This is a genomic window from Ferrovibrio terrae, from assembly GCF_007197755.1.
Classification (GTDB): Bacteria; Pseudomonadota; Alphaproteobacteria; order Ferrovibrionales; family Ferrovibrionaceae; genus Ferrovibrio; species Ferrovibrio terrae.
Genome location: NZ_CP041636.1, coordinates 2689192 through 2745755 on the forward strand (window position 1 = coordinate 2689192; position 56564 = coordinate 2745755).

The window sequence follows — 56564 nt, forward strand, 5'->3', positions numbered from 1 at the left end:
GATGGCGGTCAGCCGATCGGCGATCTGCTCGACATCGGCACCGGCACCGGCAGGCTGCTGGAAATCCTCAGCCCGAAAGTGAAGCGCGGCCTCGGCGTCGATAGCAGCCGTGACATGCTGAGCATTGCACGCAGCAACCTGGAACGTGCTGGCATCAAGCATTGCCAGGTTCGTCAGGCCGACATGTATGCCCTGCCGCTCGACAGCAACAGCATCGATGCGGCGGTGATCCATCAGGTGCTGCATTTCGCCGACGAACCGCAGAAGGCGATCCAGGAAGCCGCCCGCGTGCTGACGCCCGGCGGCCACCTGGTGATAGTCGATTTCGCACCGCATAACCTGGAAGACCTGCGCGCCCGTCATGCGCACCGCCGCCTTGGCTTTGCCGATGCCGAATTGCGCCCCTGGTGCGCTGCGGCCGGGCTTGACCTCGATCCGGTCACCGCGCTGCCGGGCCATCCGCTGACCGTCCATGTCTGGCGCGCCACCAAGCGCGGCGTCCCGGTGACTGCCATTTCACAGAAGAGTGCTGCCGCATGACCACGCTGACCGAACCCAATGCCCATGCCGCGCGGCGCTCGGGCCCGCTGAAGGTCTCGTTCGAGTTCTTCCCGCCCAAGACGCCGGAAATGGAGGAGAGCCTGTGGCGCAGCGTCATGCGCCTGGCGCCGCTCAGTCCGCGCTTCGTTTCGGTCACCTACGGTGCCGGCGGCTCGACGCGTGAGCGCACGCATAACACAGTCGTCCGCATCCTCAACGAAACCGGCCTGAAGCCGGCCGCGCATCTCACCTGCGTCGGCGCTTCCAAGGGCGAGGTGGACGAGGTGGCGCAGCATTACTGGCAGGCCGGCATCCGCCATATCGTGGCGCTGCGTGGCGATGCCCCGGAAGGCAGCGGCGGTTTCCAGCCGCATCCGCAGGGCTACGCCAATTCCACCGATCTGATCGCGGGCCTGAAGAAGATCGCCGATTTCGAGATCAGCGTTGGCTGCTATCCCGAGGGTCATCCCGATACGGCCTCACCGCGTATCGAGCTGGAACATCTGAAGCGCAAGGCCGATGCTGGCGCGACGCGCTGCATCACGCAGTATTTTTTCGATACGGATGTCTATTTCCGTTTCCTCGACCGCGCCCGTTCGGCCGGCATCACCATTCCGATCGTGCCCGGCATCCTGCCGGTCACCAATTTCCGCCAGGTGACAAAATTCTCCGCCGCCTGTGGCGCCAGCGTGCCGGCCTGGATGGCCGACCAGTTCGATGGTCTGGACGATGATCCCGAGACGCGGCGCATGGTGGCGGCGCATATCGCTGCCGAGCAGTGCCGCCGGCTTCTCGCTGCCGGAATCGACGAATTCCATTTCTACACGCTGAACCGCGCCGACCTGACTTACGCCATCTGCCATGTGCTGGGTGTGCGGCCGAAGCCGGCGATTGCCGGCGAGGTGGCGGCCTGATGTTCGATACCCCGGAGCAACGCAAGGAACGCCGCGCGGCGCTGAAGGCAGCGGCAAAGGACCGCATCCTGGTGCTGGATGGCGCGATGGGCACCATGCTGCAGCGGCGCAAGCTGAACGAGGCCGACTATCGCGGCGAACGCTTCAAGGGTGCCAACAGCGACCTTAAGGGCAACCACGACCTCCTCAACATCACGCGGCCTGATGTGATCGGCGAGGTGCATCGCGAATATCTCGATGCCGGCGCTGACCTGATCGAAACCAACACCTTCAGCGGGACCACGATCAGCCAGGCTGATTACCATCTGGAAGCGGCTGTCGATGACATCAATCGCGAAGGTGCCAGAATCGCCCGCCTCGCGGCCGATGAATATACCGCGAAGGACCCGTCGAAGCCGCGTTTCGTTGCCGGCGCCATCGGACCCACAAATCGCACGGCCTCGCTGTCGCCCGACGTGAACCGGCCGGATTTCCGCAATGTCACCTTCGATGAACTGAAAGACGCCTACAGGCAGCAGGCGCGTGGGCTGGTTGAAGGCGGCGCCGATCTGCTGCTGATCGAGACGATCTTCGACACGCTGAACGCCAAGGCGGCTGCCTTCGGCGTCTACGAGCTGTTCGACGAGCTGGGTGAAGAGTGGCCGATCATGATCTCGGGCACCATCACCGATCTGTCCGGCCGCACATTGTCAGGCCAGACCACGGAAGCCTTCTGGAACAGCCTGCGTCACACCAAGCCGTTTTCAGTCGGCCTGAACTGCGCCTTCGGTGCCGACCTGATGCGCGCCTATGTCGCCGAGTTGAGCCGCGTGGCCGATGTGCCGGTCAGCGCCTATCCCAATGCCGGTTTGCCCAACCAGTTCGGCGAATATGACGAAGAGCCGCATACGACGGCCGGCCATCTGCGCGAATGGGCGCTGTCCGGCCTGCTGAATATCGTCGGCGGCTGCTGTGGCACCACGCCCGATCATATCAGGGCCATCGCCGACAGTGTGCAGGGCGTGAAGCCGCGCCGCATCCCGACCATTCCGCCGCAGCTCCGGCTCAGCGGTCTTGAACCCTTTGCAGTGCCAGCAGCATGACCGATATCGACGAGTCCTTTTCCCCCGAGTCCGAAAACCGCGGCTTCAACGGCCCGGTTTTCATCAATATCGGTGAACGCACCAACGTCACCGGCTCGGCCAAATTCCGCAAGCTGATCCTGAATGACGACTATGACACCGCGCTGACCGTGGCGCGTCAGCAGGTGGAAAGCGGAGCGCAGATCATCGACGTCAACATGGATGAGGGCATGCTCGACTCCAAGGCGGCGATGATCAAGTATCTGAATCTGATCGCCTCCGAGCCTGATATCTCGCGCGTGCCGATCATGATCGACAGCTCAAAATGGGATGTGATCGAGGCCGGCCTGAAATGCGTGCAGGGCAAGGCCATTGTCAATTCGATCAGCATGAAGGAGGGCGAGGACGCCTTCCTGGAGCATGCCCGCAAGGTGCGCCGTTATGGTGCTGCCGTGGTGGTGATGGCCTTCGACGAGCAGGGCCAGGCCGATACGGCGGACCGTAAGTACGAAATCTGCGAACGGGCCTACAAGCTGCTGACCGAGAAGATCGGTTTCCCGCCGGAAGACATCATCTTCGACCCGAATATTTTCGCCGTCGCCACCGGCATCGAGGAGCATAACAACTACGCGGTCGAGTTTTTCGAAGGCGCGAAGCGCATCCGCGAGAATCTGCCCCATTGTCATATCTCGGGCGGCGTCTCCAACGTGTCATTCTCGTTCCGCGGTAACGAACAGGTCCGCGAGGCGATGCACGCCGTGTTTCTGTATTACGGCATGCAGAACGGCATGGACATGGGCATCGTGAATGCCGGTCAGCTGCCGGTTTACGAAGACATCCCTGCAGAGCTGCGCGAGCGCGTGGAAGACGTGCTGCTCAACCGCCGGCCGGACGCGACCGAGCGCATGCTGGAAATCGCCGAACGCTTCAAGGGCGGTGCCAGGTCGCAGGAAGTCGATATGTCGTGGCGCCAGAAGGAAGTGCGCGCGCGACTGACACATGCGCTGGTACACGGCATCGCGGATTTCATCGACGAGGATACCGAAGAAGCCCGCCATATCGTCGCCAAGCCGCTTGAAGTGATCGAAGGCCCGCTGATGGATGGCATGAACGTCGTGGGCGACCTGTTTGGCGCCGGCAAGATGTTCCTGCCGCAGGTGGTGAAGTCCGCCCGCGTGATGAAGAAGGCCGTGGCTTACCTGTTGCCCTTCATCGAGGCGGAAAAGAATTCCGGCCCGGCCAAGACCAATGGCAAGGTGCTGATGGCCACGGTGAAAGGCGATGTGCACGATATCGGCAAGAACATCGTCGGCGTCGTGCTCCAGTGCAACAATTACGAGGTGATCGACCTCGGCGTCATGGTGTCCTGCGCCCGCATCCTGGACGAGGCGAAGAAGCAGAATGTCGATATCATCGGCCTCAGCGGCCTGATCACGCCGAGCCTGGACGAGATGTGCTATGTCGCCAGCGAAATGCAGCGCGAAGGCCTCGAGCTGCCGCTGCTGATCGGCGGCGCGACCACGTCCAAGGTGCATACCGCCGTCAAGATCGCGCCGAACTATAAGGGACCGGTGATTTACGTGACCGATGCCTCGCGTGCGGTCGGTGTCGCTGGTCGTCTGGTCTCGGCCAACGACCGCCCGGTCTACGCTGGCGAAGTGGCGAATGAATATGCCAAAATCCGCGAGATTCATTCGCGCGAGCGCAACACCGGTCCGCGTCAGACGATTGCCGATGTCCGCAAGAACAAGGTGAAGGTCGACTGGACGGGTTATCAGCCGCCGAAGCCGAGCTTCACCGGCGTGAAAGTGTTCAAGGATTATCCGATAGACCGGCTGATCGAGCGGATCGACTGGTCGCCGTTCTTCGCTTCCTGGGAGCTGCGCGGCAAGTATCCCGCCATCCTGCAGGATGACGTGGTGGGCGAGGCGGCGCGCGGCCTGTTCAAGGATGCGCGAGCCATGCTCGACCGCATCGTGAAGGAAAAGCCGATCCAGGCCGCGGCCGTGATCGGCTTCTGGCCGGCCAACCAGGTGAATGACGATGATGTCGCGTTATTCGAGGGCGGCAGCGAGATCGCGCGCCTGCATATGCTGCGCCAGCAGATGAAGCGCGATCGCGACCGCGCCAACCATTGCCTGGCCGATTTCGTCGCGCCGCAGGAGACCGGCATCACCGATTATGTCGGCGCTTTCGCCGTCACCACCGGGCTCGGGCTGGACGAGTGGATCAAGCGCGAATTCACCGCCAAGCAGGATGATTATTCCGGCATCCTGGCGCAGGCGCTGGCTGATCGCCTGGCCGAAGCCTTTGCCGAGCATATGCATGAACGCGTGCGCAAGGAATTCTGGGGTTATGCCGGCGACGAGACGCTGGATAATGACGCACTGATCGCTGAAGCCTATCGCGGCATCCGTCCGGCGCCGGGCTATCCGGCCTGCCCGGACCACACCGAGAAGGCGACGCTGTTCAAGCTGCTGCAGCCGACCGAGAATGCCGGCATCCAGCTGACTGAAAGTTTTGCCATGTGGCCGTCTGCCGCTGTCAGCGGCTGGTATTTCAGCCACCCGCAGTCGGACTATTTCGGCATTGGCCGCATCGAGCGCGACCAGGTGGCCGACTATGCCAAGCGCAAGGGCATGGATATGGCCACGATGGAGCGTTGGCTGGCACCGAACCTGGCCTACGATCCGGCGCGGTTCGACGCCGAGGCGGCGGAGTGACCGCCCGCCCATGACTGCGGGGGCAGGCTGCTATTGCGGCGCCGTGCGCGCCCGTCTCGATCTTGCCGAAGCCGGTGCATTGCACTGCCATTGTTCGCAATGCCGCTGCTTGTCAGGTGCCGCCTTCACCACCTGGCTCAATCTGCCCAAGGCAGGCTTCCGTATCGAGGCCGGCGCTGACGATCTCACTGCCTTTGCGGTGACCGCAAACGCGACCCGGCATTTCTGCCGACACTGTGGTGCACATGTCTATTCCACCGACAGCCGCGAGCCCGATATTGTTGGTCTCCCGCTGGGTATCGTGACGGGTGACAACCTGCCGCAACCCGGCACGCACTATTATTTCGATTCCGGCGTGCCCTGGTGCGATGTCGCTATGACAGCTAGCAAAGCTGGCGGTGTGACCGGCCTCGAACCGCTGGACGGACCGTGATGATGCTGAGCTTTCGCCTTGCCACCGAAGCCGACCTGCCCGAGATCGTGCGCCTGCTGGCCGACGATCATCTGGGCGGCAGTCGCGAGCGCTATACCGATCCGCTGCCACCGGAGTATGGCATCGCCTTTGCCGGGCTGCAGAAGATCGGTGCCGAGGTGATCCTGGCCGAAGATGAGTCCGCGAAGGTGATCGGTTGCCTGCAGTTGTTGGTACTGCCGGGGCTGGGCAGCCTGGGCAAGCAGCGCGCCCAGATCGAGGCCGTGCGGATCGAGTCCAGCTTACGTGGCAAGGGGCTGGGGTCGGATCTGATCCGCCATGCCATTGCGCGGGCGAAGCAGAAAGGCTGCAAGATGGTGCAGCTGACGTCTGACAACAGCCGGCAGGGCGCACACAGGCTTTACGAGCGGCTGGGCTTCAAGGCCAGCCATGTCGGCATGAAGCTGTATCTGGATTGATGCTGCCGGTGGCTCAGTGTGATAAATGTCTGGCCATAGACTGCCATAGCGCCCAGGTCCCGGAGACTGGATGATGACCTACAGCCGCGCCAACCCCAGCGCGCGTTATAACGAGCTGGTCGGCTTTTATCAGCAGATGCATGCCGAAGGTACGCAATCGTCGGGTCATTCGGTCGCTGCTAAAGATACTTTCACGGGCCAGAGCCTGTTGCCGCATGTCGGTCCGATCAAATCGCTCATCGATCAGTTTGGCGTCAAGTCCGTGCTCGATTATGGTGCGGGCAAGGCCAGGTTCTACACCGCACCGTTGTTTCCCTCGGCCGACAGCAGTCAGAAAGTTGATCTGCGCACTTTCTGGGGGGTGAATGAAATCCGGCTGTATGACCCGGGCTATGAGCCGCTGTCCAGGCTGCCGCTCGGCGAGAGATTCGACGCCGTGATTTGCACCGACGTCATGGAGCATATCCCGGAAGAGGATATGGACTGGATCATCGACGAGCTGTATGGCTTCGCCAACAAGATGGTCTATGCATGCATCGCGACCTATCCCGCCGGCAAGACCTTTCCCAATGGCGAAAATGTGCATGTGACTCTGAAGGACCCGCAGTGGTGGGCTCAGAAATTCGAGAGCCGTCGTGCCGCTCTGGGTATCACGACGGATTACTTCATCGTGATTTTTAATTGTAACGACGACCCCAAGCCGATTGCGATTACGTCCAGCAGGTGAGGGTCAGCGCCCACCGGCCACATCGATCAGCGACGCGGTCAGGTAATCGCTCCCGTTCTCGATCAGCCAGATCGCCGCTTCGGCCACTTCGTCGGCGGTGCCGGCGCGCCCCATGGGTGTGGTGGCGCCAAGGCGGGCGGCGCGATCGGGTTGTCCACCGCTGGCATGAATCTCGGTATCGATCAGGCCGGGGCGGATCGCATTGACACGGATGCCGTCCGGCGCGAGTTCACGCGCCAGGCCTATGGTCATAGTATCCACGGCGCCTTTCGAGCCGGCGTAATCGACATATTCGCCGGCGGCGCCAAGCCGGGACGCGATGGACGACATGTTGACGATACTGCCGCCCTTGCCACCACGCGGTTTCGCCATGCGACGCGCTGCCTCGCGCGCACAAAGATAGGCCCCCAGCACGTTGATCTCGAACATGCGCTGCATGCGCTCGAAGGAATAGTCGGCAAATGCCTGCTTCGGTCCGACGATACCGGCGTTGTTGATCAGCGCGTCCAGCTTGCCGAAAGCCTTTTCGGTCGCGTCGAACATGGCAATCACGTCGGCTTCACGCGCCACATCGCCCCGGATCGCAATGCCGCGCCCGCCGGCTTTCTGCACGGCCTGCACGGTCTCAAGCGCCGCCTTCTCATTGCCCGCGTAATTCACGCCAACCGACCAGCCGCGCTGGCCCGCCATGATGGCGCAGGCGCGGCCGATGCCGCGGCTGCCGCCGGTGATGAGGATATGCTTCCCGCCTGCTTGACTCACCATGGGATTTCCCCGCCGTCGTAGTTGTAGAATTTTCCGGTATCCTTGAGCGTGAGGCTGTCGATCACTTTTTTCAGGCCGGCCGCGCTGGTGCCGACGTCGATATCCGCGCCACTGCCGCCCATGTCGGTTTTCACCCAGCCGGGATGCAGGGTGATGCAGGCGATGTTGCTCGATTTCAGGTCGAGCGCCAGGTTGTGCATGCCGGCATTGATCGCCGCCTTCGAGGCGCGATAGGCGTAGGAGCCGCCGCTGCCCTGCTCGATCGAACCCATGCGGCTGGAGATCGTGGCAATCTTCGCGCCGCCCCCGGAGCGGTTCTGGGCAGCTTTCAGATGCGGCAGGAAAGCCAGCGCCAGCTTCATCGGCGCCACGCTGTTGACGCGCAGGACTTCAAGATAGATGTCGAAGTCGCTGACTTTAAGTGCGCCGTCGCGGTTGCCGTAAATGCCGGCATTGTTCAGCAGCAGGTCGATTGCGGTTCCATCGTATGTCTGCGCCAGTTTGTCCACAGCCGCATAATCGGTAACATCCAGAGCCTCGACCGTGATTCCGCGTATGGCTTTCAGCGCCGTGGCCGATTGCGGTTCGCGGCAGGCGGCAATGACAGTCCAGCCATCGGTGGCGTAGCGTTTGGTCAGTTCCAGGCCGATGCCGCGATTGGCGCCGGTGATCAGCAAGGTCGGCATCGGTTCACTCCTTCAGCTTTGCAGGGCCGCGACGCGGCGATAGACCGGCTGCAAGAGGCCAGGCAGCATATACATGGGCAACTGCCCCATGGCGAAGAACACCACCATGTCGAAGACGGCACGGTCGGCCAGCGACACCATCACCAGGCCCATATTGCAGTTGCCAGCGAGAATCCCGAGGGTCAGTGCCGCGGCCTGGTCGAAACGCAGCACATAGCGTCCGACCGTATAGCCGATGGCCTGCAGCGACAAATTGGCGATGAACGCCGAAGCGGTGGCGAGGATGACATAGCCCGGCTGCGCCATCAGCTTGGCGGTCACACCATCCATGATGGCAATGGCAAACAACACCAGCGCCAGCACGGACGAGCCATCCATCAGGCGCTTGTTCTCCTTCAGCCAGCCGGGCGGCAGGGTACGGTGCGCCACCAGGGCGGCGGCGAAGGCGAAGCCGACCATCAGCGCCAGCCGGCCCATGAACTCCACCAATGACATCTGCACTTCGATATTGAGCAGCAGCAGGGCGAGAGGCGGCAGCGTGAAGGGCACCAGCGCGGTGGCGATCACCATGGCGATCACGGCCAGCGCGGCATCAAGGCCGAGGATCAGGGCAATCGCCACCGTGCCGGTGATTGGCGGCGCGGCTGCCATCAGCACGATGGCTTCCATCAGCGGGCGAGGCAGGCCGAGTGGCAGCAGGGCGGCGAACATCAGCAGCGGGCAGATCAGCAGCAGAAAGACGATGATCGGGATGAACAGCAGCGGTCGGCGCGCATAAGCCTGGAACGCGCTCCAGTCGAGCCGCATCAGCGACAGCGTCAGTGGCAACAGCAGGAAAACGACCAGTCCCGGTCGCAGCAGTTCGGCCAGCGGCGGAATGAGCAGCCCGACCAGCACACCGCCAAACAGGAATCTGGTGGCATGCCGGCCCATGAAGTCGAGCGGCGCATAAAACAGCGCGTGGATCATGGCCACATATCCAGACGAAGACCGAGACCGGTTTCACATGAGATGCATGACGGGGCAATGATTTGGCGAGGCAGGCAGATCATGGCGGGGCGGGTTTTTCTCATTATGGCTAAAAAGCATAGCCCCGCTGCGGTCAGGTGCAAAGATATTCTCCGCCTCTGCAAGGTCATGGCTGGTCTGCGCAATCGGCAGCGGAAACCTCGTCACAAATATGTTCCGGGTGGTCGATTCGGTCACGCCATCTGTCACCGACAGGCTACAGCTCTTGCAGGAACCATGGGTGGCTTCGGACTGTCTATCTTCTGTCGCGTTTGATGGAGGAGTTAGCCATGCAGACCTATAAGGATGTTGCACTCCAGACGGCACTGCTGGACCGGAATACGTGGATGTCGGCTGGTAAGCTGATTCAGGTCTACGGCCCGCAGGCTTTGGCCAGAGCTGCTCAGGAAGTGGAGTATTGCTGCAATCATGGCGATGCTGCTGCCGAGGTTGCGTGGAAGCGCGTGACGTCGGCCGTCGTGCTCCTGACCTCGATCGAAGGGCAGCTGCCCAATTGAAAGCGCTTCGGCTTGCCTATCTGATGGCAAGCAGGAAGGCGGCGCCGACAAGGGCGGCGACGATGAGCAGCAGCGGAGTATGCCAGCGGCCGGGTTTTGCGTCCGGATCGGCGGCTACCCGACGCCCGGCATCATCTTCATTGGCAGGCGTGAAGGTTTGCGCCGATTGGACGGCAGCTTCCGCATCGGCGCCCAGGTCGTTGCCCAGGTTGACGCCGGCCGCCGGCGGATAGGGCATCTTGTCGTCAGCCGAGTGGGGGACGGCCGCGATTTTCGGATTGGTCATGGTTCACCTCCAGATATCATCCCAGACTAAATCCTGCCGCCCCGTGCACAGTTCCGGTGTACCCCTTGAATCACCACAACGACTTTTCCGACGACATCCTGTCGAGTAATTTATTCCGTAATAGCAATGAGTTAAGCTCTATTTGACTTTTGCATATCAAACATTTAAATAGATATTGAAATGTTTGATATGCGCCACCTCGACTCCTCCCACATTCATCAGCTCGCCGACATGTTCCGCCTGCTGGGCGATCCTTCGCGCCTGCGTCTGGTCGTCACCCTGTGCGGCGGTGCGCTTCCGGCAACGACAGCGGCGGAAGCAGCAGGCCTGTCGCCGCAACTGGCGAGCCATCATCTGCGCCTGCTCAAGGCGGCACGGCTGGTGCGCGGCATCCGGCATGGCCGGCAAATCTTTTATGATGTCGCCGACGATCATGTGCGTCACATGCTGGCCGACATGGCTGCACATGTTGCCGAGCCGCACAAGGAAGACAGCGCGCTCGACGATCACCTCGAACACACCGCCTGAAGGATTGGATATCGCCATGGGCGCTTCCTGCTGCACGCCGTCTCACAATCACAGCCACAATCACGGCCACAATCACGGCGGTCACAATCATGATCACGACCACAGCAATGCCGCGCGCCCGGCGTTGTGGATCGCGCTCATCCTGAATGCAGGCATGTTTGTCGTCGAACTCGGTGCGGGTCTGACTGCAGGTTCGACCTCGCTTCTGGCCGACTCTGCCGACTTCCTGGGTGACGCGGCGAATTACGGTCTGGCGCTGGCCGTACTGTCGATGGCTCTGGCCTGGCGCGCCCGCGTTGCGCTGCTGAAGGGCGTGACCATGGGCATCTTTGGCCTGTGGGTCGCCGGCATGACGATCAATCATGCGATTGCCGGCACCGTGCCTGAGCCAGCCACGATGGGGGTCATCGGCTTCGCCGCGCTGGTGGTGAACGTGCTGGTCACCGTCATCCTGTATCGTTTCCGCACCGGCGACAGCAACATGCGTGCGGTCTGGATCTGCAGCCGCAACGATGCGCTCGGCAACCTCGCCGTGATGGCGGCCGCCAGCGGTGTTTTTGCCACTGGCGCGGCCTGGCCGGATCTGGCCGTGGCAGCCTTCATGGCGATCCTTGCCCTCTGGGGCTCGGCGCAGGTGATCCGCCATGCGAGCAGCGAGTTGCGCGAAACGCGCCCCGCTACATCTGTTGCTGAATAGAGCAACCACTTGTGAGCGGCAGGCTTTTGCCATAATCCATTGGCTATATTTCTAGCGGCAAGAGTATGCAGAACGATCTCAAATCACTCGAAAACCATTTCGCCTTCGGCGAAAACTGGGCCAGTTACGCGAAGCTGATTGACCAGAAGCGTCTGGGCGAGGCGCGCGCTGCCCTGGCCCGGTTGCTGGGTGAGGATGGATTGCGCTATCGCACAATGATCGACATCGGCTGCGGTTCAGGCCTGCATGCCGCGGCGGCACAAACGCTGGGTGCTCGCAGCGTTCTCGGCATCGATATCGACCCGAATTCGGTGGCGGCAGCCCAGCAGGTTTTTACCGCGCTCAAGACGCAGGACCAGTGTTCGGCCCGGCAATGCAGTATTTTCGAGGCCGACAATGCCGGCCTTGGTCAGTTCGATGTGGTGTACTCCTGGGGCGTGCTGCACCACACCGGCGCGATGTATGAGGCCCTGACGCGTGCTGCGGCCCTGACCGCCCCGGGTGGCATATTTGCCTTCGCGCTCTATCGCAAGACCAGGCTGTGTTCGCTCTGGACGCTTGAAAAGCGCTGGTATTCCAAGGCATCGCCGTCGGTGCAGCGCCTGGCGCAGCAAATATATATCGCGGCGACACGTCTCGCCTTCCTTCTGCTGGGACGCGATTTCAAGGCGCATGTGCAGTCCTACAAGGAAAAGCGCGGCATGGACTTCGAGCATGACGTCCATGACTGGCTCGGCGGTTACCCCTATGAGTCGATTGCGCCGGGTGAAGTCGCGGCGCTGATGGGGCGGCTGGGTTTCGAGCATGTACGGAGCTTTACCCGGCCGGGCGGCTGGGCGCCTTTAGGCTCGGGTTGCGACGAATACGTCTATCGCCGGCTGGGCGATTAATGGCCTGGCGGGCTGACGGCATAAAATTTCCATAAATCTGCACCTTGAAATCGACATAATTCCGGTTACATTCCCACCCACGTCCGGGCCCCTCTGGTTGCCATATACGGGATGGCAGCGATGTCGGACGGCTTCTTCGTAAGCCCCAGCCCAGGATAGCCATCAATGGACCTGTCTGTTTTTCTCGACCCCGCAGCCCTTCTGGCGCTGGCGGGTCTCGTCTTGCTCGAACTCGTTCTGGCGGTCGACAACCTTATCTTCATCACCATTCTCACCAGCCGCCTGCCTGAGCATCAGCAGCCCCTGGGCCGCAAGCTCGGCCTGCTGGGCGCGGTGGTCACCCGCATCATGCTGCTGCTCTCGGCCGCCTGGCTGATCACGCTGACCGCGCCGTTGTTCACCGTGTTCGAGATCGAGATTTCCGGCCGCGACCTGGTTCTGATCCTTGGTGGCCTCTTCCTGATCTGGAAGGCGACCATGGAAATCCATGAGCGGGTCACGCCCAAGGAAACCGACGAAATGGAGGGGAGCACCTCTGCCAGCGGCGAGCCGCTGAAGAAGAAGTATCCGGCCTTCTGGGCTGTCATCGGCCAGATCGCCATCCTGGATATCGTCTTCTCGCTCGACAGCGTGATCACGGCCATCGGCCTGTCGCGCCAGATCGAGATCATGGTGGTCGCCGTGCTGCTCTCGGTTGCCATCATGGTGGCACTGGCCGAGCCGCTGGCGCGCTTCGTCAACAAGAACCCCAATGTGGTGATGCTGGCTCTGTCGTTCCTCGTGATGATCGGCATGGCGCTGGTGGCTGAAGGCTTCGACGTCGAAATCCCCAAGATGATGATCTACGGCGCCATGGGCTTCTCGGTACTGGTCGAGGTGCTCAATATGGCGTCTCGCCGGGCCAAGCTCAGTCAAACCTTCCGGGGTATCCGCGATCCGGAAGGTCGCAGTACCGAAACGAAGTAATTGGCGAGAGATTGCCAGTAATTATCTCTTGGGCAGAGGCGGGCTTTCAAGCCCGCCTCTTTTTCGTTTTGTCGTCATGCTTTCGACCCATTCGATCGCCATCATAATCGGCATGGACGGCACCGTTTCAGCGATTCCCTCCGGCAGGCCACGGCGACGCAGCGTTGCCGGTGATCTGTCGCGCTTGCGCCGGCATGGCCGGTCGCGTGGCATGACGCTGGCCGAAGCCGGCGGCATCGTGGCGCAGCGCTCGACGCCATTGCTCTTGTTGTTTCTCGGCTTGCTTGGCTTCATCCCGTCACCCGGCCTGCCGCTCGGCTTCATCGTCGGTTCTTTGGTGGTCTGCGTCGCCGTCGGCCTGCTGCTCAGCCCCGACAATCCGCCGATGCCCGCCCTGCTGGGACGGCAGCGCCTGTCAGCCGGACTGCTGCGCCGCTTCATGGCCTTTGCCATTCCCTTCATCCGTCGGCTCGAACGCCACTGCCGGCCACGGATGACGTGGATGGTCAGCGGCTTGGGCGCCGTGGTGGCGGCGCTCGGAATCGTGATCCAGGGCGTCGGCCTGGCGCTGCCGCTGCCGTTCGGCAATGTGCCCTTCGCGCTCGGCATCGTGTTGATTGCACTGGGGCTTCTGACTCGCGACGGGCTGGGCGCACTGGCTGGCCATTTTGTCGGGATCGCCAGCATGGCCTTGTTCGTTACACTCGGGATCGGCCTGATTCGCGCCGGCACCGATTTCACCGACTGGCTGTTCTGGTAACGCATCTCTCCATGACCACCTCTATCGTCATCAACGCCGAATCCGGCACGGCGCGGCAGCATGGTGCTGCGGCGTTGCGCGATCTGATCCATACGGCGGCCGCCAAGGCGGGCCAGCCTGATGTTGATGTGCAGATGGTGGCGCCCGCCCAACTGCCGCGCGCGCTTGCCGCTGCCGCGCAGGGCAGCACGGAGATCTGGGTTGGCGGCGGCGACGGCACGCTGCGCTCGGCCGCTGAACTGGCGATGAAGCGCGACATCGTGCTGGGTGTGCTGCCGCTGGGCACCATGAACCTGCTGGCGCGCGACCTGAATATCCCGCTGGAAATCGAGAATGCGGTGGCGGCCCTTTGCGCCTCCACGGTAGCGGCCATTGATGTCGGACGGGTGAACCAGAGCCTGTTCCTTAACAAGTCGGCACTTGGCCTCTATCCGGAAATGGTGGTGGACCGTGAGCGGCGCCGGCGCCTGTTCGGCCTGAACAAATGGCCAGCCATGATCCGGTCAGCCTGGCGCGCGGTGCGGCGCCACCGGATGATGGAAATCACCATCGACCATCACGGTCAGCGATCCGAGATACTGTCGCCGGCCATTGTGGTGGCGGTCGGCAGCTATGAATTCAATGCCGGTCGACTGTTCAACCGTTCCGATCTGCAGAGCGGCGAACTGACCATTTATGTCAGTCATGAGAAAACCTGGCTCGGTTCAGCCAGCCAGCTGGCCAAGCTGTTCCTCGGCACACTGCAGAACGATCCGTCGCTGCAGGTGATCAAGGCGCACAGCCTGAACATCGATTTCCGCCGCACCAAGCCGGTCGCCAATGACGGCGAGATCGATATGCTGAAAGGCCCGATCCGCTATGCCGTCGCGCCAAAAGCGCTGAAGGTGCGGATACCGGTGGAGCCGGCGGCGAGCTAGACCGGTAACGCGCGATCCGCGATGGCGCGGGTATCGATACCCTTCGGCAACGTACCGAAGGCATGGCCCCAGTCGCCGCCGAGCCGCGAGGCGCAGAAGGCATCCGCCACTGCAGGGCTGGAATGGCGCACGAGGAGTGCGCCCTGAAGGGTCACCATCATCTTTTCCACCACGCGCCGCGCACGATGTTCGATTTCGCTCAGGTCGGCGAATTCGGTTTTCAGGTCGTTGATCGCGGCATCCAGCCGCTTGTCGTTGCCGCGTGCCGGGATCAGTTCGGCGAAATAGGCTTCCAGCCCGTCCTGGCTCTTCTGCATGGCGCGCAGCACGTCCAGGCACATCACGTTGCCCGAGCCCTCCCAGATCGAGTTGAGCGGGATTTCCTTGTACAGCATGCCGAGCGGGCCTTCGTCGACATAGCCGTTGCCGCCATGCACCTCCATGGCCTCCACCACGGCATTCGGCGCGCGCTTGCAGATCCAGTATTTTACTGCCGGGGTGCAGAGGCGGCGGAAGGCAGCTTCAGCCGGATCGTCTTCGGCGCGGTCGAATGCCCGCGCCAGCCGCAGCGCCAGCATGGTGGCGGCCTCGGATTCGATGGCGAGGTCGGCTACCACATTGGTCATCAGCGGCTGGTCGATCAGATGGCGCTGGAAGGCGCGGCGATGCGCCACGTGGTGCAAGGCTTGGGCGACGGCGCCCCGTAAGAGTCCGGTCGAACCCAGAGCGCAGTCGAGCCGCGTGTAGGTGCCCATCTCGATGATGGTCGGCACACCGCGGCCCTCCTCACCGAGCAGCCAGCCATGCGCGTTGTGGAATTCGACCTCGGACGAGGCATTCGACTTGTTGCCGACCTTGTCCTTCAGGCGCTGGATCTGCACCGGGTTCTTGCTGCCATCGGGCAGCCAGCGCGGCACGAAGAAGCAGCTCAGGCCGTTGGGCGACTGCGCCAGCACTAGATGCGCGTCATTCTGCGGGCAGGAGAAGAACCATTTATGCCCGTTGATGATGTATGCGCCATCCGCACCGGCGGGTGTGGCCGTCGTGGTGTTGCTGCGCACATCCGAGCCGCCCTGCTTTTCGGTCATCCCCATGCCGATCAGCGCGCCGGTCTTCTGCGCCACCGGCCTGTTGCTGCCGTCATATTGGCGCGAATAGATTTTCGGCAGCCAGGTTTCGCTCAGATGTTTGTCTTTCCGGATCGCTGGCACGCTGCCATAGGTCATTGTGGTCGGGCACTGGCTGCCCGGTTCGATCTGCGCATGCATGATATAGGCGGCCGCGCGGGCCACATGCGCGCCCGGCTTGGGCTCGGCCCAGGGGGCGGAGTGCAGGCCTTCACCGATGATCAGCGACATGATGCTGTGCCAGGCGGGGTGGAACTCCACCTCGTCGCGGCGGTGGCCGAAGCGGTCGAACAGCTTCAGCTGCGGCGGATGCCTGTGCGCCAGGCGGCCATTCTCAATGGTTTCGGCATCGCCCAGGCGGCTGCCATAGACAGTGAGGCGGTCTTTCGCCCAGCTGGCGCCATTCACCTCGGCAGCCTGCATCAACGCCTTGTCGGTGGTGAAAAGGTTGTAATCCTCCAGCGCAGGCGGCTGGTTGAGAACCTCGAAAACGTCCGTCATGGCATTTCTCCCTTGCGAGAGAGTCTAGCAAGACCCTGTCGTTTGGGAAGACTGCCCTTAGGTTAATCCGGGGCTAAAACCGCCCGTCAGAATCTCATGGCCAGATTGAGGCGGGCCTGAGTCAGCAGGGGATCGTTGCCGCCCGCGAATTCATCCTGCGTCACCGTGTAGCCGGCCATGATGGTCATGGCGCGGCTGGCCAGCGCCGCCGGGGTCCAGTGCAACTGCAGATCGAGACTCTGCTGCTGGCCATAGAAGGGCACGGCATTTCCGGCGCCAAGGTTGCGCTGCTCGCCAACGCCGAATTCATGGCTGGCGGTGAAATTCAGCGTCTCGCCCAGCGGCACGCCGACCTGCAGGCCGACGACATTGAGATCGCGCTCTTCCTGGTAGAAATATTCATTGCGGCGCTGCAGCGAGGCGCCGAGTTTGTAGCCGCTGGAGAAATGCTGCGCGACGGCGATGCGGTGACGTTCGTTGCTTTGCATGGAATGGGGATCGCCGGTGGAACCTTCCGTGGCGTAGCCGGACGACAGCGTCAGCGTCAGGTCGCGGGCCACCATGGCCGACACCGAATTGTCGATGCCGAAGCGGCGATGGCCGCTGCCGGCGAGATCGCTCCAGTTGGCGGCCGCATTCGGGTTCACCTTGAAGGTCAGGCCGTATTCCTGGTAAGCGAGGCCGAAGCCGCTGCTGGCGCTGCGATCCTCATGGCCGGACGTATCGCTCTGGCTGATCGTGCTGGTGTTGCTGAGTGCCAGCCCGTCGAAGAAGGGCACATCATAGGCCGATTGCAGCGCGCGGGGCGCCGCATCGGCCTCGCTGTAGACGGTGAGTTTGTCGCTGCCGGTATCGGCAAACATGCCGGTGTTCGCCGGATCGTCCTGCCGGCTCAGCAGTGAAATATCGCCGGGCGCAAACAGCGGCTGTCGCGACAGCAGGTAATGGCCCTCATCGGGGTCGAAACTGAGCAGCGCCAGATCACGACGCTTTTCTTCATACAGGCTGTCGTATTTCGGCGGCAGTGGCGCGACCTGGCAGAAGCCGGCATCGCGCGGCGTGACGATGACGGGGCAGGCGGGCAGCACTGTCTGTGCCGTGGCAGCGAACGGAATCACGGCCACGCCGGCAAGCATGCACAAGCCTGCAAAAGATTGGACGTGGCGGAACACGGCGTCTTCCCCGAAAACGGTCTGCGGCAGATGCGACTCTGCCACAAAGGTATTACCCAAGTTTTATCGGGGCGCGCTGTGGCCGAATTGGGGCAGGGAGCGAGGCGCCGCGGCGCTTTTCGCTGTTATTCAGGGAAAGCGGAAGCCGTCAGCGCAGCCCGGCGACAGGGCTGCGCCGACGAATCCGGTTTTACTCCGCCGCATCCTTGCGCATGGGCTTGCCGAAACCGCCGGCCGAGGGCGTGGAGATGACGAAGACATCGCCCGGCTGCATCGGCGTCGAGCCGCGGCCTTCCATCATGTCCTTCGCGCCGGTGGTGCGTTCCACCCACTGCCGGCCGGTTTCGCCGGTCTCGCCGCCTTCGAAGCCGAACGGCGGCACCGTGCGGTGCGACGACAACAGGGTTGCCACCATATTGGTAAGGAAGCGCATGCGGCGGATGGTGCCGTCGCCGCCCTTGTGTTTGCCCTTGCCGCCCGAGCCGCGCCGGATGCGGAAAGACTCCAGCAGGACGGGGAAACGGAATTCCAGCACTTCGGGATCGGTCAGACGCGCATTGGTCATATGCGTGTGGACCGCGTCGCAGCCGTCGAAATCCGCACCGGCACCCGAGCCGCCGCAGATCGTCTCGTAATACTGGTACTCGTTATTGCCGAAGGTGAAGTTGTTCATCGTGCCCTGGGCCGCCGACATCACGCCCAGCGCACCGAAGATGGTGTCGGTGATGCATTGGCTGGTCTCGACATTGCCGGCCACCGTGGCGGCCGGATAGACCGGATCGAGCATCGAGTTCTTCGGGATGATGATCTCGAGCGGCTTCAGGCAGCCGCCGTTCAGCGGGATGTCGGAGTCGACCAGGCAGCGGAAGGCGTAAAGCACGGCGGCCACGCAGACCGCCGTGGGGGCGTTGTAGTTGGTCGGATGCACGCCCGAGGTGCCGGTGAAGTCAATCTTGGCGGTACGGTCCTTGTGGTTGACCGAGACCTTCACCTTGATCTCGTAGCCGTCATCCATCGGATAGGTGAATTCGCCGTCCTTCAGGCGGCTGATCACGCGGCGCACGGATTCTTCGGCGTTGTCCTGCACGTGGTTCATATAGGCGCGCACGACATCGAGACCGAACTGGTCGACCATCTTACGTAACTCCTGTGCGCCTTTTTCGCAGGAGGCGATCTGTGCCTTGAGGTCGGCGATATTCTGCGCCGGATTGCGTGACGGGTATTTGCCACCTTTCAGCAGCGCGACCATCTCGTCTTCCAGCATGCGGCCGCCATCGACCAGCAGGACGTTGTCGAGCAGCACGCCTTCGTCCTCGACCGTCTTGGAATCCGGCGGCATCGAGCCCGGGGTGGTGCCACCGATATCGGCATGATGGCCGCGGCTGCCGAGATAGAACAGCACATCCTTGCCGGCCTTGTCGAAGACTGGCGTGATCACGGTGACGTCGGGCAGATGGGTGCCGCCGGCGTAAGGCGCGTTCAGCACATAGACATCGCCCGGCTTCATCTGGCCGGCGCGCTTGCGCATCACGGTCTTGATCGATTCCGACATCGAGCCGAGATGCACCGGCATATGCGGCGCATTGGCGATCAGCTCGCCATCGAGGTCGAAGATGGCGCAGGAGAAATCGAGGCGCTCCTTGATATTGACCGAATAGGCGGTCTTCTCCAGCACGCTGCCCATCTGCTCGGCGATCGACATGAACAGGTTGTTGAAGATTTCCAGCATCACCGGATCGACAGAAGTGCCGATGGCCTTGCGCTCGGGCAGGGCTTCGACGCGTTTCAGCACCAGGTCGCGGCGCTCGGTCAGCCGTGCCTGCCAGCCGGGTTCGACAGCAATCGTGCTGGTCGGCTCGATCACGATAGCCGGCCCCATGATGGTCTCGCCGGGGCGCAGCGCCGCACGGTCATAGACCGGCGTGTCGCGCCACTGGGCCGCCATGTAGGATTTTCGCTTCGCCAGCACGGGGATGGCGTCCTGTGCGCGCGGGTCGGTGATCTTTTCCACCACATCGGGGGCGCGTTCGCCCTGTCCGACCACTTCGACGGCAACACTGCCGGCGATCAGCGCCTTTTCCGGGCTGATGAAGCCGAAACGCTGTCGATGCGCGGTCTCAAATGCAGCCTTGATCTCGGCCAGCGTGCCGAATTCGACTTCGAGCGCCGAGTCAGAGCCGCCATAGCGCACATGCAGCTTGCGGAGCACGGTGATCTTCTCTGCCGGCACGCCCTGACGCAGCATTTCCGCGCGGGAGTCTTCCGCCAGAGCGTCCAGTTCCTTCGCCAGATTGGGAAGTGCGCTGTCCTGCAGCGGCACTTCGGCCGACTTTTCCTTCAGCACGCGCTGGTCAGCCAGACCCATGCCATAGGCCGACAATACACCGGCCAGCGGATGCAGCAGCACTTCGGTCATGCCCAGCGCATCAGCCACCAGACAGGCATGCTGGCCGCCAGCCCCGCCGAAACTGGACAGCACGTATTTGGTGACGTCGTAGCCGCGCGCGACCGAGATTTTCTTGATCGCATTGGCCATGTTCTCGACCGCGATGGCGAGGAAGCCTTCGGCCATTTCCTCGATGCTGCGCGTGTCGCCGCTCTCGGCATTGATGCGCGCCTGCAGTTCGGCGAACTTGGTTTTCACCACGTCCGCGTCCAGCGGCTGATCGCCATTGGGTCCGAACACGGCCGGGAAGAAATCGGGCTGCAGCTTGCCCAGCACGACGTTGCAGTCGGTGACAGCAAGCGGCCCGCCGCGCCGATAGCAGGCCGGACCGGGATTGGCGCCGGCGGAATCCGGCCCGACGCGATAGCGTGCGCCGTCGAAATGCAGGATGGAGCCGCCGCCGGCCGCCACGGTGTTGATCATCATCATCGGCGCGCGCATGCGCACACCGGCCACCATGGTCTCAAAGGCGCGTTCGTATTCACCGGCATAATGGCTCACATCGGTGGATGTGCCGCCCATATCGAAGCCGATAACTTTTTCAAAGCCGGCCCGCGTCGAGGTTTCCACCAGACCAACCACGCCACCGGCGGGGCCGGAAAGAATGCTGTCCTTGCCCTGGAAGAAATGTGCATCGGCCAGCCCGCCGTTCGACTGCATAAACATCAGGCGCAAGGCGGTATTGGCGGCATCCAGCTCGTTGGCCACCTGATCCACATAGCGGCGCAGGATCGGCGAGACATAGGCGTCGACAACAGTCGTGTCGCCACGACTGACGAATTTGATCAGCGGCGAGACCTGGTGGCTGGCCGAGACCTGGGTGAAGCCCAGCTTGCGCGCCAGTTCGGCCACCTTGGCTTCATGCGCGGTGTAGCGATAGCCGTGCATGAACAGGATGGCGACCGAGCGGATGCCGTCGACATAAGCCGCCTTCAGCGCCGCTTCGGCGGCAGCCAGATTGAGCGGCGTTTCGATACTGCCGTCATTGCGCACGCGTTCGGGGATCTCCACCACGCGCTCATACAGCATCTCGGGTAGCTGGATATGCAGGGCGAACAGCTTCGGCCGGGTCTGGTAGCCGATGCGGAGCTGGTCGGCAAAGCCTTCAGAGACCAGCAGCAGTACGCGGTCGCCCTTGCGCTCCAGCAGTGCGTTGGTGGCCACTGTCGTGCCCATCTTCACGGCGGCGATTTTGCCCTTGGGCAGCGCATCGCCAGCCTTCAGCCCGAGCAGGTCGCGGATGCCCTGTACGGCAGCATCCTTGTAGCGCTCGGGATTCTCGGAGAGCAGCTTGTGCGTGACGATGGAGCCGTCCGGCTTGCGGCCGACGATATCGGTGAAGGTGCCGCCGCGATCGATCCAGAATTCCCACTGCTGACTGGCGGGCGTGGGCGAGATGGTCTGGTTCATATGGGGCTCCGGGGGCGGTCAGTCGAGATTAAGTACGAGACCAGACGATTACAAAACGTTGATAATTTGTCAACGTTATCGCCGACGTCAGAGCGAAGCGGCTGCCTATAATGAAGCAGCAGAGCGGGCAGCCTGATCGTAGGTGCCCGACAGCGCCCGCATCAGTTCGGCCACCCGGGACAGGTCACCCTGCGGCTTGCCAAGGCCGGGCTGGCCGATCAGGCTGAAGGCTTCACCGAGCAGCTGCTCGCGGATTTTGCGGTATTCCAGGCAGAGCGTGCGGCCCTTCGGCGTCGTGGCGTAAAAGATTTCCTTGCCGCGTCGGGCGCCGGCAATCAGGCCGAGGCGCACCATCTTCTTAAGCCCGTAATTCACCGTGTGGGTGTCTTCGACATTCAGCACCAGGCAGAGATCGGCCAGTCGCTTCGGCCGGTCGCGATGGTTCACGCCATGCAGCACCATCACATCCAGCGCGGCCAGGTCGCCCTGACCAGCCGCGGTCATGCAATGCATGATCCAGCGATTGAAGGCATTGGCGGTCATCATCAGGGCGAATTCGAACTCGCTCAATCCCTCCAGCCGTTCGCTGGCGAGATGGGCGGAGGATACGATCGGGCGGCGCGCCGCAGGTTTGCTGCCGGCCGGGGGCATGGATTTTCCCGGGAATTTTTCCCGGGATTTTTTCGGAGGTTTTTTCGCCTTTACCATACCGCCTGCCTTCCGCATCTGCCCTGCATCAGACCGCCATGCCTGCAATCCGGGCATAACCACGGCATCAACAAAGGCATGCCGCATACCCCCCTTGCAGCCAGCGCATGGCCGAACTGTAAACAAACGTAGCCCGCGGCAGGGCGGCTTTGCTAGGGTCCCGACCCATGAAGCCCCAGCACCTCTCCCTCATGCTGCTGATCTGCGCCATCTGGGGGTATAATTTCGTTGCCTCGAAGATCGCCGTATCGCATTTTCCGCCGGTTTTCTTTACCGGGCTGCGTTTCCTCGGTCTTGCGCTGATCATGCTGCCCTGGCTGCGCTGGCAGAAGGGCCAGATGCAGCTTGTCCTCTGGGCCGCACTGATGATGGGTACTCTGCATTTCGCGCTGATGTTCAACGGAATCGCCCTTGCGGATGACGTCGCCGTCGTTGCCGTGGTGGTGCAGCTTGGCGTGCCGATCGCCACGCTGCTGGCCTGGGCCTTCCTCGATGAAAAGGTGCGCTGGCGTCGCGGTGCCGGCATTATGCTTGCCTTCCTCGGCACCATGGTGATCAGTTTCGACCCGAAAGTGTTCGGCTACAAAGGCGCGATCATATTCTGTCTCTTAAGTGTGTTTGCCATGTCGATCGGCCAGATTCTGATTCGCCGCATCCGCGACGTGAACACGCTGAGCATGCAGGCCTGGGTCGGCATGATCAGCGGACCAAGCCTGCTGCTGCTTTCCTATGTCGCCGAAAGCGGCCAGGCCGCCAGTCTCCAGAACGCCGAATGGCAGCACTGGGGCGTGCTGCTCTATGCCATTCTCGGCGTGTCGCTGCTTGGGCATGGCGGCGCGTATTTCCTGCTGCGCCGCTATCCGGTCAGCATCGTCAATCCCGGCTTCACCCTGGCACCGCTCCTTGGCATCCTGTCCGGCATCTATTTCCTTGACGAGCAATTGAGCAATCGCGTCATTATCGGCTCGGCCATGACCCTGCTCGGCGTGCTGATCGTCACCCTGCGTGAATCCAAGGCGGCTGAAGCCGCGGGCCGCCCGCCGGTGGCCGTACCCGTCAGCGACAAGGCGGCAGGCGAATGACACTCAAGCTGGTCGATCATCCGTCGCCGAATTTCGATGAACGCAACTGCCGCCGCCCGGTGGATATGGTGGTGCTGCATTACACCGGGATGCCGACCGCCGCCGCGGCGCTGGAGCGGCTGTCCGATCCGCAGGCCAAGGTCAGCAGCCATTACCTGATCGATGAAGACGGCACGATCTATCGCCTGGTGCCAGAAGACAAACGCGCCTGGCATGCCGGCACAGCCTTCTGGCGTGGCGTGCGTGATGTGAATGCCCGCTCCATTGGCATCGAACTGGTCAACCCCGGCCATGAATTCGGCTATCGCGAATTTCCCGCCGTGCAGATCGATGCCCTGATCGCGCTGCTCAGGGATATCGCCAGTCGCCACGAGGTGATGCCGGGCAACTATGTCGGCCATTCCGATGTGGCGCCGCTGCGCAAGGAAGATCCGGGCGAGTTGTTCCCCTGGCGCCGCCTGCATGCTGCCGGCTTCGGCCGCTGGTGGGCTGCCGATTTCAAGGTCTCGCCCGGTGCCCCCACATTGCGCGCCGGCGAACGCGGCGGCGCGGTGCTGGAATTGCAGGTGGCGCTCGACAAGATCGGCTATGCCATCGAAGGCAGCGGTATCTATGATACTCACACCGAGGCCGCGGTGCGGGCCTTCCAGCGTCACTGGCGGCAGGACCAGGTGGACGGCGTCAGCGATGCCGAAACCACCAGCCTGATCCATCACATCGCCGAGCAGATGACGGTGCGGCGTATCAGCAGCGCGCGCGCGGGCTGAGCCATTTCCCCTGCCCGTTTCCGCTTGACTGGCGCTGGCGCAGGGCCTACCTGTGCGCCGGTGCCAGACGGCTGGACGGTCGCGGCGGGTTAAACCGTCGAGGAAAGTCCGGGCTCCACGGAAACACGGTGCCGGGTAACGCCCGGCGGGGGCGACCCCAGGGACAGTGCCACAGAGAGCAGACCGCCATGACTTGTCATGGCAAGGGTGAAAGGGTGCGGTAAGAGCGCACCGCGCGACCGGTAACGGAAGCGGCATGGCAAACCCCACCGGGAGCAAGACCAAATAGGGATGGCAGCAGGCGCAAGCCTGCAGAACTGTTTCCGGTTCGTCATCCGGGTCGGTCGCGCGAGGCGTCCAGCAATGGGCGTCCCAGAGGAATGGCCGTCCAGTCTGCGCCAGAAGCAATTTTGGTGTGGATGGACAGAACCCGGCTTACAGGCCGTCTGGCACCCTGCTTATTCCGAATTGACAGACTCAGCGCAGCTGTGCAACTTGCAATCCGACGGTGCCCGCTAGGGCCTAACTGGGAACGCGGTGCGAATCTTCCTCCAGGAGATTTAAAGCCGCGGCTGCCCCTGCAACTGTAAGCGGAGAGTTTTTCGTCGAGTAACCACTGGTGCCGCACGGCGCTGGGAAGGTGACGAAAAGCAACGACCCGTGAGCCAGGAGACCTGCCGTCATCCGTGGTCACACGCGATCACATCGGGCAGGGTGTTCCGGTGGGTAGTCCACCGTTCGCCTGCTTTCCTCACAGGCCTCGGAGACAACCTCGTTCGCGGTGACGTGCCACAAGGCCCACCGCATGAGGTTTTCACATGGCCCGTTCCAACTCTCACCGGACGCAATCCGTCCGTCTCTCCATTCCTGTTCTCCTGCTCTCCACCGTCTCCGCACTGGCACAGGATGCCCGCCTGCCGACGATCAGCGTCGCCGGCCAGCAGCCGAATGAAGACGCCGGCCTGCAGCTGGCACAGCCCGCCGCCACCGGCAGCCGCCTTGGCCTGACGCCGCTGGAAACCCCGGCCAGCGTCGAGGTGATCACCGAGGAGACTATCCGCGCGCGCGGCTACGCTACCGTGACCGAGGCGGTGAGCCAGGCGGCTGGCATTAGTTCAACGGCCGACCCCGGCAATGGTCATAGCGCCATCTCGACCCGTGGTTTCATCGGACACAATTCGCTGCTCCGGCTTTACGATGGCACGCAGATGTATGTGGGCGCCGGTACGGTCACATTCCCTTTCGATACCTGGACGGCGGATCGCATCGAGATCCTGCGCGGACCGGCATCGGTGCTCTACGGCGCCGGCGGCATTGGCGGCGTCGTCAATGTGGTGCCCAAGAAGCCAAGCGCGACATTCCAGAATGAGGCCATGTTCGAGTTCGGCAGTAACCTGGAACGCCATGTCGCCGCCGGCAGCGGCGGGCCGATCAACAGCAAGGTGTCCTACCGCGCCGATGTCAGCGGGCGGAAGTCCGACGGCTGGGTGGATCGCGACGAAACCGAGAGTCTTGTCTTCGGTCTGGGTCTGCGGGCGCAGGCGAGCGATACCCTCGCTATCTCGTTGTCGCATGACTATGGCTATCAGAATCCGTCGCGCTATTTCGGCACGCCGCTGATCAACGGGCAGCTCGACGAGAGCATCCGTAAAAAGAATTACAATGCAGAAGACAGCCTGATCCAGTATCGCGACAACTGGACACAGCTGAAATTCGAATGGGAAGCCAGCGACAGTGTAACCTTCAACAACACCCTGTACCGGCTCACCACCAATCGCCATTGGCGCAATATCGAGTCATACAGCTACAATGCCGGCACCGGTCTGATCGACCGCGCGGATGCACTCGAAATCGCTCATGACCAGGTGCAATACGGCAACCGCTTTGATGCCACGATCGAAAGCTCCGTCCTGGGCCTGAAGAACCAGAGTGCGGTCGGGCTGGATGTGAACCAGGTCGACTTCAAGTATGCGCATAATTTCGATAACGGAGCCGCGCTCACCAGTGTCGATCCGTTCAGTCCGCAGGTCGGATTGTTCCAGAGCGATGACCCGTTCCGCCCACGCCACCAGACCCAGACCAAGCAGTACTCGCTGTTTGCCGAAGATCGTTTGTCGGTCACTGACAAGTGGACGCTGGTCGGTGGGCTGCGCTTCGATCATATCGTGCTGAATCGCGATCAATTCGATAATGCTGCGAACAGCTTCGAGAAAACGTTCGCGGATCTCACCTGGCGTGCCGGTACGGTCTATAACCTGACGCCGGACCTGGCTGTGTATGGCCAGTATGCCACGGCGACTGATCCGGTTGGCGGAATCCTCAATCTGTCGGCCACCAACCGCGGCTTCACGCTGGCGACCGGCAAGCAGACCGAGGTCGGCGTCAAGCAGTCCCTGATGAATGGCCGCGCGGAATGGACTTTGGCCGGATACCATATCGTCAAGACCGATATCACCTCGCGTGTGCCCGGCAACCCGACGCTGACGCAGCAGATCGGTGAGCAGTCCACGCGCGGCGTTGAATTCGCCACGGGCTTCGATCTGGCGCGCGACTGGCGACTGGAAGGCAACGCGACCTGGCTGGATGCGCGGTTCGACGAGTTCACCGAAGCGGGCGGCGCCTCACGGGCCGGCAACACGCCGCCGAAGGTGCCTGAGCTGCTGGGCAACCTGTGGCTCACCTGGGCCTTTGCGCCGGAATGGAAGGCGCGCAGCGGTGTTCGCTATGTTGGTGAGCGCTACAGCGACAATGCCAACCTGAACAAGTTGCCAGACTACACGGTGGTCGATCTCGGGCTGGAATGGACTCCGCACAAGGATGTCAGTATCGGGTTTCGGCTCTACAACCTGTTCGACAAGGTCTATGCGGAGACGGCCTATAACGACCAGCAGTGGGTGCTGGGCCTGCCGCGCACGGCCGTCGTGTCCACCCATGTCAAATTCTGAGGCATGAAACGCTTTCTTCGTCAGGCGCAGCGCTGGCTGTATCTGATCCATCGCTGGATCGGGATTGCCACCTGCCTGCTCTTCGCCATGTGGTTCTTTTCCGGCGTGGTGATGATGTATGTCGGTTTTCCGGCGCTGACGGAAACCGAACGCCGTTCCCTGCTGCCCGTCATTGACGGGCAGCAGCTGCGGCTTTCGCCAACTGACGCACTTGCGGCGGCGGGGTTGTCAGAATGGCCGCGCGGCCTGCGGCTCGAAATGCTGGCCGGTGAACCGGTCTATCGCATCGCCGGCTGGAATGATGCGCGACTGACCATTTCGGCGCGCGATGGCCGCCGGATAGAAGCCGTCGATGCCGCCCGGGCCGTTGCCGTCGTGCAGCGGGTGCGACCCGCGCCAAAGGCCACGACTATTCTTGAAGACCGCGACCAGTGGAGCGTGACGGCGCGCTACGATTCATTGCGCCCGTTCTACCTGGTCTCGCTGAACGATCCGGCGGGGACGCAGCTCTATGTGTCCTCGCGCACCGGCGAGATTGCGCTGGACACCACGCGCAGCGAAAGGTTCTGGAACTGGCTGGGCTCGGTGCCGCACTGGATTTATCCCACCGTGCTGCGCCGGGATGCGCCGCTGTGGCGCGATGTGGTTCTGTGGCTGTCGGGCCCCGCCATCGCCGTAGCCATCACGGGAATCTGGATCGGCATCCAGCGGCTGCGGCCGCAGCGTCGTTACAGCAACGGCGCCATTTCGCCCTATCGCGGTTGGATGCTGTGGCATCACTGGGCTGGCATCATCGGCAGCGTCTTCCTGCTGGCCTGGATCATCAGCGGCTGGATTTCGATGAACCCGAACAACTGGTTCTCGGGCCGCAACACCGAAATGGCGGCGCTGCAGCGCTATGCCGGGCATACGGCGGCCGATTTCCCGATCGCGGTGGTGCCAGAGAATCATGCAGTCGAACTGCGGTTCCTGTGGGTCGGGGGCACAGCGCTGGTGATGCAGTATCGTGCTGACAGCAGCGGGGCAGGGCAACCGTTACTGGAATCGGCCGCCATCTTTACGGCGGCCACTGCGCTGATGCCCGACGCATGCGCGGTGCTGCGCGACATCCTCACCGAGGAAGACGCCTACTGGTATTCGCATCACACCACGCGGACCCTGCCGGTGCTGCGCATCGGCTTTGACGATCCGGACGGTACGTGGTTCCATATCGATCCGCAGAGCGGCGAAATCCTGAATCGCATGGATGACAGCCGGCGCAGCTACCGCTGGCTGTTCAACGCGCTGCACAGTTTCGATTTCCGCATCCTGCTGAGCTGGCGGCCGGCCTGGGACATCCTGCTGTGGGGCATGTCGATCATCGGTTTCGCCGCATCCATCAGTGGTGTCGTGATCGGCTGGCGCCATCTGCGGCGCAAGATTGATCGTTAGACGTTCAGCGATTGACGCGCAGGATGAAGGCATCCGGAATCTGTTCCGGGCATTCGACGAATTGCGGCTCGAAGATCGCCGAGAAGCCCTGGCGCGCGCGCGTGTCGAGGCACCACTTCTTGCCGTCGATGCCTTTGAGTGACAGGCCGCCGCCCTTGATGTCCCACAGCTGTGGCAACTGCTCCAGCATTTCAGTGTTCAGCGCGCAGGCCGAGGCGACCAGGATCTGTGCGCGCGGTTCCATCGCCAGGCAGTAGCTGGGATTGGCGGCAAAGAAAATCTGGTAGGCGCCTTGCTGCAGTGGGCGGCTGATAAAAAAGCCCTGCGTCTGGTTGTCGATGTTGAACTCGCAGGGCGACAGCAGCACGTTGGCGCGCAGGCGTTTCACATCGTTGTTGATCAGTTGCGTGGTCAGGCACTGGTTGTTGGCAGTGGCGGCCACGACGGCAAAGCGCTTCAGCGCCGGCGCCTCGCGTGGCAGGAACTCGTTGACAGCGGCCAAAGCTGCAGGTGCAAGCGCGGCGGCAGGCAGCAGCAGGACGAGGGCAGCCGTCCAGATCATGCGACGCAGCCAGGCCGGCCGGCATCCAAGGCTCCGCAGTCGCTCACTCATCTGTGTTCTTTGCCCCATTAACCCGTCCGGACGATGTAGTCCGGGGATAGCGGCAAGATCAAGGAGATTGATGAGAACAAATCAGAACATTAAGTGAATTTAATAGGACCTTATCGAATGCAAACCTCGGAGATCATTGAGCTATCGGTCCTTAATTCTCCATGCCAAACCGTTAATTTCCATTGACCCCCATATAGGCCCATGTTATCCCATGTCATCCCAGGTCAGGATGCCCAAGGGGGGCAGTTCGCCGGGAGAGAGCGCGGGGGCGCGGCGTGGAGCTGTTTCTCTCCACCTTCAAGAATCGGATCGACGCCAAGGGCCGTGTATCGGTGCCGGCGCCGTATCGCGCCCTGCTGACTCGCCGCCAGCCCGAGGGCGGCCTGATCCTCGGTCCCGATATCACTGCCCCGGCGCTGGTCGCTGGCGGGCGCGACTACCTCGACGGCGTCAACCGCCGCATCGACGAGTTGCCCGATCTGCATCCCGAACGCGAAATGCTGATCGACGGCCTGCTGCCCTTCCTGAACGAACTGAACCTCGACCAGGAAGGCCGCATCCAGTTGCAGCCGCAGTTCCTCGATCATGCCGGCCTGGCGTCGCCGGGCGAGGCGGTCTTCGTCGGTCGCCGCCACAGCTTCCAGATCTGGGAGCCGAAGGCCTGGGAGGCACGCGCCAGCGAGGCGCGAGCGAAGGCCGCGGCCTGGCTGCGCAATGGCGGTCCCTCGGATACGGGGGCAAAAGCGTGAGCACGGCGGACCGTTTTCGTCCGCAAGACAAAAACGGCCATGAAAAAGCCGCAGGAACGGTTCATCTCTCCGTGATGTGCGGTGAGGTCGTCGCGGCGTTGACGCCGCGTGCCGGTGAAGTGCTTGTGGACGGGACCTTTGGTGCGGGTGGTTATAGTTCGGCCCTGTTGGCCGCGGCGGAGTGCCAGGTGATCGGCATCGACCGCGATCCCACCGTGCAGGCTCATGCCGACCGCGTTTCGGCCGCCAATCCCGGCCGTTTCCGCCTGCTGGCTGGCCGCTTTGGCGACATGGACATGCTGCTCAACGAGATTGGCATCCAGGGCGTGGATGGCGTGGCGCTGGATATCGGCGTTTCCTCGATGCAGATCGATCAGGCCGACCGTGGTTTCTCCTTCCAGCAGGATGGCCCGCTGGACATGCGCATGTCGGACCAGGGCGAAACCGCTGCCGATATCGTCAATACCCGCGACGAGGCCGAGCTGGCCGACATCATCTATCTTTACGGCGAAGAGCGCCGTGCCCGCGCGGTTGCGCGCGCCATCGTCGCTGCCCGCATCGAGGCTCCGATCACCCGCACACGTCAGCTGGTGCAGATCGTCGCCCGCGTGGTGCGTGCCACGCCGGGCATCAACCCGGCGACCCGCACCTTCCAGGCGCTGCGCATCGTGGTGAACGATGAGCTTGGCGAACTGCGTCGCGGCCTGGTGGCCGCCGAAAAGCTGCTGAAGCCGGAAGGTCGCCTCGCCGTGGTGTCGTTCCATTCGCTGGAAGACCGCGTGGTGAAGCATTTCCTCGACCGCCGCTGCGGCAAGCAGACCGGCAGTTCGCGCCATCTGCCGCAGGCCACGGTGGCGGCGCGCGCGCCGAGCTTTGAACTGCTGCACAAGGGCGCGCTGGCGCCGACGGACGCCGAGGCTGCCGCCAATCCGCGCGCCCGTTCCGCCAAACTGCGTGCCGCGAAGCGCACCGCTGCGCCGGCCTGGCCCGATGATGATATGCGGGAGGCAGCATGAGCCGCGGCCTGTCCATCATCGCATTGCTTCTGCTGGCCGTCGTGTCGTTCGGCCTCTATCAGCTGTCCTATGAGGTGCAGCGCCTGGAAGAAGAACTGATCGAGCTTAATCGTGCGCTCAGCCAGGAACGCGAGACCATCGGCGTACTACAGGCCGAATGGAGCTATCTGAGCCGTCCGGACTACCTGCAGGACAAGGCGCAGCGCCTGCTCGAGATGCGCAGCACCACTGCGAAGGACATCGTTGCCATCGAGGCGCTGCCCTGGCGCCAGGATCGTGGCCCTGCTGTCGGGGGCCCGCAGCCGGCGCCGGCTGTCACTGCGCCCGCGCTGCCGCCGATGGCTGCCGCGCCTGCACCGGTTGCGCCCGTGTCTTCCATGCAGGTCGCCGCCCAGATTCCGAACAAGCCGGTCGCTGCCGAAGCGCCTGCCTTTGATGCCGAAGTCGCCGCCGTGCTCGGCGCGATGCAGCGCGGCGGCAAAGAACCGCGGAGGGCTCAGTGATGGGTCTGTTCCGCCGCACGCCCAAGCACCAGCAGTCGAAGGTCAAGCCGCGTCCGCCCTGCACGCCGGCCGACATGCCGGGCAGCCCGGCGATGGTGCGCCTGGAAGGTGCCGCCAAACAGGCACTGGATGCCAGCCGCGGCCGTCTGGTGATCGGCATCGGTCTGTTCTCGCTGGCCTTCCTGGTGCTGGGCGGCCGTCTGGTCGAACTCACTGTGATCCGCAGTGCTGCCGAGCCCGCCGTGGCGCGCGGCTTCAATCCTGAGCTGGGTGCGAAGACGGCGCTGATGGAGCGTCAGCCGATTGTCGATCGCAACGGTCAGATTCTGGCGACCAACCTGAAGATAGCCTCGCTCTATGCCGATCCGCGCAAGGTGCAGAATGCCGCCGGGGCTGCCACGCGGCTGGTACAGGCGCTGCCCGAACTGCCCGTTGGTGAAGTGCAGGCCAAGCTGGCCTCGGGCAAGAGCTTTGTCTGGCTCAAGCGTGGCCTCACGCCGCGTGAGCAGTATGAAGTCAACCGCCTCGGCATTCCGGGCCTCTATTTTCACAACGAGCAGCGCCGCATCTATCCGCAGGGCGCGCTTGGCGTGCATGTCGTGGGCTACACCGACATCGATGGCAGGGGCATCTCCGGCATCGAGCAGCATTTCGATGAGCAGCTCAAGGACCCGACCCGCACCGGCGATCCGCTTGAGCTCAGCATCGACCTGCGCGTGCAGCATGTGATGCGCGACGAGATTGCCAAGACGATAGAGTATTTCAACGCCATCGGCGGCGGCGGCATCGTCATGGACATTTATACCGGCGAGATCATTTCGCTGGTCAGCCTGCCTGATTTCGACCCGGCCGAACCCGGCACGGCGAGCAAGGAGTCGCGGTTCAACCGCATCACGCTCGGCGTCTATGAAATGGGTTCGACCATGAAGACGCTGAACACGGCGATGGCGCTGGATTACGGCAGCGTCAAACTGAGCGGCGGCTATGACGCCAGCCGGCCGATCCAGATCTCGCGCTTCACCATCAAGGACGATCATCCGAAGAACCGCTGGCTCAGCGTGCCGGAAATCTTCATGTACTCGTCCAACATCGGCTCGGCCAAGATGGCGGTCGATGTCGGCCCGGAACGCCAGCGCGAATTCATGCAGCGCATGGGCATGCTGAACAAGCCCGCGCTGGAATTGCCCGAGATTGGCGCGCCGCTGGTTCCACGCCAGTGGAAGACCGTTGAGACGATGACGATTTCGTTCGGCCATGGCTTGTCGGTTACGCCGCTGCAGCTCGCCACGGCTACCTCGGCCATCATCAATGGCGGCGTGCTGCATCCGCCGACGCTGATCAAGCGCCCACAGGGCATGCCGGCGCCGGGCCGTCAGGTACTGCGTCGCGAGGTCAGCGACGTGATGCGCAAGCTGATGGTTCTCGTCGTCGAAGACGGCACCGGCAAGAAGGCGGCCGCCGAAGGCTATCTGGTCGGCGGCAAGACCGGCACCTCGGAAAAGGTCAACGATCGCGGCGGCTACAACAAGAAGGCGCTGTTCAACACTTTCGTGGCCGGCTTCCCGATGCACAACCCGCGCTACGTCGTGCAGATCATGATCGACGAACCGAAGGGCCAGAAGAGCACCTACGGCTTCGCCACCGCCGGCTGGACCGCCGCACCGGCCATCGGCCGCGTGATCAATCGCATTGCACCGATTCTGGGCGTACCGCCGGTGGACGAAAATTCGCCGGCCATGCGCCAGGCCATGTATGTGCCGGTGCCGGGCCAGCCGATGCCGAATTTCAATACACCTACTGCTACAAGCGCAGTGCCGGCCAACACCATTATCAAGACGCAGGAGAAGAAACTTGCGTCTCAGTGATCTCTGCGCCGATCTCCCGCTCGATCCCCGCGCCGCCGCGCTGGATGTCGCCGGCCTGACCGCCGACAGCCGTGCCGTGCGTCCGGGTTATGTTTTCGCCGCCCTCAAGGGCACGCAGGCCGATGGCCACCGCTTCATCCCGGATGCGCGACGCGCGGGCGCGGTTGCGGTGCTGAGCGATCATGTCGACCAGGCCTTTGCCGACCAGATCGCTTTCGTCACCGATTCCAATCCGCGCCGTCGCCTGGCGCTGATGGCGGCCAGCTTCTTCGGTGCCCAGCCCCGGCATATCGCGGCTGTCACCGGCACCAATGGCAAGACCTCGGTGGCGAATTTCACCGCGCAGATCTGGGCACGGCTTGGCCACAAGAGCGCCAGCCTCGGCACTCTCGGCCTGCATGGTGCGGGGCTGGATGTTCCGGTGGCGCATACCACGCCGGATCCGGTGCGCCTGCATGAATTGCTGAGCATGGCGCAACAGGCCGGCGTCGAGCACCTGGCGCTCGAAGCTTCCAGTCACGGTCTCGATCAGTTCCGCCTTGACGGCATCAGGCCGCAGGCCGCCGCCTTCACCAATCTGACCCGCGATCACATGGACTACCATGCGACGGTCGAAGACTACTTCAATGCCAAGCTGCGGCTGTTCGAGATGCTGCTGCCGGCGAACGGCGCTGCCGTGATCAACATGGATTCCGCGCTTGGCGCCAAGGTCGAGCAGATCTGCACGCGCCGTGGCCAGCGCCTGATCCGCTATGGCCAGCTCGGCACCGAACTCAAGCTCCTGTCGGCCGTGCCGCATGCCAGTGGCCTGCAGGTGGAAGCCGAAGTTTTTGGCGTGCGCCGTCATGTCGACCTGCCGCTGATCGGCGGCTTCCAGGCCGGCAACGTTCTGGCGGCACTCGGCCTCGTGGTCGGTTGCGGCGTGCATGCCGCGGCGGCCTGGGAAACGCTGGGTTCGCTGGATGGCGTGCCGGGCCGTATGCAGAAGGCGGCGCAGCGCAAGAACGGCGCCAGCGTCTTTGTCGATTACGCACATACCCCTGATGCGCTGGAAACCGTGCTGAAGGCCGCGCGCCCGCACACCATGCAGCGCCTGGTGGTCGTGTTCGGCTGCGGCGGTGATCGCGATCGCGGCAAGCGTCCGCTGATGGGCGAGGTGGCGACGAAATTCGCCGACCGCGTCTTCGTCACCGACGACAATCCGCGCACCGAAGATGCCGCTACCATTCGCGCTGCTGTCATGGCAGTAGCGGAAGGCGCGACCGAGATCGGCGACCGTCGCGCTGCGGTCTTTGCTGCAGTGAATGAATTGCAAGCTGGCGATCTGCTGCTGATTGCCGGCAAGGGCCATGAACAGGGACAGATCGTTGGCAGTGAGGTGCGTCCGTTCGACGACCTTCTGGTGGCGCGCGAAGCCGTGTCTGCGGTGGAAGAAGTGTCTGGTTCGGGCAGCGCACCATACGGAGGTAAAGGTTAATGGAAGCTTTCGCGCTGTGGACGTCTGCCGAAGCTGCCTCTGCCACGCATGGACAGGGCGACGGTTTCTGGACGGCATCGGGTGTGTCGATCGACAGTCGCACGGTCGGCTTCGGCGATCTCTTTATCGCCATCCGTGGCCCGAACTTCGATGGCCATGTCTTCGTCGCCGATGCGCTAGCCAAGGGCGCCGCCGCCGCGATGGTTGATAGTGGGCCGCAGACTCTGCCGGGCGGCAACCTGCTGCGGGTGAAGGATACCTTCCAGGGATTGAACGATCTGGCCGCAGCGGCGCGCCAGCGCTCCGCCGCCAGGGTGATCGGCGTGACCGGCAGTGTCGGCAAGACCTCGACCAAGGAAATGCTGCGGCATGTATTGAGCCAGCAGGGCGCGACGCATGCGTCGGTCGGCAATCTCAACAATCACTGGGGTGTGCCACTGACGCTGGCCCGCATGCCGGTCGATACGCGCTATGCCGTGATCGAGATGGGCATGAACCATGCTGGCGAGATCGCGCCGCTGTCGAAACTGGCGCGGCCGCATATCGCCATCATCACCACCATCGAGCCGGTGCATCTGGAGAACTTCGACAGCATCGAAGGTATCGCCGATGCCAAAGCGGAAATCTTTGCAGGATTAGAGCCGGGCGGCGTCGCCATCATCAACCGCGACACGCCACATTTCGAGCGTATCGCTGCCGCGGCGCGCGCGGCCGGCGCTGCCGAAGTCATCGGGTTTGGTGAGCATCCCGAGGCCCAGGCCAAGCTGGTGAAATACGCGCCGCATTCCGCCTGCTCCTGCGTCGCCGCCGAAATCCTCGGTCATCCGATGACCTTCAAGATCGGTGCGCCTGGCCGGCACTGGGTGCTGAATGCGCTTGGTGTGCTGGCAGCCGTGCATCTCGCCGGCGGCGATCTTGCCGAGGCCGGCATGGCGCTGGCCGATGTCACTGCACCGAAGGGCCGCGGCGAACGTCATACGCTCGACTGGCGCGACGGCGGCCAGCTCGATCTGATCGACGACAGCTACAATGCCAGCCCGCCCAGCATGCGCGCCGCTTTCGCCGTGCTGGCGATGGCCAAGCCGAGCAACACGCGCGGCCGCCGCATTGCCGTGATCGGTGACATGCTGGAACTCGGCCCCGAGGAACAGGCGGCGCATGTTGGTCTCGCTGCCGATCTGGTGCGTGAGAAGATCGATCTGGTGTTTGCCTGCGGTCCGCTGATGAAGGGACTGTACGAGGTGCTGCCACCACAGATGCGTGGGCATTACGCGCCCAATTCGCTCGAACTGATCCAGCCGCTGCGCCGGGCCGTGCGCTCTGGCGATGTGCTGCTCGTGAAGGGTTCGCTCGGCAGCCGCATGGGCAAGATCGTCGAAGACATGCTGAATCCGGCGCCGCAGCCGCGCGCCGCCAACGGTTGGTAAGGCCAGGGAACAGAGGAAAGTCTGGAAGAATGCTGTATCACCTGCTGTATCCGCTGGCGGACGAGATCAACGTCCTCAACCTGTTTCGCTACATCACCTTCCGCACCGGTGGCGCGATCCTCACCGCCATGGTGCTGTCCTTCGTGATCGGCCAGCCGCTGATCGACTGGCTGCGCGCCAAGCAGGGCAAGGGCCAGCCCATCCGTGAGGACGGTCCCGAAGGCCATCTGACCAAGCGCGGCACGCCCACCATGGGCGGCTTCCTGATTCTGCTCGGCATCGGCACCGGCACGCTGCTCTGGGCCGATCTGAGCAACCGCTATGTCTGGGTCGTGCTGCTGGTCACCTTCGGTTTCGGTCTGATCGGCTTCTATGATGACTATCTGAAAGTGACGAAGCAGAATCCAAAAGGCGTGCCGGGCAAGTTGAAGCTCGTCCTGCAGGTCGTGATCGCCGGCGTCGCCGCCGTCTGGATCAACCAGATCGCCGCCGCTCCGCTCAATACCAGCCTGGCCGTGCCGTTCCTGAAAGACGTGCTGCTCAATCTCGGCTGGTTCATGATGCCGTTCGCCGCCTTCGTGATCATCGGCGCGTCGAATGCCGTGAACCTGACGGATGGCCTGGATGGTCTGGCCATCGTGCCGGTGATGATCGCCGCCGCCAGCTTCGGCCTGATCTGCTACCTGGTCGGCAACACCGTCTTCGCCAATTACCTGCAGATTCACAATGTCGCCGGTGCAGGTGAGCTCGCGGTCTTCTGCGGCGCGCTGGTCGGCGCCGGCATCGGCTTCCTCTGGTTCAATGCGCCACCCGCCATGGTCTTCATGGGCGATACGGGATCTCTCAGCCTCGGCGGCGCGCTCGGTACCGTCAGCGTCATCGTCAAGCACGAACTGGTGTTGGCGATCATCGGCGGCCTGTTCGTGCTCGAGACCGTCTCGGTGATGGTGCAGGTCGCCAGCTTCAAGCTGACCGGCAAGCGCGTCTTCCGCATGGCGCCGCTGCATCACCATTACGAAAAGAAGGGCTGGAAAGAGCCGACCATCGTGATCCGCTTCTGGATCGTCGCGGTGATCCTGGCGCTCGTCGGCCTCTCGACCCTGAAGCTGCGGTGATCCTGGAATGATCGCTCTCACCCATACACGCGGACAGACCTGGGCGGTATTTGGCCTGGCACGCAGCGGGCTGGCGACAGCCCGCGCGCTGCTGGCCGGCGGCGCCGAGGTGCGTTTGTGGGATGACACTGAGTCTTCGCGTGCCGCCGCCGCCGTGGCCGGCTTCCAGCCGATGCAGCTGCATGAGGGCGCGCTGGTCGGTTGCGCCGGCCTGGCGCTGGCGCCGGGCGTGCCGCTGACCCATCCGGTACCGAACCAGGTGGTGGCCAATGCGCAGCGCGCCGGTGTGCCGATCGTCGGTGATATCGAACTGCTGCTGCGCGAGCTGAAGCCTGCCGTCTATGGCATCACCGGCACCAACGGGAAGTCGACCACCACGGCGCTGCTGTCGCATGTGCTGCGGGGCGCGGGGCGTTTGATTGCGATGGGCGGCAATATCGGCCAGGCCGTGCTGGAACTGCCGCGCTTCGAAAGCGCGAAAGACGGCACCTATGTGATCGAGATGTCGTCCTTCCAGATTGACCTGACGCCAAGCTGGCAGGCGCGCATCGCGCTGTTGCTGAATATCACGCCCGATCATCTGGATCGCCATGGCAGCATGGACAACTACGCCGCCATCAAGGCGCGGATCTTCGCCGGACAGAGCGCGGGCGACACCGCCGTGATCGGCGTAGACGATGACTACTGCCGCGCCATTCATGCAGCCCTCGTGAAGGACAATACCGGCCGCACCATTACGCCGATCTCGATCCGCGAAATCCTGCCCCGCGGCGTCAGCGCCCTGGACGGCCAGCTGTATGAAAATGGCAAGGCCGTCTTCGCGCTCGATTTCCCGGCTCTGCCCGGTTCGCATAACGGCCAGAATATCGCCGCTGCTTTCGCCGCCGCGCGCGCCGCCGGGCTGGATGCCGAAACCATCCGTGCCGGCATTACCAGCTTCCCGGGCCTGAAGCATCGCCTGCAGCGCGTCGGCAGCATCGACGGCATTTCCTGCATCAATGACTCCAAGGCCACCAACGCGGACTCCGCCGAAAAAGCGCTGGCCGCTTTCGAGAATGTCTACTGGATTGCTGGCGGCAAGGCCAAGGACGGTGGTATTGCCAGCCTGAAGGCGCTGTTCCCGCGCGTCCGCCGCGCCAGCCTGATCGGCGAGGCAGCCGGCGATTTCGCCGCCACGCTGGGCAATGTGCCGCATGCGCTCTGCGGCACTCTGGACAAGGCGCTCGACGACGCGCTGGCGGCGGCGCGCAAGGATCGCATCAAGGATGCCGTGGTGCTGCTCTCGCCAGCCTGCGCCTCCTACGACCAATTCAAGAGTTTCGAGCACCGCGGCGACGAATTCATCCGCCTGGTGCAGGAACGCGGCGCAAGTGAACAAGGAGCCGCGGCATGATCACCTTCTCGCGCACTGACACGTCCATTCTCGGCCGCTGGTGGTGGACCGTCGACCGCTGGTTGCTGGTGGCGATAGCCGTGCTGATCGCAGTCGGTACCGTGCTGACGCTTGCGGCATCACCGGCGGTGGCAAACCGCATCGGCCTGGCCAACTTCCATTTCGTGCAGCGCCAGATGGTCTTCCTGGTGCCGGCGCTGCTGATCATGGTTGCCACATCGCTGCTCGATCCGGTCGGCATCCGCCGTGTGGCCATGGTGGTCTTCGCCGGCGCACTGGTCGGAATGTGCCTTACCTTCGTGATGGGCGTCGAGGTGAAGGGCGCGCATCGCTGGATCAACTTCGGCGGCCTGTCGCTGCAGCCGTCGGAATTCGTCAAGCCGGCATTTGCCGTGGTCGCCGCCTGGCTGTTCGCGGAGTGGCGCAAGGGCACCGGCTTCCCGGGCTGGGCGATCTCTACCGCGCTCGTCGGCCTGGTGGTCGGGGTGCTGCTGTTGCAGCCCGATCTCGGCATGGCCGTGGTGGTGACGGCGGTGTGGATGGCGCAGTTCTTCATCGCGGGCCTGCCGATTGTGCTGGTGCTGGCACTGGGCGCGCTCGGCGTTGCCGGCATCTTCGGCGCCTACCTGATCTTCCCGCATGTCGCCAGCCGCATCGATCGCTTCCTCGATCCGGCGGCTAAGGAGAACTACCAGATCGAACGCGCCATGGAGGCTTTTGCCGCTGGCGGCGTCTGGGGCCGTGGTCCGGGCGAGGGCGCCGTGAAAAGCGTGCTGCCTGATGCGCATACTGACTTCATCTTCGCTGTCGCGGGCGAGGAATTCGGCCTGTTCGCCTGTCTGTTCATCGTTGGCATTTTCGCCTTCATCGTGCTGCGCTGCTTCTCGCGGCTGATGACCGAAAATAACCTGTTCGTGCTGCTGGCTGCCGCCGGCCTCACCACGCAGTTCGGTCTGCAGGCGATCATCAATATCGGCGTCAATCTGCATCTGCTGCCCACCAAGGGCATGACCTTGCCCTTCATCTCCTATGGCGGTTCGTCGCTGCTGGCGCTGGCCTTTGCCATGGGCATGCTGCTGGCGCTGACCCGCTGGCGGCCCGAGAGTGGAGGGGCGCGATGACTGCTCCGCATAATATTGGCACTGCTGAAAATCCGATCCTGCTTGCGGCCGGTGGCACCGGCGGACATGTCTTTCCGGCCGAGGCGCTGGCAGCCGAGCTGCTCAGGCGCGGCCATCGCGTCGGCCTTGTCACCGACACGCGCGGCCAGGGCTTTGGCCAGAACCTGCCGGAACTGCCGCTCTATCGCATTCCCGCCGGCACGCCGAGCGGGCGTTCAGCGGTTGGCAAGCTGATGAGCATCGTGGAAATCGGCCACGGCGTGGTCTCGGCGCTGACCCTGCTGGGCCTGACGCGGCCTGTCGCGGTCGTCGGCTTCGGCGGCTATCCGGCCCTGCCGCTGCTGCTCGCCGCAAAGCTGCGCAAGATTCCCATCGTGGTGCATGAGCAGAATGCCGTGCTCGGGCGTGTGAATCGCCTGGTCGCGCGTTTCGCGGCCCGCATCGCCACATCCTTCCCGGCCACGCATTTCCTGCCCGAGCAGGCCGTCGTCACCGTCACCGGCAACCCGGTGCGTCCGGCCATTCTCGCTGCGGCAGATGTGCCCTATACCGCGCCGGACCAGTCTTTGCGTGTGTTGATTCTGGGCGGCAGCCAGGGTGCGCGTGTGCTCTCCGACTCTGTGCCTGCCGCGCTCGCCAGCCTGCCGCCCGAGATGAAGAAGCGCCTGCGTATCGTGCAGCAGTGCCGCGCGGAAGACCTGGATCGCGTGCGCGCCGCCTACACCGTTGCCGGTATCCAGGCCGAAACCGCGACCTTCTTCAGCGATGTGGCGCAGCGGCTTGCCGTCGCGCATCTGGTGGTCAGCCGCTCCGGCGCCAGCAGCACCGCCGAGATAGCGGTGATCGGCCGTCCCAGCCTGCTGGTGCCCTATGCCCATGCGATGGACGATCACCAGACCGCCAATGCCCAGGCGCTCGCTCATGCCGGCGGCGCGGAGGTGATTGCGCAGGACAAGTTCACGCCCGAGCGCGTCGCCATGGCTTTTAACGATCTGCTGGCCGATCCGGCGCAGCTGGCCGACATGGCGGCGCATGCGCGCAGCGTCGGCCGGCCGCTGGCGGCCCAGGCGCTTGCCGATCTGGTCGAGCGCGTTGCCACCGAACATCGTCGTGCTGCTGCGAATGCGCAGTCGGCGGCTCAGGATCATTCAGTCAAGAGGACCGCGGCGTGAGGGCTTTACCGCTCGATATCGGCATCATCCACTTCGTGGGCATCGGCGGCATCGGCATGTCCGGTATCGCCGAGGTGATGCACAATCTCGGCTATCAGGTGCAGGGCTCGGATCTCAGCGCCAATTATAACGTCAAGCGCCTGCGCGATCTCGGCATCAAGGTGTTCGAGGGCCAGCGCGAAGAAAATATCGCTGCCGCCGAAGTGCTGGTGGTGTCGACCGCCGTGAAGGCCGACAACCCGGAAGTGAAGGCAGCCCGCGCACGCCTGATCCCGGTGGTGCGCCGCGCCGAAATGCTGGGCGAACTGATGCGCCTGAAATGGGCTATTGCGATTGCGGGCACGCATGGCAAGACCACGACCACCTCGCTGGTCGCCGCACTGCTCGAAGCTGCCGGCATGGATCCGACCGTCATCAACGGTGGCATCATCAACGCCTATGGCACAAATGCACGCCTCGGTGCCGGTGAATGGATGGTGGTGGAAGCCGACGAGAGCGACGGCACCTTCCTGAAGCTGCCGGCCACGATTGCGGTGGTTACCAATATCGATCCCGAGCATCTCGACCACTACGGTACCTTCGACAAGGTGCGCGACGGCTTCAAGCAGTTCGTCGAAAGCATTCCCTTCTACGGTTTTGCCACGCTCTGTATCGATCATCCGGAAGTGCAGGCCATGATCGGCCGCATCACCGATCGCCGCGTCATCACCTACGGTTTCTCGCCGCAGGCCGACGTGCGCGCGGTGAATGTCACCTTCGATAGTCGTGGCGCGCTGTACGACGTGCAGATCACCGACCGCACGCGCGGCACGTCCGATACCATCACCGGCATCCATCTGCCGATGTTCGGTCGCCACAACGTTCAGAATTCTCTGGTCGTTGCAGCGATAGCCAAGGAAATGGGCTTCAGCGGCGATGTGGTGAAGAAGGCGCTCGGCGGTTTCGGCGGTGTGAAGCGGCGTTTCACCATTACTGGCGAGGCCGCCGGTATCACGGTGGTCGACGATTACGGCCACCATCCGGTGGAAATCTCGGCTGTGCTGTCGGCCGCGCGCCTTGCATTGGGAGAGCGCCCGGAAGCCAAGGTCATCGCTGTGGTGCAGCCACACCGCTACACCCGCCTGCGTGACCTGTTCGAGGATTTCTGCTCCTGCTTCAACGATGCCGACACGGTGATCGTCACCGATGTCTATGCCGCGGGAGAAGCCCCGATCGAAGGCGTCAGTCGCGACGCGCTGGTCGAAGGCCTGCGCAACCGCGGTCATCGCCGCGTGCTGGCGCTGCAGTCGCCCGAACAACTGGCCGAACTGGCGAAGCAGGAAGCCTCGGCAGGCGATCTCGTCGTCTGTCTCGGCGCCGGCAATATCACCACTTGGGCCAACGCGCTGCCCGGCGAGTTGCAGGCGCTCTACGACGAGGGGGCCGCATGATGGCGGCAGAGCTGGTCCGGCAGGAAGGTCTGATCGCGCGGCTGCCCGCCGTGCGCGGCCGGCTGTCGGCCGATGCCGGCCTGGCCGAGATCACCTGGTTCCGCGTCGGCGGTCCGGCCGAAGCAATGTTCCGTCCGGCCGATCGCGACGATCTCATCGCCTTCCTGAAGACCAAGCCGAAGGATGTGCAAGTCACCGTGCTCGGTGTCGGCTCCAACACGCTGGTGCGTGATGGCGGCATCGACGGTGTGGTGCTGCGGCTCGGTCGCGGCTTCGTCGAGATCGAGGCCGAAGGCGATGAGATCATCGCCGGTGCCGGCGCGCTGGACGTGAATGTGGCGCAGACCGCGCAGATGCATGGCATTGCCGGCCTGGAATTCCTGCGCGGCATTCCCGGCACGGTCGGCGGCGGGTTGCGCATGAATGCCGGGGCCTACGGCACCGAGTTCAAGGATGTGCTGCTCTGGGCCGAAGCGCTGGACGGGCAGGGCAACCTGCATCGCCTGACGCTGGCAGACATGAAATTCGGCTATCGCCATTGCGGCGTGCCGGCAGACTGGATTTTCCTCAGCTGCCGCCTCAAGGGCCGTCCCGGCGACAAGGCCGAGATTCAGAAGCGCATGGACGAGATCCAGGCCGCTCGCGAAGGCAGCCAGCCGATCCGCTCGCGCACTGGCGGCAGCACCTTCGCCAATCCGGAAGGTCACAAGGCCTGGCAGCTGGTCGATGCGGCCGGCTGTCGTGGTCTGGTGGTCGGCGATGCCCAGGTGTCGGAACAGCATTGCAACTTCCTGATCAACCGCGGCAATGCCACGGCCGCCGATCTCGAAACGTTGGGCGAGACCGTGCGCGAGCGCGTGAAGGCGCAGAGTGGCATCGAGCTGCGCTGGGAAATCAAGCGCATTGGCAAAGGAGCCGGCGCATGAAGAATCATGTCGCGGTCCTGATGGGTGGCTGGTCGTCGGAGCGCGAGGTCTCGCTTACCTCCGGTCGCGCCGTGTCCAAGGCGCTGAAAGACGAGGGCTTCAAGGTCAGCGAGATCGATGTCGACCGTGACCTCGCCACGAAACTCTCGGCGCTCAAGCCCGATGTCGCCTTCAATGCGCTGCATGGCCCCTTCGGCGAAGACGGCACGGTGCAGGGCCTGCTGGAACTGCTCGCCGTTCCCTATACGCATTCCGGCGTGCTGGCCTCGGCGCTGGCGATGAACAAGCCGATGGCTAAGGATATCTGGCGCAACCACGGCCTGCCGATGGCCAATGGCCAGGTGGTGCACCGCTCGGCTTTCCGCGCCGGTCCGGTGATGCCGTTCCCGTATGTGATCAAACCCCTCAACGAAGGCTCGTCGGTTGGCGTGCATATCGTCTTTAACGGCGACAACTATCAGCCGCAGGACGACGCCACCTGGCATTTCGGTGAGCATGTGCTGGTCGAGCAATATATCCCCGGCCGCGAAATCCAGATCGCGGTGATGGGCGATCGCGTGCTGGGCGCCATCGAGATCAAGGCGCATGGCCGCTTCTACGATTACGAGGCGAAATACACCGACGGCAAGGCCACGCACCTGATGCCAGCGCCGCTGCCGCAAGCCATCTACGACGAGATCTGCGCCTTGGCGCTCAAGGCGCACCAGACGCTGGGCTGCCGTGGTGTCACGCGCTCCGACTGGCGCTATGACGATACCGAAGGCGGCAGCGGGAAGTTCTTCCTGCTCGAAATCAACACCCAGCCGGGCATGACGCCGCTGTCGCTGGTGCCGGAAATCGCCGCCCATCAGGGCATCTCGTTCGGCCAGCTGGTGCGCTGGATGGTGGAGGACGCCTCATGCGATCGCTAGTCGTTCTGCCCGACGACCGCCCCTGCGCGCCCTGCGCCCCGACATTGCCGCCGGCACGCCCGAAGGGCTATTGCCGTCCGCTGCCGCCGGCGCGCAAGCGTCCGAAGTCGGTGCTGTGGCGTCGCGTGAAGCAGACGGTCGCGGTGCTGCTCGTCGCCACATTGACCGGCGGTGGTGCCTATGCCTGGCTCAAGACCGATCTCCCGGCACAGGCGCGGCTGGCGGCGCAGGACATGATCGGCGATGCCGGCGCCACCGTCGACATGCGGCTGGGCGAGGTGAATGTGCAGGGCCGCGTGCATGCGCCGCTGGAAGCACTGGCCGATGCGGTCGGCGTCGAGCGCGGCGATCCGATCCTCTCGCTCGACCTCGATGGCATCCGCCGTCGCGTGGAATCGATCGGCTGGGTCAAGCAGGCGACGATCTGGCGCCAGCTGCCGGATACGCTGCATATCGAGATCGTCGAGCGCGATGCCTTTGCGCGCTGGCAGATCGACGGCCGCGTCTACCTGATCGATGCCGAAGGCAAGGTGCTGGAAGAGGGCGACCGCGCCGACTTCCACAACCTCTTCCTGCTGGTGGGCGAGGGCGCATCCGACAAGGCACATGACCTGCTCGACATGCTGCAGAGCGAGCCGGTGCTGGCCTCGCGCGTGGTCAATGCGATCCGGGTGCGCAACCGCCGCTGGGACGTCGAATTCGACAACGGCATCGTCGCGCGTCTTCCGGAAGAAGGTGCAGCGACTGCATGGGCACGACTGATCGAACTGGAGCGCAGCCATGGCCTGCTGCGCCGCGACATCAAGGTGGTCGACCTGCGGCTGGAGGATCGGCTGATCGTGCAGCTGAACCCGGAAGCCGAACCACCGCCGCCAACCACCAATACGCCGCGCAAGGCGGGGAAACGGACATGAACATGCGCATCGCTCGCAGGGGGAACTAGACCATGGCTGTCTCGCGCAACGGACTGATTGCCGCCCTGGATGTCGGCTCGTCCAAAGTCTGCTGCTTCATCGCGCGCAGCGATGGCGGCACGCTCCGCGTCATCGGCATCGGCCACCAGCTGTCGCGCGGCCTGCGCAATGGCAATGTGATTGACATGGATGCCGCCGAGCAGTCGATCCGCGCCGCAGTGGAAACCGCCGAGCGCATGTGCGGGGAAACCATCCGCGACGTGTTCGTCAGCGTGAATGCCGGCAACCCGCAGTCGCACAGCGTCGGCGTCGAAGTCGCCATCGACGGCCACGAAGTCACCGAGCATGACGTCGCCCTGGTGCTCGACCAGGGCCGCCGCCACGAACATCCGGGCGATCGTGAGATCGTGCATTCGATTCCCGTCGGCTACACCATCGACGGGTCGCGTGGCATCAAGGACCCGCGCGGCATGGCCTGCGAACGCCTTGGCGTGAACATGCATGTCATCACCGCCGGCTCGGGCCCGCTGCGCAATCTCGCCACCTGCGTCGCGCGAGGCCACCTGCGCATCGCCGGGCGAATCGTGTCGCCGTTTGCCGCCGGCCTCGCCTGCCTGGTCGAGGACGAGATGGATCTCGGCGTCACCCTGCTGGATATGGGCGGCGGCACCACCAGCCTGGCCGTGTTCTACGACGGGCAGCTGGTCCATGTGGACGTCGTGCCGCTCGGCGGCCACCATGTCACCAACGACATCGCCCGTGGCCTCTCGACTCCGCTGGCCCATGCCGAACGGCTCAAGACGCTGTACGGCACGGTGCTGCCGTCGCCGTCAGACGATACCGAGACGATCGACGTTCCCCAGGTGGGCGAGACCGACGATCATGCCCATAACCAGGTGCCGCGCTCGATTCTGACCGGCATCATCAAACCCCGACTCGAGGAAACCCTCGAGCAGGTGCGCGAGCGACTCGCGCAATCCGGATTCGAGAAGCTGGCCGGCCGCCGCGTGGTGCTCACCGGCGGCGCCAGCCAGCTGCAGGGCGTGCGCGAACTCGCCGCCCGCATTCTCGACAAGCAAGTGCGCCTGGGCCGTCCGATCCGTGTCGGCGGCCTGGCAGAGGCAACCGGCGGTCCGGCCTTCTCGGCCTGTGCCGGTTTGCTCTCTTACGCTCAACAGCAGGCGGCCGAGCGCATGATCCGTCTGCCCGAACCTGAGCCCGCACCCAACGGCGCGATTTCGCGAATCGGCCGCTGGTTGCGGGCCAATTTCTGATCGTGTGGTGAAGACAATGGAGACCGTTCAAAAAATCACCAGCAACCACGCGATTTTTTCAATGTCGCTTGCATCATGCGACGACATTGTTCAAAGCAACTTGTAACCCTGGAGGAGAACATGGGTATCAATTTGAGCATGCCGACCACGCGGGAACTGAAACCCCGCATCGTCGTCTTCGGCGTCGGCGGCGCCGGCGGCAATGCCGTCAACAATATGATTGCGGCTCAGCTTGAGGGTGTGGAGTTCGTTGCGGCGAACACCGATGCCCAGTCGCTGAACATGTCGCTCACCGAGCGGCGTATCCAGCTGGGCACCGCCCTGACGCAAGGCCTGGGCTGCGGCGCCCGTCCGGAAGTCGGCCGCGGCTCGGCCGAAGAGTCGCTCGACCAGATCATCGAGCATATGCAGGGCAGCCATATGGCCTTCGTGGCGGCTGGCATGGGCGGCGGCACCGGCACCGGTGCGGCCCCCGTGATCGCCCGCGCTGCCAAGGAAATGGGCATCCTGACCGTGGGTGTCGTGACCAAGCCGTTCTCGTTTGAAGGCAGCCAGCGCATGAAGCTGGCCGAGGCTGGCATCCGCGAACTGCAGCAGTATGTCGACACTCTGATCATCATCCCGAACCAGAACCTGTTCCGGGTGGCCAACGAGAAGACCACGTTCGCCGATGCCTTCAAGATGGCCGACAACGTGCTGCAGTCGGGCGTGCGCGGCATCACCGATCTGATGGTGATGCCCGGCCTGATCAACCTCGATTTCGCCGACGTGCGGTCGGTGATGAGCGAGATGGGCAAGGCCATGATGGGCACCGGCGAGGCCGAGGGCGATCATCGCGCCATCGAGGCCGCCGAGCGCGCCATCGCCAACCCGCTGCTGGACGATATCTCGATGAAGGGCGCCCGCGGCGTGCTCATCAACATCACCGGCGGCCCGGACCTGACGCTGTTCGAAGTTGATGAAGCCGCGAACCGCATCCGCGAGGAAGTCGATCCGGAAGCCAACATCATCGTCGGTTCGACGCTGGATGCGAATATGGAAGGCCGCATGCGGGTTTCCGTCGTCGCCACCGGCATCGACGCCGCCGCGCAGCTGGCCAGCCAGCCGCAGGCTGCACCCAGCTTGCGTCTGGTGACCCCGCCGCAGGCCAAGCCGGTCAACTTCGGCGCCCTGCCGCGTCCGGCTGTTTCGGCTGCAGCTCCGGCCACCATGCAGGCGGCTCAGCCTGTCGTCGCGCAGACCATCGTGGCGCCCGCACCGATGACGGCTGGCGCAACTGCCCTGGCCATGCCGGAACCGGTTGCGATCATTCCGGAACCCGCGATGGAACTGCCGGAGCCTGCTGCCCTTCCGGAAAGCGCGATGATCGCGCCGGACATGCCGCTCGCGGCTGACCCGGCGGCTTTTGTCGCCGCCGCTCCGGTGGCTGAACCAACCGCGCCGCGTCCCTTCGCTGCGCAGCTGGCCGAGGCCCAGGCGGTGCAGGCGGCATTCATGCCGCCGGCTGCACAGTCGATGCCGGCGCCGGTCCAGGCGCCTGCCGCGATGCGTCAGCCGGATCCGTTCGCCGAAGCCGACATGGTCAACAAGCCGGTCGAGCCGAAGAAGAAGGCCAGCCTGTTTGACCGTATCACCGGCGCGGCCCGCCGCACCGAGGCCGAGCCGGCCCCGATGCATCGTCAGGCCGAACCGCAGTTCACCCGCCAGCCGGCCGCCCCGGTTGCGGCGCCTGCGGCCACCGTGCGGGTCGAACCGCCGCGCCAGGCCGATCTCGGCCTGACCGCAACGGCGGAACGGGCCACACCGACCCGGCCGCAGGACGATCTGCTGGACATTCCGGCCTTCCTGCGCCGGCAGGCCAACTGAGCATCGAAAACCGCCGCTAAGTGTAGGATTTTGTTAATAAAAGCGGCGTTACAACTGGTAACACAGAGTGATTTGTTGAAGCCGGGGGTGGTTGGTAAAACCATCCCCGGTTTTCTTTTGCGCGAATTCTGTCCGATTCGCGATCCAGTTCAAGGAGTTCGCCCAGTGCTCAACACCGGCAAGATTGCCCAGAAGACACTGAAGAACCGCATCAAGTGCTCGGGCATCGGCCTGCACAGCGGTGCGAAGGTCACGCTGGTGCTGAATCCTGCTGCCCCGGATACCGGCGTGGTGTTCCGCCGCGTCGATCTGCCGGGCCGTCCGCTGGTGAGCGCCCGCTATGACCAGGTGACCGACCTGCGCATGTGCACGACGGTCGCTGCCGGCGAAGGCATCTCGATCGGCACCGTCGAGCATCTGATGGCTGCACTGGCCGGCTTAGGGATCGACAACGTTCTGATCGACATCGACGGCCCCGAAGTGCCGGTGATGGATGGTTCGTCCGCGCCCTTCGTCTTCCTGATCGAATGCGCCGATGCGATCGAGCAGGTCGCCCCGCGCAAGTATCTCAAGGTGCTGAAAGCCATTGAAGTGAGCGAAGGCAATGCCACCGCCACGCTGCTGCCGGCCGATGGTTTCACCATCGATTTCGAAATCGAATTCGCCAACAAGATGATCGGCCGCCAGAGCGCCGAATTCCAGCTGGAACCGGGCCGCTTCAAGGCCGATATCGCGCGTGCGCGTACCTTCGGTTTCGTGCAGGAAGTCGAACAGCTGCGCGCCATGGGCCTCGCCCGCGGCGGTTCGCTCGAGAATGCCGTTGTGCTGGGTCATGACCGCATCCTGAACGATGACGGCCTGCGCTATGACGACGAATTCGTGCGTCACAAGATTCTCGACGCCCTGGGCGATCTCTACCTCGCCGGCGCGCCGCTGATCGGCCGCTATATCGGTCGCCGCTCGGGTCATGCCGTCAACAACAAGCTGCTCAAGGCGCTGTTCGCCGACCAGAGCGCCTTCGCCTGGACCACGCATACCAAGGTACGCGAAACCGCCCGGATCATGCCGGTGGTCGATGTCGCCGCCGGTCGCCAGCGCCAGATCGCTGCCGAAGCGGCGCTGTAATCAGCGCGTTCTAACGGATTGCAAAAAGCCCCGCGCAAGCGGGGCTTTTCATGTCCGGGGACCGTGTCCGCAAAAGAAAAAGCCCCGCTTGCGCGGGGCTTTCGCAGGCTGCCGGTGACGGCAGCAAAGTCTTGTCGGCTCAGCTCTGCGGTTCGGCAGCGCCTAGCTCTTCTTCCTTGTAGCGGCTGGCGATGCTCTTGATCAGGCCGGCCACCGCGGAGCGGATCGTGGTGTCTTCGATGTCGCTGAAATTGCGCACCAGCTCAATGGTGGAGCGGTTCTTGCCGCCATGCTCCAGCGGGCGGCTCTCCAGGCGGGCTTCCAGGCCCTCGAAGAAGTAGGCCATGTCGACCTGCAGGCGCTGGGCGATCTCGAACAGGCGGCCGGCGCTGACGCGATTGGCGCCAGTTTCGTACTTTTGCACCTGCTGGTAGGAAATCTTCAGCGAGTTGGCCAGTTCTTCCTGGGTCAGGCCGAGTTCGGTGCGGCGGGCACGGATGCGCTCACCCACATACTCGTCGACACGCGTTGCGATTTTACCCATTGAATCACCTCATGGTGGGCCGGAAATACCGGCCGGCCTCTATATCTATGGCCCGGTGCCAGTTCAACCGGCGCTCGCGAGATTATTCATCTCCTGCCGGCTGGCCGGAATTTCGTACTTTTCTGACCGCATCTGCCATCGCATCTACTCGCGAGGCGGGATTGACCCCGAGCGGAAACCGTACAAAACCGGGTACCGACACAGGTAATAGGCGAATTCGATGCCGGTGAAAATCGTTCAGAAGTATAAGCCGCAACCACAGGTAAAAAGTACAGCAATAATGGATAGATAGCGGAACAGCCCCCAGGCCGACGTTCAAAAGGCGTAGTTCGGGCGGCGAAGAATAGCCTGTTAAGGCTATTTCGATCGGCCAAGGGGGCCCGGGGCAGGAGCCGGGAGGGGCTCCGCCTGCACCGGATTTTCCCAATCGTCATAAGGCCCAATCTTGATTTTGAGGGGGGGGCGTGTCACAGAATCAAACCATGCCTGTGTTCACCAATCTGGATTCGTCGCGGCTGGTTCCGACCGCGCGACGCCTCGTCTCCGCCCTGCTGCTGATGCTGGTGGTCGCCGCCTGCGGCACCAAGGACGCGCCCTATGTCGAGCGCCCGGTCGAGGAGCTGTACAACCGGGCGATGGATGCGATGGCGTCCAGCGAATGGGAAGCCGCGGCCAAGGGTTTCGACGAGGTTGAACGCCAGCACCCTTACTCGGTCTGGGCCAACAAGGCTCAGCTGATGGCGGCCTATGCCTACTACCAGAAGAATATGTACACCGACGCCATCTCGTCGGCGGAGCGTTTCATCCAGCTGCATCCGGGCAGCCGCGAAACGCCGTACGCCTATTATCTGGTGGCGGTCTGCTATTACGAGCAGATCACCGATGTCGGTCGCGACCAGAAGATCACGCAGCAGGCACTCAGCTCGCTGGAAGAAGTGGTGCGCCGCTACCCCACCAGCGAATATGCTCGCGACGCGCGCCTGAAGATCGACCTGACGCGCGACCATCTTGCCGGCAAGGAAATGACCATCGGCCGCTACTATCTGCGCACCAATATGCAGATCGCGGCGATCAACCGCTTCAAGATGGTGATCGAGAAATACCAGACCACCACGCATGTGCCTGAAGCACTGCATCGGCTGGCCGAGGCCTATATGAGTCTCGGTGTGCTGGAAGAAGCGCAGAACGTTGCCGCCGTGCTCGGCTACAACTATCCGGGCAGCGAATGGTATGTCGACACCTATACGCTGGTGACCGGCCAGGAAGTTTCGACGGCCTCGTCGGAAAAGAAATCCTGGTGGAATATCTTCTGACGCAGCCCGCAGCCCATCCATGCTGACCAGCCTGGGCGTCCGCGACATTGTCCTGATCGAAAAGCTCGACCTTGCCTGCGCCGCCGGCCTCGGCGTGCTGACGGGCGAGACCGGTGCCGGCAAGTCGATCCTGCTCGATGCGCTGGGACTGGCGCTCGGCCGCCGCGCCGATGCCGGCCTGGTGCGCCAGGGTGCGGCGCAGGGCGTGGTCACGGCCGTCTTCGATCTGCCGGCGAAGCATCCCGCACGCGCCATGCTCGATGAGCAGGGGCTGGAAGGCGGCGACGAACTGGTGCTGCGCCGCGTGGTGGGGCAGGACGGCAAGAGCCGCGCTTTCGTCAACGACCAGGCGGTCAGCGTCACACTGCTGCGCAAGCTGGGCGATACGCTGGTTGAAATCCACGGACAGAATGACGAGCAGGGCCTGACCGATGCCACCGTGCATCGCGCATTGCTGGATGACTATGCCGGGCTGGTGAAAGACGTCGCCGGGCTGCGCGATGCCTATCAGGCCTGGCGCGATGCCGAGACGAAGCTGAATGAGGCGACGCAGTCGGCCGAGCAGGCGCGGCGCGAGGAAGATTTCCTGCGGCATGTCGTCGGTGAACTTGAAACGCTGAAGCCGCAGCCGGGCGAAGAACAGGAACTGGCGGCGCAGCGCAGCCTGCTGCAGTCGGGCGAAAAGCTCGCGGTGGCAATGCAGGAAGCGCAAAGCGCGCTCGAACAGGGCGGTGGCGTCGATGCACGCCTGCGTGCCTGCCTGCGGGCGCTGGAACGCGTGGCGGATAAAGCCGCCGGCAAGCTGGATGCCGTGGTGGCGCAGGCCGATGCCGTGCTGGTGCAGGCCGGCGAATTGGCCGCGCTGCTGGATCAGACCGCGCGCGACCTCGATCTCGATCCGCAGAAGCTGGAAAAGGCGGAAGAGCGGCTGTTCGCCCTCCGCGCCGCCGCTCGCAAGCATAACGTGCCGGTCGACCAGCTCGCCGCGCTGGCCGAAAGCTACGCCGAGAAGCTCAACCTGATCGACAATACCGCCGCGTCGCTGGGCAAGCTGGGAAAGGCTGCTGCGGCGGCAAAGGTGGCCTATCAGGGCAAAGCCGAAGCGATTTCGGCGACGCGCCGCAAGTTCGCTACCAAGCTCGACAAGGCCGTGGCGGCCGAACTCGGCCCGCTCAAGCTGGGCGCGGCGAAATTCTCCACGTCGGTTGAGGCTTTGCCGCCCGATCAGTGGAGCGCCGAGGGTGCCGACCGCGTGCAGTTCCTGGCAAGCACCAATCCCGGCACCGCGCCGGGGTCGCTGGCCAAGATCGCATCCGGCGGCGAACTCAGCCGCTTCATGCTGGCGCTGCGCGTCGTGCTGGCCGGCCGTGGTGCGGCCGGCACGCTGATTTTCGACGAAGTGGATCGCGGTGTCGGCGGCGCGACAGCGGCAGCCGTGGGGCAGAGGCTGGCCCGACTGGCGGAACAGGTACAGGTGCTGGTCGTTACCCATTCGCCGCAGGTGGCGGCCAGGGGCGGGCAGCACTGGCGCATCGCCAAGCGCGAGGCGGGTAGTGCGAAGAACCGCACGACGCTGACTGAAGTCTCGCCGCTCAGCAGTGCCGGTGATCGCCGCGAGGAAATCGCCCGCATGCTGGCGGGCGCCACCATCACCGACGCAGCCCGCGCGGCAGCCGACAGCCTGCTCGCCGGCCAAGAGGCGTAAGACATGAGTCGTCAGCGTGCGAAACCGGTGGCCGATCTCAGCCCCCGTCAGGCCAGCCTGGAGCATGCCCGGTTGGAAGAAGAGATTGCCGTCCATGACAAGCGCTATCACCAGCAGGATGCGCCGACGGTGTCGGACGCCGAGTATGATGCGCTGAAAAAGCGCCTGCTCGAACTCGAAACGACATTCCCCGAGCTCAAGACCCTGACCGGTGTCTCCAGCCGGGTCGGCGCGGCCCCCGCCGCCGGCTTCGCCAAGGTGAAGCACAGCAAACCGATGCTGTCGCTCGACAATGCTTTCGCCGAAGAAGATGTCGCCGATTTTCTCGGTCGCATCCGCCGCTTCCTCAACCTGAAGGACGGCGACGACCTCGCGCTGGTGGCCGAGCCGAAGATCGACGGTCTGTCGGCTAGCCTGCGCTACGAGAATGGCGAACTGGTGCGCGCCGCCACCCGCGGCGACGGCCAGGAAGGCGAGGATGTCACCGCCAATATCCGCACGCTGAAGCAGGATGTGCCACACAAGCTGAGTGGCAAAGGCTGGCCCGACGTGCTGGAGGTGCGTGGCGAAGTCTATATGACGCGCGCCGATTTCCTGAAACTGAACGAAGCGCAGGAAGCCGCCAGCCAGAAAATCTTTGCCAATCCGCGCAATGCCGCGGCAGGCAGTCTGCGTCAGCTTGATGCTTCGATCACCGCGAAACGCCCGCTGCGCTTCTTCGGCTACAGCTGGGGCGAGGTGTCCGCGCCTTTCACCGGCAAGCTCAGCGATGTGCGCCAGAAACTCGACAGCTGGGGCTTCACGCTCAATCCTCATGTGGAACTCTGCCACAGCGTCGACGACCTGATGGCTTATTACAACGACATCGGCGCGAAGCGCGCCAAACTGGCCTTCGACATCGATGGCGTCGTCTACAAGGTCGATCGCCTCGACTGGCAGGAGCGGCTCGGCTTTATCAGTCGTAGCCCGCGCTGGGCGGTGGCGCATAAATTTCCCGCCGAACAGGCGCAGACCGTGCTGGAGAATATCGATATCCAGGTCGGCCGCACCGGCACGCTCACGCCGGTCGCCAAGCTCAGGCCGGTCAATGTCGGCGGCGTGCTGGTATCGAATGCCACGCTGCACAATGAAGACGAGATCAGGCGCAAGGATGTACGCATCGGCGACACGGTGGTTATCCAGCGCGCCGGCGATGTGATCCCGCAGGTGGTCAGCGTCGTGCTGGACAAGCGGCACAAGGGCGCGAAGGAATATGAATACCCGACCAAATGCCCGGTCTGCGGCCAGCCGGCCGAGCGCGAGGTGGATGCGTCAGGCGCCGAAGATGTGCGGCGGCGATGCACCGGTGGTGTGTCCTGCCCGGCCCAGGCGATGGAAGGCCTGCGCCATTTCGTCTCGCGCAATGCCTTCGATATCGAGGGTATCGGCGAGAAGCAGATCGCGGCCTTTTACGAATGGGGCTGGATCAAGGAACCGGCCGATATCTTCAAACTGCCGAAGCAGCATTCCGCCGACCTGCGCAAGAAGGAAGGCTATGGCGATACCTCGGTCGACAACCTGATCCGGTCTATCGACCAGCGCCGCAGCATTGGTTTCGACCGTTTCCTGTTCGCGCTTGGCATCCGCCATGTCGGGCAGGAGCGCGCGCGGCTGGTGGCGATGCATTACGAGACGCCGCAGCGCTGGCTGGCCGCCATGGACGAGGCCGAGGCGCGCCATGGCGAGGCCTGGGGTGACCTCAACAGCATCGACAAGATGGGCGATGTGGTGGCCGAGGCCATTCTTGGTTTTGCCACCCGCAAGCAGAGTCGCAATGTGATCGATCATCTGCTGAAAGAACTCACCGAGGTCGTGCCGCCGGCGAAGCCGACCACAGATTCCGCTGTCGCCGGCAAGACGGTCGTGTTCACCGGGTCGCTGGAGAAATTCACCCGCGACGAGGCCAAGGCGCGTGCGCTCAGCCTCGGCGCCAAGGTGGCTGGTTCGGTGTCGAAGAAGACCGACTATCTCGTCGCCGGTCCCGGCGCCGGCTCGAAACTGGCCGAGGCGCAGAAGCATGGTGTGGCGGTGTTGAGCGAAGATGACTGGCTCGCGCTGATCGGCGGGTAAGCTGATGCACGCACAGATCCAGCTGCCTTCGCTTGCTGAAGTCCAGGGCGCGACGGCGATCGCGCTGGATTTCGAGACCGCCAGCGGCTCGCCCGGCAGCATCTGTGCCATCGGTCTGGCCTGGATCAAAGACGGACGGGTCAGCCATGTGGCGCATCGGCTGATCCGGCCGCATGACATGCGCTTCGCGCCGAGCTTCATCGGCATCCACGGCATCTATCCCTATCATGTCGAGCATGAGCCGGAATTCCCGGCGGTGTGGGACGAGCTGCTGCCGCATCTGGAAGCCGTACCGCTGCTGCTGGCGCATAACGCGCCCTTCGATATCGGCGTGCTGCGCGCGGCGCTCACGCATTACGGCCAGCCATGGCCGAGCCTGAGCTATCTCTGCACGGTGAAGATCGCGCGTGCCGCCTGGCCGGGCCTGGAAGGCTATGGTCTGGCGAACATGGCGGCGCATCTCGGGCTGGAGCTGCGCCACCATGCCGCCGACAGCGATGCGGCAGCCTGCGCCGGCATTGCGTTGCGCGCGGCCAGCGAAGCGGGCGTGGCCGATATCATGGAGGCGCTGCCGCGCTGGAGCATCAAGCCCGGCCGGCTTGAGCCGGATTACCACGAAAGCTGCACGACCTTGCGCGATCGCGCCAGCCAGCGCGGCCGGGCCCGTATCCCGCGCTGGCTGCGGCAGATCTAGGCTGTCGGCTTACTTGGTCTCTTTCTCGTAGCGCGCCTTGGTCTCGGCATTGGGCGGATAAAGGCCGGGCAGCGGAATGCCCTTGTCGATCTCGCCCATGATCCAGGTCTCGAGCTTTTCCTGCTCGATGGCTTCCTTGGTCACGTCTTCCACCATCGCCTGCGGGATCAGCACGGCGCCATCGGCATCCAGCACGATCACATCGCCGGGATAGACCGCGACGCCGCCGCAGCCGATCGGCTCCTGCCAGTTCACAAAGGTCAGCCCGGCGACAGACGGCGGCGCCGCCGCGCCATCGCACCAGACGGGGAGATTCGTGCCGATCACGCCAGCCACGTCGCGCACCACGCCATCCGTCACCAGCGCCGCCACGCCGCGCTTCTGCATGCGGGCGCAGAGGATGTCGCCGAAAATGCCGGCATCGGTGATGCCCATGGCGTCGACCACGGCGATGCAGCCTTCCGGCATGTCCTCGATGGCGCCGCGCGTGCTGCGCGGCGAGGCCCAGCTGGCCGGCGTGGCGAGGTCTTCGCGCGCCGGCACGAAACGCAGCGTGAAGGCCTCGCCGACGATGCGATTGCTCTGCGGGGTCAGCGGCCTGGAACCGCGGATCCAGACATTGCGCAGGCCCTTCTTGAGCAGGACCGTGGTCAGCGTGGCGGTGGTGATCAGTTCCAGCGCAGCCTTGATGCGTGCGTCGAGCATGCCTGTGTCTCTCCCGTTGTTTTTAAGTCTTATGCACCGAGCGGTGCCGTCGCCTGCTTGAGCCAGTCGCGCGTCGTGTCATCTACATGCTCGGCGACATCCTGCCAGACCAGCGCGTGATAGGCATCGAC

51 protein-coding genes, 1 other RNA gene and 1 riboswitch (2 of these 53 only partly in view) are annotated in these 56564 nt (G+C 63.7%); of the genes, 40 read left to right on the plus strand and 12 right to left on the minus strand.

All coding sequences use genetic code 11. The features are described 5' to 3' along the window. The 7 genes from FNB15_RS13125 to FNB15_RS13150 all read left to right on the plus strand — a co-directional run. Window positions 1-540: the 3' portion of an ArsR/SmtB family transcription factor gene (locus FNB15_RS13125; protein WP_246068682.1), read on the plus strand. 456 nt of this gene lie to the left of the window's left edge; only the last 540 of its 996 coding nucleotides appear in the window; the start codon falls outside the window, past its left edge; it ends in the stop codon at window positions 538-540. Beyond that, the gene (metF, locus tag FNB15_RS13130; RefSeq protein WP_144069137.1) at window positions 537-1454 is read left to right on the plus strand and encodes a methylenetetrahydrofolate reductase [NAD(P)H]; all 918 of its coding nucleotides are present in this window, start codon (window positions 537-539) and stop codon (window positions 1452-1454) included. Before FNB15_RS13125 ends, metF begins: the two co-directional genes overlap by 4 nt. Continuing rightward, entirely contained in the window at window positions 1454-2536 is a 1083-nt protein-coding gene (locus FNB15_RS20960) for a homocysteine S-methyltransferase family protein (protein ID WP_185973545.1), read from the plus strand. The genes metF and FNB15_RS20960 overlap by 1 nt, the downstream gene beginning before the upstream one ends. Continuing rightward, entirely contained in the window at window positions 2533-5238 is a 2706-nt protein-coding gene (gene metH, locus FNB15_RS13135; protein ID WP_185973546.1) for a methionine synthase, read from the plus strand. The genes FNB15_RS20960 and metH overlap by 4 nt, the downstream gene beginning before the upstream one ends. Before the next feature lie 10 nt (window positions 5239-5248). After that, the gene (locus FNB15_RS13140) at window positions 5249-5671 is read left to right on the plus strand and encodes a GFA family protein (protein ID WP_185973547.1); all 423 of its coding nucleotides are present in this window, start codon (window positions 5249-5251) and stop codon (window positions 5669-5671) included. Next, window positions 5671-6129, plus strand: a complete 459-nt coding sequence (locus FNB15_RS13145) for a GNAT family N-acetyltransferase (RefSeq protein ID WP_221932646.1) — start codon at window positions 5671-5673, stop codon at window positions 6127-6129. Before FNB15_RS13140 ends, FNB15_RS13145 begins: the two co-directional genes overlap by 1 nt. Window positions 6130-6199: 70 nt before the next feature. Then, a complete protein-coding gene (locus FNB15_RS13150; RefSeq protein ID WP_144069139.1) occupies window positions 6200-6856 on the plus strand; it encodes a class I SAM-dependent methyltransferase in 657 nt (218 codons plus the stop codon). Window positions 6857-6859: 3 nt separating this feature from the next. Here FNB15_RS13150 and FNB15_RS13155 read toward each other — a convergent pair whose 3' ends face one another. From FNB15_RS13155 to FNB15_RS13165, 3 genes are read right to left on the minus strand one after another with little or no spacing between them, the layout of a single operon-like run. Further along, on the minus strand, window positions 6860-7621 hold the full coding sequence (locus tag FNB15_RS13155) for an SDR family oxidoreductase (RefSeq protein WP_144069140.1): 762 nt from the start codon (window positions 7619-7621) through the stop codon (window positions 6860-6862). Then, window positions 7615-8307: an SDR family oxidoreductase gene (locus FNB15_RS13160; protein WP_144069141.1), complete on the minus strand. Its 693-nt coding sequence runs from the start codon at window positions 8305-8307 to the stop codon at window positions 7615-7617. The genes FNB15_RS13155 and FNB15_RS13160 overlap by 7 nt, the downstream gene beginning before the upstream one ends. 12 nt (window positions 8308-8319) lie before the next feature. Beyond that, complete coding sequence (locus FNB15_RS13165; protein WP_144069142.1) at window positions 8320-9276, minus strand: hypothetical protein; 957 nt, start codon at window positions 9274-9276, stop codon at window positions 8320-8322. 329 nt (window positions 9277-9605) lie between these two features. On the opposite strand from FNB15_RS13165, the gene FNB15_RS13170 reads away from it, so the two are divergent. Beyond that, entirely contained in the window at window positions 9606-9833 is a 228-nt protein-coding gene (locus FNB15_RS13170) for a hypothetical protein (protein ID WP_144069143.1), read from the plus strand. A gap of 16 nt (window positions 9834-9849) precedes the next feature. Here FNB15_RS13170 and FNB15_RS13175 read toward each other — a convergent pair whose 3' ends face one another. Further along, the gene (locus FNB15_RS13175) at window positions 9850-10119 is read right to left on the minus strand and encodes a hypothetical protein (RefSeq protein ID WP_144069144.1); all 270 of its coding nucleotides are present in this window, start codon (window positions 10117-10119) and stop codon (window positions 9850-9852) included. A gap of 180 nt (window positions 10120-10299) precedes the next feature. On the opposite strand from FNB15_RS13175, the gene FNB15_RS13180 reads away from it, so the two are divergent. The 6 genes from FNB15_RS13180 to FNB15_RS13205 all read left to right on the plus strand — a co-directional run bounded on the left by FNB15_RS13180 (window position 10300) and on the right by FNB15_RS13205 (window position 14877). Continuing rightward, window positions 10300-10647, plus strand: a complete 348-nt coding sequence (locus FNB15_RS13180; RefSeq protein WP_246068683.1) for an ArsR/SmtB family transcription factor — start codon at window positions 10300-10302, stop codon at window positions 10645-10647. A 16-nt stretch (window positions 10648-10663) separates the two neighbouring features. Then, complete coding sequence (locus tag FNB15_RS13185; RefSeq protein ID WP_144069145.1) at window positions 10664-11344, plus strand: cation efflux transmembrane domain-containing protein; 681 nt, start codon at window positions 10664-10666, stop codon at window positions 11342-11344. A gap of 65 nt (window positions 11345-11409) precedes the next feature. After that, complete coding sequence (locus FNB15_RS13190; protein WP_144069146.1) at window positions 11410-12234, plus strand: class I SAM-dependent methyltransferase; 825 nt, start codon at window positions 11410-11412, stop codon at window positions 12232-12234. A gap of 165 nt (window positions 12235-12399) precedes the next feature. Then, window positions 12400-13200, plus strand: coding sequence for a TerC family protein (locus FNB15_RS13195; RefSeq protein WP_144069147.1), 801 nt, complete (start codon window positions 12400-12402; stop codon window positions 13198-13200). Between the two features lie 76 nt (window positions 13201-13276). Next, entirely contained in the window at window positions 13277-13960 is a 684-nt protein-coding gene (locus tag FNB15_RS13200) for an exopolysaccharide biosynthesis protein (protein ID WP_144069148.1), read from the plus strand. 11 nt (window positions 13961-13971) lie between these two features. Further along, the gene (locus FNB15_RS13205; protein ID WP_144069149.1) at window positions 13972-14877 is read left to right on the plus strand and encodes a diacylglycerol/lipid kinase family protein; all 906 of its coding nucleotides are present in this window, start codon (window positions 13972-13974) and stop codon (window positions 14875-14877) included. On the opposite strand, the gene FNB15_RS13210 is transcribed toward FNB15_RS13205, so the two are convergent. The 4 genes from FNB15_RS13210 to FNB15_RS13225 all read right to left on the minus strand — a co-directional run bounded on the left by FNB15_RS13210 (window position 14874) and on the right by FNB15_RS13225 (window position 22184). After that, on the minus strand, window positions 14874-16505 hold the full coding sequence (locus tag FNB15_RS13210; protein ID WP_144069150.1) for an isovaleryl-CoA dehydrogenase: 1632 nt from the start codon (window positions 16503-16505) through the stop codon (window positions 14874-14876). The genes FNB15_RS13205 and FNB15_RS13210 overlap by 4 nt on opposite strands. A gap of 86 nt (window positions 16506-16591) precedes the next feature. Then, window positions 16592-17641 carry a hypothetical protein gene (locus FNB15_RS13215; RefSeq protein WP_144069151.1) on the minus strand — a complete coding sequence of 350 codons (1050 nt, stop codon included), beginning with the start codon at window positions 17639-17641 and terminating at the stop codon, window positions 16592-16594. Window positions 17642-17867: 226 nt separating this feature from the next. Then, the gene (locus FNB15_RS13220; protein WP_144069152.1) at window positions 17868-21533 is read right to left on the minus strand and encodes a hydantoinase B/oxoprolinase family protein; all 3666 of its coding nucleotides are present in this window, start codon (window positions 21531-21533) and stop codon (window positions 17868-17870) included. Window positions 21534-21638: 105 nt separating this feature from the next. After that, the gene (locus FNB15_RS13225; RefSeq protein WP_144069153.1) at window positions 21639-22184 is read right to left on the minus strand and encodes a winged helix DNA-binding protein; all 546 of its coding nucleotides are present in this window, start codon (window positions 22182-22184) and stop codon (window positions 21639-21641) included. A 224-nt stretch (window positions 22185-22408) separates the two neighbouring features. On the opposite strand from FNB15_RS13225, the gene FNB15_RS13230 reads away from it, so the two are divergent. The 5 genes from FNB15_RS13230 (at window position 22409) to FNB15_RS13250 (ending at window position 28466) form a co-directional block, all read left to right on the plus strand. Further along, window positions 22409-23323, plus strand: coding sequence for a DMT family transporter (locus FNB15_RS13230; protein ID WP_144069154.1), 915 nt, complete (start codon window positions 22409-22411; stop codon window positions 23321-23323). Next, window positions 23320-24090, plus strand: a complete 771-nt coding sequence (locus FNB15_RS13235) for a peptidoglycan recognition protein family protein (protein ID WP_144069155.1) — start codon at window positions 23320-23322, stop codon at window positions 24088-24090. Before FNB15_RS13230 ends, FNB15_RS13235 begins: the two co-directional genes overlap by 4 nt. A 63-nt stretch (window positions 24091-24153) precedes the next feature. Beyond that, an RNA gene (gene rnpB / locus FNB15_RS13240) (RNase P RNA component class A) lies at window positions 24154-24544 on the plus strand. Between the two features lie 35 nt (window positions 24545-24579). Beyond that, window positions 24580-24786, plus strand: a riboswitch (cobalamin riboswitch). A 122-nt stretch (window positions 24787-24908) separates the two neighbouring features. Beyond that, complete coding sequence (locus FNB15_RS13245) at window positions 24909-27035, plus strand: TonB-dependent receptor (RefSeq protein WP_144069156.1); 2127 nt, start codon at window positions 24909-24911, stop codon at window positions 27033-27035. A 3-nt stretch (window positions 27036-27038) separates the two neighbouring features. Then, complete coding sequence (locus FNB15_RS13250; protein WP_144069157.1) at window positions 27039-28466, plus strand: PepSY domain-containing protein; 1428 nt, start codon at window positions 27039-27041, stop codon at window positions 28464-28466. A gap of 4 nt (window positions 28467-28470) precedes the next feature. Here the strand turns inward: FNB15_RS13250 and FNB15_RS13255 are convergent, their stop codons facing one another. Then, window positions 28471-29079, minus strand: coding sequence for a hypothetical protein (locus tag FNB15_RS13255; protein ID WP_144069158.1), 609 nt, complete (start codon window positions 29077-29079; stop codon window positions 28471-28473). A gap of 275 nt (window positions 29080-29354) precedes the next feature. Here FNB15_RS13255 and FNB15_RS13260 point away from each other — a divergent pair, with 275 nt between their 5' ends. The 17 genes from FNB15_RS13260 (at window position 29355) to lpxC (ending at window position 49363) form a co-directional block, all read left to right on the plus strand. Further along, a complete protein-coding gene (locus FNB15_RS13260; protein ID WP_144069159.1) occupies window positions 29355-29828 on the plus strand; it encodes a division/cell wall cluster transcriptional repressor MraZ in 474 nt (157 codons plus the stop codon). A 74-nt stretch (window positions 29829-29902) separates the two neighbouring features. Next, the gene (gene rsmH, locus FNB15_RS13265; protein WP_144258758.1) at window positions 29903-30844 is read left to right on the plus strand and encodes a 16S rRNA (cytosine(1402)-N(4))-methyltransferase RsmH; all 942 of its coding nucleotides are present in this window, start codon (window positions 29903-29905) and stop codon (window positions 30842-30844) included. Continuing rightward, the gene (gene ftsL / locus FNB15_RS13270; RefSeq protein ID WP_144069160.1) at window positions 30841-31347 is read left to right on the plus strand and encodes a cell division protein FtsL; all 507 of its coding nucleotides are present in this window, start codon (window positions 30841-30843) and stop codon (window positions 31345-31347) included. Before rsmH ends, ftsL begins: the two co-directional genes overlap by 4 nt. Further along, window positions 31347-33212, plus strand: a complete 1866-nt coding sequence (locus FNB15_RS13275; RefSeq protein WP_221932648.1) for a peptidoglycan D,D-transpeptidase FtsI family protein — start codon at window positions 31347-31349, stop codon at window positions 33210-33212. The genes ftsL and FNB15_RS13275 overlap by 1 nt, the downstream gene beginning before the upstream one ends. Further along, window positions 33199-34689 carry a UDP-N-acetylmuramoyl-L-alanyl-D-glutamate--2,6-diaminopimelate ligase gene (locus tag FNB15_RS13280; protein WP_246068684.1) on the plus strand — a complete coding sequence of 497 codons (1491 nt, stop codon included), beginning with the start codon at window positions 33199-33201 and terminating at the stop codon, window positions 34687-34689. Before FNB15_RS13275 ends, FNB15_RS13280 begins: the two co-directional genes overlap by 14 nt. Beyond that, a complete protein-coding gene (locus tag FNB15_RS13285; protein ID WP_144069162.1) occupies window positions 34689-36116 on the plus strand; it encodes a UDP-N-acetylmuramoylalanyl-D-glutamyl-2,6-diaminopimelate--D-alanyl-D-alanine ligase in 1428 nt (475 codons plus the stop codon). Before FNB15_RS13280 ends, FNB15_RS13285 begins: the two co-directional genes overlap by 1 nt. Before the next feature lie 29 nt (window positions 36117-36145). After that, window positions 36146-37231, plus strand: a complete 1086-nt coding sequence (gene mraY, locus FNB15_RS13290) for a phospho-N-acetylmuramoyl-pentapeptide-transferase (protein ID WP_144069163.1) — start codon at window positions 36146-36148, stop codon at window positions 37229-37231. A gap of 7 nt (window positions 37232-37238) precedes the next feature. Beyond that, entirely contained in the window at window positions 37239-38624 is a 1386-nt protein-coding gene (gene murD / locus FNB15_RS13295; protein WP_144069164.1) for a UDP-N-acetylmuramoyl-L-alanine--D-glutamate ligase, read from the plus strand. After that, window positions 38621-39745: a putative lipid II flippase FtsW gene (ftsW, locus tag FNB15_RS13300; RefSeq protein WP_144069165.1), complete on the plus strand. Its 1125-nt coding sequence runs from the start codon at window positions 38621-38623 to the stop codon at window positions 39743-39745. Before murD ends, ftsW begins: the two co-directional genes overlap by 4 nt. Next, entirely contained in the window at window positions 39742-40917 is a 1176-nt protein-coding gene (gene murG, locus FNB15_RS13305) for an undecaprenyldiphospho-muramoylpentapeptide beta-N-acetylglucosaminyltransferase (protein ID WP_144069166.1), read from the plus strand. Before ftsW ends, murG begins: the two co-directional genes overlap by 4 nt. Continuing rightward, window positions 40914-42347, plus strand: coding sequence for a UDP-N-acetylmuramate--L-alanine ligase (murC, locus tag FNB15_RS13310; protein WP_144069167.1), 1434 nt, complete (start codon window positions 40914-40916; stop codon window positions 42345-42347). Before murG ends, murC begins: the two co-directional genes overlap by 4 nt. Further along, on the plus strand, window positions 42344-43273 hold the full coding sequence (gene murB, locus FNB15_RS13315) for a UDP-N-acetylmuramate dehydrogenase (protein ID WP_144069168.1): 930 nt from the start codon (window positions 42344-42346) through the stop codon (window positions 43271-43273). Before murC ends, murB begins: the two co-directional genes overlap by 4 nt. Next, window positions 43270-44184, plus strand: coding sequence for a D-alanine--D-alanine ligase (locus tag FNB15_RS13320; RefSeq protein ID WP_144069169.1), 915 nt, complete (start codon window positions 43270-43272; stop codon window positions 44182-44184). Before murB ends, FNB15_RS13320 begins: the two co-directional genes overlap by 4 nt. Continuing rightward, on the plus strand, window positions 44172-45098 hold the full coding sequence (locus FNB15_RS13325; RefSeq protein ID WP_144069170.1) for a cell division protein FtsQ/DivIB: 927 nt from the start codon (window positions 44172-44174) through the stop codon (window positions 45096-45098). The genes FNB15_RS13320 and FNB15_RS13325 overlap by 13 nt, the downstream gene beginning before the upstream one ends. A gap of 32 nt (window positions 45099-45130) precedes the next feature. Next, window positions 45131-46372, plus strand: coding sequence for a cell division protein FtsA (ftsA, locus tag FNB15_RS13330; RefSeq protein ID WP_144069171.1), 1242 nt, complete (start codon window positions 45131-45133; stop codon window positions 46370-46372). Window positions 46373-46492: 120 nt separating this feature from the next. Further along, the gene (ftsZ, locus tag FNB15_RS13335; protein WP_144069172.1) at window positions 46493-48238 is read left to right on the plus strand and encodes a cell division protein FtsZ; all 1746 of its coding nucleotides are present in this window, start codon (window positions 46493-46495) and stop codon (window positions 48236-48238) included. A 165-nt stretch (window positions 48239-48403) separates the two neighbouring features. Continuing rightward, window positions 48404-49363 (plus strand): UDP-3-O-acyl-N-acetylglucosamine deacetylase, encoded by a 960-nt coding sequence (gene lpxC, locus FNB15_RS13340; RefSeq protein ID WP_246068685.1) that lies wholly within the window; start codon window positions 48404-48406, stop codon window positions 49361-49363. Window positions 49364-49502: 139 nt separating this feature from the next. On the opposite strand, the gene FNB15_RS13345 is transcribed toward lpxC, so the two are convergent. Beyond that, window positions 49503-49907: a helix-turn-helix domain-containing protein gene (locus FNB15_RS13345; RefSeq protein WP_144069173.1), complete on the minus strand. Its 405-nt coding sequence runs from the start codon at window positions 49905-49907 to the stop codon at window positions 49503-49505. A 482-nt stretch (window positions 49908-50389) separates the two neighbouring features. Between FNB15_RS13345 and FNB15_RS13350 the strand changes: the two genes are divergently transcribed. From FNB15_RS13350 to FNB15_RS13365, 4 genes are read left to right on the plus strand one after another with little or no spacing between them, the layout of a single operon-like run. Further along, entirely contained in the window at window positions 50390-51220 is an 831-nt protein-coding gene (locus FNB15_RS13350) for an outer membrane protein assembly factor BamD (protein ID WP_144069174.1), read from the plus strand. Window positions 51221-51239: 19 nt separating this feature from the next. Further along, window positions 51240-52925 carry a DNA repair protein RecN gene (gene recN, locus FNB15_RS13355; RefSeq protein WP_144069175.1) on the plus strand — a complete coding sequence of 562 codons (1686 nt, stop codon included), beginning with the start codon at window positions 51240-51242 and terminating at the stop codon, window positions 52923-52925. A gap of 3 nt (window positions 52926-52928) precedes the next feature. Beyond that, window positions 52929-55034, plus strand: coding sequence for an NAD-dependent DNA ligase LigA (gene ligA, locus FNB15_RS13360; protein ID WP_144069176.1), 2106 nt, complete (start codon window positions 52929-52931; stop codon window positions 55032-55034). Between the two features lie 4 nt (window positions 55035-55038). Next, window positions 55039-55728 (plus strand): 3'-5' exonuclease, encoded by a 690-nt coding sequence (locus FNB15_RS13365; protein WP_144069177.1) that lies wholly within the window; start codon window positions 55039-55041, stop codon window positions 55726-55728. A 9-nt stretch (window positions 55729-55737) separates the two neighbouring features. Here FNB15_RS13365 and FNB15_RS13370 read toward each other — a convergent pair whose 3' ends face one another. After that, on the minus strand, window positions 55738-56433 hold the full coding sequence (locus FNB15_RS13370; protein ID WP_144069178.1) for a ribonuclease activity regulator RraA: 696 nt from the start codon (window positions 56431-56433) through the stop codon (window positions 55738-55740). A gap of 29 nt (window positions 56434-56462) precedes the next feature. Next, window positions 56463-56564, minus strand: the end of a protein-coding gene (locus tag FNB15_RS13375) for an aminopeptidase P family protein (protein WP_144069179.1). 1896 nt of this gene lie beyond the right edge of the window; only the last 102 of its 1998 coding nucleotides appear in the window; its start codon lies beyond the right edge, outside the window — the gene reads right to left on this strand; it ends in the stop codon at window positions 56463-56465.

What these genes read in the sequence shown, in the direction of transcription:
- ftsW (WP_144069165.1), top strand. Translation starts at nt 38,621, where the DNA reads ATGATCACCTTCTCGCGCACTGACACGTCCATTCTCGGCCGCTGGTGG.
- FNB15_RS13220 (WP_144069152.1), bottom strand. Translation starts at nt 21,533, where the DNA reads ATGAACCAGACCATCTCGCCCACGCCCGCCAGTCAGCAGTGGGAATTC.
- murB (WP_144069168.1), top strand. Translation starts at nt 42,344, where the DNA reads ATGATGGCGGCAGAGCTGGTCCGGCAGGAAGGTCTGATCGCGCGGCTG.
- ftsL (WP_144069160.1), top strand. Translation starts at nt 30,841, where the DNA reads ATGAGCCGCGGCCTGTCCATCATCGCATTGCTTCTGCTGGCCGTCGTG.
- ligA (WP_144069176.1), top strand. Translation starts at nt 52,929, where the DNA reads ATGAGTCGTCAGCGTGCGAAACCGGTGGCCGATCTCAGCCCCCGTCAG.
- FNB15_RS13195 (WP_144069147.1), top strand. Translation starts at nt 12,400, where the DNA reads ATGGACCTGTCTGTTTTTCTCGACCCCGCAGCCCTTCTGGCGCTGGCG.
- murD (WP_144069164.1), top strand. Translation starts at nt 37,239, where the DNA reads ATGATCGCTCTCACCCATACACGCGGACAGACCTGGGCGGTATTTGGC.
- FNB15_RS13275 (WP_221932648.1), top strand. Translation starts at nt 31,347, where the DNA reads ATGGGTCTGTTCCGCCGCACGCCCAAGCACCAGCAGTCGAAGGTCAAG.
- FNB15_RS13145 (WP_221932646.1), top strand. Translation starts at nt 5,671, where the DNA reads ATGATGCTGAGCTTTCGCCTTGCCACCGAAGCCGACCTGCCCGAGATC.
- FNB15_RS13230 (WP_144069154.1), top strand. Translation starts at nt 22,409, where the DNA reads ATGAAGCCCCAGCACCTCTCCCTCATGCTGCTGATCTGCGCCATCTGG.
- FNB15_RS13150 (WP_144069139.1), top strand. Translation starts at nt 6,200, where the DNA reads ATGATGACCTACAGCCGCGCCAACCCCAGCGCGCGTTATAACGAGCTG.
- FNB15_RS13140 (WP_185973547.1), top strand. Translation starts at nt 5,249, where the DNA reads ATGACTGCGGGGGCAGGCTGCTATTGCGGCGCCGTGCGCGCCCGTCTC.
- FNB15_RS13175 (WP_144069144.1), bottom strand. Translation starts at nt 10,119, where the DNA reads ATGACCAATCCGAAAATCGCGGCCGTCCCCCACTCGGCTGACGACAAG.
- FNB15_RS20960 (WP_185973545.1), top strand. Translation starts at nt 1,454, where the DNA reads ATGTTCGATACCCCGGAGCAACGCAAGGAACGCCGCGCGGCGCTGAAG.
- FNB15_RS13225 (WP_144069153.1), bottom strand. Translation starts at nt 22,184, where the DNA reads ATGCCCCCGGCCGGCAGCAAACCTGCGGCGCGCCGCCCGATCGTATCC.
- FNB15_RS13235 (WP_144069155.1), top strand. Translation starts at nt 23,320, where the DNA reads ATGACACTCAAGCTGGTCGATCATCCGTCGCCGAATTTCGATGAACGC.
- FNB15_RS13255 (WP_144069158.1), bottom strand. Translation starts at nt 29,079, where the DNA reads ATGAGTGAGCGACTGCGGAGCCTTGGATGCCGGCCGGCCTGGCTGCGT.
- FNB15_RS13185 (WP_144069145.1), top strand. Translation starts at nt 10,664, where the DNA reads ATGGGCGCTTCCTGCTGCACGCCGTCTCACAATCACAGCCACAATCAC.
- murG (WP_144069166.1), top strand. Translation starts at nt 39,742, where the DNA reads ATGACTGCTCCGCATAATATTGGCACTGCTGAAAATCCGATCCTGCTT.
- FNB15_RS13205 (WP_144069149.1), top strand. Translation starts at nt 13,972, where the DNA reads ATGACCACCTCTATCGTCATCAACGCCGAATCCGGCACGGCGCGGCAG.
- FNB15_RS13285 (WP_144069162.1), top strand. Translation starts at nt 34,689, where the DNA reads ATGGAAGCTTTCGCGCTGTGGACGTCTGCCGAAGCTGCCTCTGCCACG.
- FNB15_RS13320 (WP_144069169.1), top strand. Translation starts at nt 43,270, where the DNA reads ATGAAGAATCATGTCGCGGTCCTGATGGGTGGCTGGTCGTCGGAGCGC.
- FNB15_RS13370 (WP_144069178.1), bottom strand. Translation starts at nt 56,433, where the DNA reads ATGCTCGACGCACGCATCAAGGCTGCGCTGGAACTGATCACCACCGCC.
- FNB15_RS13250 (WP_144069157.1), top strand. Translation starts at nt 27,039, where the DNA reads ATGAAACGCTTTCTTCGTCAGGCGCAGCGCTGGCTGTATCTGATCCAT.
- FNB15_RS13165 (WP_144069142.1), bottom strand. Translation starts at nt 9,276, where the DNA reads ATGATCCACGCGCTGTTTTATGCGCCGCTCGACTTCATGGGCCGGCAT.
- FNB15_RS13200 (WP_144069148.1), top strand. Translation starts at nt 13,277, where the DNA reads ATGCTTTCGACCCATTCGATCGCCATCATAATCGGCATGGACGGCACC.
- FNB15_RS13170 (WP_144069143.1), top strand. Translation starts at nt 9,606, where the DNA reads ATGCAGACCTATAAGGATGTTGCACTCCAGACGGCACTGCTGGACCGG.
- FNB15_RS13245 (WP_144069156.1), top strand. Translation starts at nt 24,909, where the DNA reads ATGGCCCGTTCCAACTCTCACCGGACGCAATCCGTCCGTCTCTCCATT.
- recN (WP_144069175.1), top strand. Translation starts at nt 51,240, where the DNA reads ATGCTGACCAGCCTGGGCGTCCGCGACATTGTCCTGATCGAAAAGCTC.
- ftsA (WP_144069171.1), top strand. Translation starts at nt 45,131, where the DNA reads ATGGCTGTCTCGCGCAACGGACTGATTGCCGCCCTGGATGTCGGCTCG.
- FNB15_RS13215 (WP_144069151.1), bottom strand. Translation starts at nt 17,641, where the DNA reads ATGCTTGCCGGCGTGGCCGTGATTCCGTTCGCTGCCACGGCACAGACA.
- FNB15_RS13210 (WP_144069150.1), bottom strand. Translation starts at nt 16,505, where the DNA reads ATGACGGACGTTTTCGAGGTTCTCAACCAGCCGCCTGCGCTGGAGGAT.
- FNB15_RS13180 (WP_246068683.1), top strand. Translation starts at nt 10,300, where the DNA reads ATGTTTGATATGCGCCACCTCGACTCCTCCCACATTCATCAGCTCGCC.
- FNB15_RS13190 (WP_144069146.1), top strand. Translation starts at nt 11,410, where the DNA reads ATGCAGAACGATCTCAAATCACTCGAAAACCATTTCGCCTTCGGCGAA.
- FNB15_RS13350 (WP_144069174.1), top strand. Translation starts at nt 50,390, where the DNA reads ATGCCTGTGTTCACCAATCTGGATTCGTCGCGGCTGGTTCCGACCGCG.
- FNB15_RS13160 (WP_144069141.1), bottom strand. Translation starts at nt 8,307, where the DNA reads ATGCCGACCTTGCTGATCACCGGCGCCAATCGCGGCATCGGCCTGGAA.
- FNB15_RS13365 (WP_144069177.1), top strand. Translation starts at nt 55,039, where the DNA reads ATGCACGCACAGATCCAGCTGCCTTCGCTTGCTGAAGTCCAGGGCGCG.
- metF (WP_144069137.1), top strand. Translation starts at nt 537, where the DNA reads ATGACCACGCTGACCGAACCCAATGCCCATGCCGCGCGGCGCTCGGGC.
- FNB15_RS13155 (WP_144069140.1), bottom strand. Translation starts at nt 7,621, where the DNA reads ATGGTGAGTCAAGCAGGCGGGAAGCATATCCTCATCACCGGCGGCAGC.
- mraY (WP_144069163.1), top strand. Translation starts at nt 36,146, where the DNA reads ATGCTGTATCACCTGCTGTATCCGCTGGCGGACGAGATCAACGTCCTC.
- FNB15_RS13345 (WP_144069173.1), bottom strand. Translation starts at nt 49,907, where the DNA reads ATGGGTAAAATCGCAACGCGTGTCGACGAGTATGTGGGTGAGCGCATC.
- rsmH (WP_144258758.1), top strand. Translation starts at nt 29,903, where the DNA reads ATGTGCGGTGAGGTCGTCGCGGCGTTGACGCCGCGTGCCGGTGAAGTG.
- ftsZ (WP_144069172.1), top strand. Translation starts at nt 46,493, where the DNA reads ATGGGTATCAATTTGAGCATGCCGACCACGCGGGAACTGAAACCCCGC.
- FNB15_RS13325 (WP_144069170.1), top strand. Translation starts at nt 44,172, where the DNA reads ATGCGATCGCTAGTCGTTCTGCCCGACGACCGCCCCTGCGCGCCCTGC.
- metH (WP_185973546.1), top strand. Translation starts at nt 2,533, where the DNA reads ATGACCGATATCGACGAGTCCTTTTCCCCCGAGTCCGAAAACCGCGGC.